Origin of the sequence: Methylobacterium sp. J-092 (assembly GCF_022829325.1) — a bacterium.
GTDB lineage: Bacteria > Pseudomonadota > Alphaproteobacteria > Rhizobiales > Beijerinckiaceae > Methylobacterium.
On the sequence record NZ_JAKSXU010000070.1, the window covers coordinates 57,262 to 113,871 of the forward strand.

At 71.3% G+C, this 56,610-nt stretch carries 50 protein-coding genes (2 of these 50 cut by a window edge); 24 read left to right on the forward strand and 26 right to left on the reverse strand.

Translation table 11 applies throughout. The features are described from left to right. Window positions 1-610 carry the 3' portion of a putative DNA modification/repair radical SAM protein gene (locus tag MKK60_RS07595; RefSeq protein ID WP_147725011.1) on the forward strand. It extends 602 nt beyond the left edge of the window, so 610 of the gene's 1,212 nt are visible here — the last part of the coding sequence; its start codon lies off the left edge, out of view; its stop codon occupies window positions 608-610. A gap of 92 nt (window positions 611-702) precedes the next feature. After that, window positions 703-2,199 carry a UdgX family uracil-DNA binding protein gene (locus MKK60_RS07600; protein WP_243984812.1) on the forward strand — a complete coding sequence of 499 codons (1,497 nt, stop codon included), beginning with the start codon at window positions 703-705 and terminating at the stop codon, window positions 2,197-2,199. A 17-nt stretch (window positions 2,200-2,216) separates the two neighbouring features. Here MKK60_RS07600 and ybaL read toward each other — a convergent pair whose 3' ends face one another. After that, entirely contained in the window at window positions 2,217-4,070 is a 1,854-nt protein-coding gene (gene ybaL / locus MKK60_RS07605; protein ID WP_243984815.1) for a YbaL family putative K(+) efflux transporter, read from the reverse strand. A gap of 195 nt (window positions 4,071-4,265) precedes the next feature. Here ybaL and dapB point away from each other — a divergent pair, with 195 nt between their 5' ends. The 10 genes from dapB to MKK60_RS07655 all read left to right on the forward strand — a co-directional run bounded on the left by dapB (window position 4,266) and on the right by MKK60_RS07655 (window position 13,831). After that, a complete protein-coding gene (gene dapB / locus MKK60_RS07610) occupies window positions 4,266-5,063 on the forward strand; it encodes a 4-hydroxy-tetrahydrodipicolinate reductase (protein ID WP_147841221.1) in 798 nt (265 codons plus the stop codon). Window positions 5,064-5,184: 121 nt separating this feature from the next. Next, window positions 5,185-5,820 (forward strand): 2,3-bisphosphoglycerate-dependent phosphoglycerate mutase, encoded by a 636-nt coding sequence (locus MKK60_RS07615; RefSeq protein ID WP_243984817.1) that lies wholly within the window; start codon window positions 5,185-5,187, stop codon window positions 5,818-5,820. 10 nt (window positions 5,821-5,830) lie between these two features. Beyond that, window positions 5,831-6,478 (forward strand): alpha-ketoglutarate-dependent dioxygenase AlkB, encoded by a 648-nt coding sequence (locus MKK60_RS07620; protein WP_243984819.1) that lies wholly within the window; start codon window positions 5,831-5,833, stop codon window positions 6,476-6,478. Window positions 6,479-6,661: 183 nt separating this feature from the next. After that, window positions 6,662-7,621, forward strand: coding sequence for a hypothetical protein (locus MKK60_RS07625; protein WP_147841219.1), 960 nt, complete (start codon window positions 6,662-6,664; stop codon window positions 7,619-7,621). A gap of 110 nt (window positions 7,622-7,731) precedes the next feature. After that, window positions 7,732-8,874, forward strand: a complete 1,143-nt coding sequence (locus MKK60_RS07630) for a YihY/virulence factor BrkB family protein (RefSeq protein ID WP_147725025.1) — start codon at window positions 7,732-7,734, stop codon at window positions 8,872-8,874. 41 nt (window positions 8,875-8,915) lie between these two features. After that, the gene (locus tag MKK60_RS07635) at window positions 8,916-9,212 is read left to right on the forward strand and encodes a nucleotidyltransferase family protein (RefSeq protein WP_147841217.1); all 297 of its coding nucleotides are present in this window, start codon (window positions 8,916-8,918) and stop codon (window positions 9,210-9,212) included. Further along, window positions 9,193-9,558, forward strand: coding sequence for a DUF86 domain-containing protein (locus tag MKK60_RS07640; protein WP_147841216.1), 366 nt, complete (start codon window positions 9,193-9,195; stop codon window positions 9,556-9,558). Before MKK60_RS07635 ends, MKK60_RS07640 begins: the two co-directional genes overlap by 20 nt. A gap of 37 nt (window positions 9,559-9,595) precedes the next feature. Further along, window positions 9,596-12,661, forward strand: a complete 3,066-nt coding sequence (gene polA, locus MKK60_RS07645) for a DNA polymerase I (protein WP_243936374.1) — start codon at window positions 9,596-9,598, stop codon at window positions 12,659-12,661. A gap of 220 nt (window positions 12,662-12,881) precedes the next feature. Beyond that, on the forward strand, window positions 12,882-13,628 hold the full coding sequence (locus MKK60_RS07650; protein WP_243984821.1) for a rhodanese-like domain-containing protein: 747 nt from the start codon (window positions 12,882-12,884) through the stop codon (window positions 13,626-13,628). Further along, window positions 13,625-13,831, forward strand: a complete 207-nt coding sequence (locus MKK60_RS07655) for a SlyX family protein (RefSeq protein WP_147725031.1) — start codon at window positions 13,625-13,627, stop codon at window positions 13,829-13,831. The genes MKK60_RS07650 and MKK60_RS07655 overlap by 4 nt, the downstream gene beginning before the upstream one ends. 66 nt (window positions 13,832-13,897) lie before the next feature. Here MKK60_RS07655 and MKK60_RS07660 read toward each other — a convergent pair whose 3' ends face one another. Together MKK60_RS07660 and MKK60_RS07665 are read right to left on the reverse strand one after the other, a co-directional pair. After that, on the reverse strand, window positions 13,898-15,331 hold the full coding sequence (locus MKK60_RS07660; protein WP_243984823.1) for an NAD-dependent succinate-semialdehyde dehydrogenase: 1,434 nt from the start codon (window positions 15,329-15,331) through the stop codon (window positions 13,898-13,900). A gap of 117 nt (window positions 15,332-15,448) precedes the next feature. Next, entirely contained in the window at window positions 15,449-16,240 is a 792-nt protein-coding gene (locus MKK60_RS07665) for a class II glutamine amidotransferase (protein WP_243984825.1), read from the reverse strand. A gap of 339 nt (window positions 16,241-16,579) precedes the next feature. Here MKK60_RS07665 and MKK60_RS07670 point away from each other — a divergent pair, with 339 nt between their 5' ends. Next, complete coding sequence (locus MKK60_RS07670; RefSeq protein ID WP_147725038.1) at window positions 16,580-16,972, forward strand: response regulator; 393 nt, start codon at window positions 16,580-16,582, stop codon at window positions 16,970-16,972. Between the two features lie 138 nt (window positions 16,973-17,110). On the opposite strand, the gene rpsU is transcribed toward MKK60_RS07670, so the two are convergent. Then, window positions 17,111-17,431, reverse strand: coding sequence for a 30S ribosomal protein S21 (rpsU, locus tag MKK60_RS07675; protein WP_147725040.1), 321 nt, complete (start codon window positions 17,429-17,431; stop codon window positions 17,111-17,113). Between the two features lie 403 nt (window positions 17,432-17,834). Here rpsU and MKK60_RS07680 point away from each other — a divergent pair, with 403 nt between their 5' ends. Further along, window positions 17,835-18,878: a threonine aldolase family protein gene (locus MKK60_RS07680; RefSeq protein WP_243984827.1), complete on the forward strand. Its 1,044-nt coding sequence runs from the start codon at window positions 17,835-17,837 to the stop codon at window positions 18,876-18,878. Between the two features lie 222 nt (window positions 18,879-19,100). Beyond that, window positions 19,101-20,573 carry a SulP family inorganic anion transporter gene (locus MKK60_RS07685; RefSeq protein ID WP_243984829.1) on the forward strand — a complete coding sequence of 491 codons (1,473 nt, stop codon included), beginning with the start codon at window positions 19,101-19,103 and terminating at the stop codon, window positions 20,571-20,573. Between the two features lie 15 nt (window positions 20,574-20,588). Here the strand turns inward: MKK60_RS07685 and lysA are convergent, their stop codons facing one another. From lysA to MKK60_RS07710, 5 genes are all read right to left on the reverse strand, one after another. After that, the gene (lysA, locus tag MKK60_RS07690; RefSeq protein WP_243984831.1) at window positions 20,589-21,857 is read right to left on the reverse strand and encodes a diaminopimelate decarboxylase; all 1,269 of its coding nucleotides are present in this window, start codon (window positions 21,855-21,857) and stop codon (window positions 20,589-20,591) included. 133 nt (window positions 21,858-21,990) lie between these two features. After that, entirely contained in the window at window positions 21,991-22,350 is a 360-nt protein-coding gene (gene lptM / locus MKK60_RS07695) for an LPS translocon maturation chaperone LptM (RefSeq protein ID WP_243984833.1), read from the reverse strand. A gap of 132 nt (window positions 22,351-22,482) precedes the next feature. Further along, window positions 22,483-22,749: a 3',5'-cyclic-nucleotide phosphodiesterase gene (locus tag MKK60_RS07700; protein WP_147729929.1), complete on the reverse strand. Its 267-nt coding sequence runs from the start codon at window positions 22,747-22,749 to the stop codon at window positions 22,483-22,485. 130 nt (window positions 22,750-22,879) lie between these two features. Then, complete coding sequence (locus tag MKK60_RS07705) at window positions 22,880-23,581, reverse strand: hypothetical protein (protein ID WP_243984835.1); 702 nt, start codon at window positions 23,579-23,581, stop codon at window positions 22,880-22,882. 199 nt (window positions 23,582-23,780) lie between these two features. Next, on the reverse strand, window positions 23,781-24,437 hold the full coding sequence (locus MKK60_RS07710) for a DUF1134 domain-containing protein (protein ID WP_243984838.1): 657 nt from the start codon (window positions 24,435-24,437) through the stop codon (window positions 23,781-23,783). 172 nt (window positions 24,438-24,609) lie between these two features. On the opposite strand from MKK60_RS07710, the gene MKK60_RS07715 reads away from it, so the two are divergent. Continuing rightward, a complete protein-coding gene (locus MKK60_RS07715; protein ID WP_243935531.1) occupies window positions 24,610-25,062 on the forward strand; it encodes a YHS domain-containing (seleno)protein in 453 nt (150 codons plus the stop codon). Here the strand turns inward: MKK60_RS07715 and MKK60_RS07720 are convergent. From MKK60_RS07720 to MKK60_RS07765, 10 genes are all read right to left on the reverse strand, one after another. Continuing rightward, complete coding sequence (locus tag MKK60_RS07720; protein ID WP_243984840.1) at window positions 25,040-25,933, reverse strand: 3'(2'),5'-bisphosphate nucleotidase CysQ; 894 nt, start codon at window positions 25,931-25,933, stop codon at window positions 25,040-25,042. The two genes, MKK60_RS07715 and MKK60_RS07720, sit on opposite strands and share 23 nt — an antisense overlap. 82 nt (window positions 25,934-26,015) lie before the next feature. After that, window positions 26,016-27,017 (reverse strand): asparaginase, encoded by a 1,002-nt coding sequence (locus tag MKK60_RS07725; RefSeq protein WP_243984842.1) that lies wholly within the window; start codon window positions 27,015-27,017, stop codon window positions 26,016-26,018. 157 nt (window positions 27,018-27,174) lie between these two features. Beyond that, entirely contained in the window at window positions 27,175-27,813 is a 639-nt protein-coding gene (locus tag MKK60_RS07730; RefSeq protein ID WP_243984844.1) for a hypothetical protein, read from the reverse strand. Window positions 27,814-27,987: 174 nt separating this feature from the next. Then, entirely contained in the window at window positions 27,988-28,863 is an 876-nt protein-coding gene (locus tag MKK60_RS07735; RefSeq protein WP_243984845.1) for a CheR family methyltransferase, read from the reverse strand. After that, window positions 28,860-30,029, reverse strand: a complete 1,170-nt coding sequence (cheB, locus tag MKK60_RS07740) for a chemotaxis-specific protein-glutamate methyltransferase CheB (RefSeq protein WP_409567376.1) — start codon at window positions 30,027-30,029, stop codon at window positions 28,860-28,862. The genes MKK60_RS07735 and cheB overlap by 4 nt, the downstream gene beginning before the upstream one ends. 100 nt (window positions 30,030-30,129) lie before the next feature. Beyond that, complete coding sequence (locus MKK60_RS07745) at window positions 30,130-30,522, reverse strand: response regulator (protein WP_243984953.1); 393 nt, start codon at window positions 30,520-30,522, stop codon at window positions 30,130-30,132. 43 nt (window positions 30,523-30,565) lie between these two features. Next, window positions 30,566-31,048 (reverse strand): chemotaxis protein CheW, encoded by a 483-nt coding sequence (locus tag MKK60_RS07750; protein ID WP_147726973.1) that lies wholly within the window; start codon window positions 31,046-31,048, stop codon window positions 30,566-30,568. Window positions 31,049-31,137: 89 nt separating this feature from the next. Further along, on the reverse strand, window positions 31,138-33,897 hold the full coding sequence (locus MKK60_RS07755) for a hybrid sensor histidine kinase/response regulator (RefSeq protein WP_243984847.1): 2,760 nt from the start codon (window positions 33,895-33,897) through the stop codon (window positions 31,138-31,140). Between the two features lie 120 nt (window positions 33,898-34,017). After that, the gene (locus MKK60_RS07760) at window positions 34,018-34,668 is read right to left on the reverse strand and encodes a hypothetical protein (RefSeq protein WP_147726975.1); all 651 of its coding nucleotides are present in this window, start codon (window positions 34,666-34,668) and stop codon (window positions 34,018-34,020) included. After that, complete coding sequence (locus MKK60_RS07765; protein WP_147726976.1) at window positions 34,665-35,888, reverse strand: ATPase; 1,224 nt, start codon at window positions 35,886-35,888, stop codon at window positions 34,665-34,667. The genes MKK60_RS07760 and MKK60_RS07765 overlap by 4 nt, the downstream gene beginning before the upstream one ends. A gap of 287 nt (window positions 35,889-36,175) precedes the next feature. Between MKK60_RS07765 and MKK60_RS07770 the strand changes: the two genes are divergently transcribed. Then, window positions 36,176-38,020: a cation:proton antiporter gene (locus MKK60_RS07770; RefSeq protein ID WP_147726977.1), complete on the forward strand. Its 1,845-nt coding sequence runs from the start codon at window positions 36,176-36,178 to the stop codon at window positions 38,018-38,020. A 28-nt stretch (window positions 38,021-38,048) separates the two neighbouring features. On the opposite strand, the gene MKK60_RS07775 is transcribed toward MKK60_RS07770, so the two are convergent. Beyond that, window positions 38,049-38,465 carry a hypothetical protein gene (locus MKK60_RS07775; RefSeq protein WP_147726978.1) on the reverse strand — a complete coding sequence of 139 codons (417 nt, stop codon included), beginning with the start codon at window positions 38,463-38,465 and terminating at the stop codon, window positions 38,049-38,051. Window positions 38,466-38,711: 246 nt separating this feature from the next. On the opposite strand from MKK60_RS07775, the gene MKK60_RS07780 reads away from it, so the two are divergent. After that, window positions 38,712-39,887, forward strand: a complete 1,176-nt coding sequence (locus MKK60_RS07780; protein WP_147843333.1) for a vWA domain-containing protein — start codon at window positions 38,712-38,714, stop codon at window positions 39,885-39,887. A gap of 10 nt (window positions 39,888-39,897) precedes the next feature. On the opposite strand, the gene MKK60_RS07785 is transcribed toward MKK60_RS07780, so the two are convergent. Then, entirely contained in the window at window positions 39,898-40,218 is a 321-nt protein-coding gene (locus MKK60_RS07785; RefSeq protein WP_147726980.1) for a 2Fe-2S iron-sulfur cluster-binding protein, read from the reverse strand. A 217-nt stretch (window positions 40,219-40,435) separates the two neighbouring features. Continuing rightward, on the reverse strand, window positions 40,436-40,750 hold the full coding sequence (locus MKK60_RS07790; protein ID WP_409567378.1) for an Hpt domain-containing protein: 315 nt from the start codon (window positions 40,748-40,750) through the stop codon (window positions 40,436-40,438). 272 nt (window positions 40,751-41,022) lie between these two features. On the opposite strand from MKK60_RS07790, the gene MKK60_RS07795 reads away from it, so the two are divergent. After that, the gene (locus MKK60_RS07795; protein WP_243984850.1) at window positions 41,023-48,141 is read left to right on the forward strand and encodes a hypothetical protein; all 7,119 of its coding nucleotides are present in this window, start codon (window positions 41,023-41,025) and stop codon (window positions 48,139-48,141) included. Window positions 48,142-48,196: 55 nt separating this feature from the next. On the opposite strand, the gene MKK60_RS07800 is transcribed toward MKK60_RS07795, so the two are convergent. The 3 genes from MKK60_RS07800 to MKK60_RS07810 all read right to left on the reverse strand — a co-directional run bounded on the left by MKK60_RS07800 (window position 48,197) and on the right by MKK60_RS07810 (window position 50,692). Next, window positions 48,197-48,637 carry a DUF1489 family protein gene (locus tag MKK60_RS07800; RefSeq protein ID WP_243984852.1) on the reverse strand — a complete coding sequence of 147 codons (441 nt, stop codon included), beginning with the start codon at window positions 48,635-48,637 and terminating at the stop codon, window positions 48,197-48,199. 115 nt (window positions 48,638-48,752) lie between these two features. Next, entirely contained in the window at window positions 48,753-49,481 is a 729-nt protein-coding gene (locus MKK60_RS07805; RefSeq protein WP_243984854.1) for an AAA family ATPase, read from the reverse strand. A gap of 197 nt (window positions 49,482-49,678) precedes the next feature. Then, complete coding sequence (locus MKK60_RS07810) at window positions 49,679-50,692, reverse strand: hypothetical protein (RefSeq protein WP_243984856.1); 1,014 nt, start codon at window positions 50,690-50,692, stop codon at window positions 49,679-49,681. Window positions 50,693-50,843: 151 nt separating this feature from the next. On the opposite strand from MKK60_RS07810, the gene MKK60_RS07815 reads away from it, so the two are divergent. From MKK60_RS07815 to MKK60_RS07835, 5 genes are all read left to right on the forward strand, one after another. Further along, window positions 50,844-52,067, forward strand: coding sequence for an MFS transporter (locus tag MKK60_RS07815; RefSeq protein WP_243984858.1), 1,224 nt, complete (start codon window positions 50,844-50,846; stop codon window positions 52,065-52,067). A gap of 111 nt (window positions 52,068-52,178) precedes the next feature. Beyond that, window positions 52,179-53,279, forward strand: a complete 1,101-nt coding sequence (locus MKK60_RS07820; protein WP_243936588.1) for an ABC transporter permease — start codon at window positions 52,179-52,181, stop codon at window positions 53,277-53,279. Between the two features lie 25 nt (window positions 53,280-53,304). After that, on the forward strand, window positions 53,305-54,111 hold the full coding sequence (locus tag MKK60_RS07825) for an ABC transporter ATP-binding protein (RefSeq protein WP_243984860.1): 807 nt from the start codon (window positions 53,305-53,307) through the stop codon (window positions 54,109-54,111). 89 nt (window positions 54,112-54,200) lie between these two features. Continuing rightward, complete coding sequence (locus tag MKK60_RS07830; protein ID WP_147729241.1) at window positions 54,201-55,283, forward strand: MlaD family protein; 1,083 nt, start codon at window positions 54,201-54,203, stop codon at window positions 55,281-55,283. Between the two features lie 121 nt (window positions 55,284-55,404). Next, complete coding sequence (locus MKK60_RS07835; RefSeq protein WP_243935546.1) at window positions 55,405-55,992, forward strand: ABC-type transport auxiliary lipoprotein family protein; 588 nt, start codon at window positions 55,405-55,407, stop codon at window positions 55,990-55,992. A 13-nt stretch (window positions 55,993-56,005) separates the two neighbouring features. Here MKK60_RS07835 and MKK60_RS07840 read toward each other — a convergent pair whose 3' ends face one another. After that, window positions 56,006-56,610: the 3' portion of a helix-turn-helix domain-containing protein gene (locus MKK60_RS07840; RefSeq protein WP_147729642.1), read on the reverse strand. 19 nt of this gene lie beyond the right edge of the window; only the last 605 of its 624 coding nucleotides appear in the window; its start codon lies beyond the right edge, outside the window — the gene reads right to left on this strand; it ends in the stop codon at window positions 56,006-56,008.

The following is a 56,610-nucleotide window of genomic DNA, read 5'->3' on the forward strand; positions in this document are numbered from 1 at the left end:
CGAAGCCAAGGCCGAGCGGCGGCGCTTCTCGCCGGCCGGGCAGTCGACGCAGGTGATCGTCGGGGCCGACGCGACCACCGACGAGGCGCTGATCCGTAAGAGCGCGCATCTCTACGGCAGCGTCGGGCTCAAGCGGGTGTACTACTCGGCCTTCAGCCCGATCCCGGAAGGCTCCGGCATCCTTCCGCTGAAGGCGCCGCCGCTCCAGCGCGAGCATCGGCTGTACCAGGCCGACTGGCTGATCCGGTACTACGACTTCTCCGCCGACGACGTCGCCGATGCGGCGGACGACGGGATGTTCTCCCTCGACATCGACCCGAAGCTCGCCTGGGCACTGAAGAACCGGCATCGTTTCCCCGTGGACGTGAACACCGGCGACCGCGAGATGCTGCTGCGCGTCCCCGGCCTCGGGGCGCGGGCGGTCGACAAGATCATCCGCGCGCGCCGCCACACGCGCCTGCGGCTCGACGACGTGGCGCGGCTGTCCTCGGCGCTAAAGCGCGCCCGCCCGTTCCTGATCGCGGCCGACTACACGCCGGGTGGGCTCACCGATCGGCTCGATCTGCGCAGCCGTCTGGTGGAGCCGGCGCAGCAGCTGAGCCTGTTCTGATGGATGCGCGCGACCTCGTCCCTCTCCCCTGTGCGGGGGAGGGTAGGCCTCGCGTCAGCGAGGGTCGGGAGGGGGGAGCGCCGTATCCGGAAATGCCGCTCCCCACTCCCGACCCGCTGCGCGGGCCACCCTCCCCCGCAGAGGGGGGAGGGACAGACAGCGCGCATCGCACGATCCACCTGCGCCCCGGTGCCGATCTCGATGGCTTCCGCGCCGCCCTGCGCCGGTCGGTCGCCGACGGGGTTCCGCCCGATCGCGTCACGTGGTCGGCGGGCGATGCGCCCGGCTTGTTCGGCACGTCCGCCAGCGACGAGCCCGACGCGCCGCCGGTCGCGCTGCCGAAGCCCGTGGCGGCGTTGATCCCGATGGTGGTGCCCCACCGCGATCCCGAGCGCTACGCCCTGCTCCACACCCTGGTCTGGCGCGTGCTTCGCGGCGAGCGCCACCTGCCGGAGGTGGCGAGCGACCCGCTGGTCCACCGCCTCAACGGGATGCGCAAGGCGATCGCCCGCGACCTGCACAAGATGCACGCGTTCCTGCGCTTTCGCCGTATCGAAACCGATACGGGCGAACGCTTCGTCGCGTGGTTCGAGCCGGACAACCACATCCTTGAGGCCGCGGCTCCGTTCTTCGTCGACCGGTTCCGCGCCATGGACTGGACGATCCTGACGCCGGACGGCTCGGCGCATTGGGACCGCACGGCGCTGACCTTCGGACCGCCGGGCGACAAGGCGCAGCTGCCGGAGGGCGATGGCTTCGAGGCCGGCTGGCGGGACTATTACGAGAGCACGTTCAACCCGGCCCGTACCAACCTCAAGGCGATGCGGGCGGAGATGCCGAAGAAGTACTGGCACAACATGCCGGAGACCGCCGCCATCCCCGGCCTCGTCCGCGCGGCCGCGACCCGAACCACGCAGATGATCGAAAGGCCCCCCCAGATGACGATCAAGCGCGATCCGGCCAAGGCGGTGGCGGCGATGTCCGACCAGGCGCCGAAGACCCTCGAGGCGCTGAACGCGATCATCAAGCGTTCCGAGCCGCTGGTGCCGGGCGCGACGCAGGCCGTGCTCGGCGAGGGCCGCATCGGCTCGACCATCGCCTTCGTCGGCGAGCAGCCGGGCGACCAGGAGGACCGGCAGGGCCGCCCCTTCGTCGGGCCCGCCGGCCAGCTGCTGTCGCGGGCGATGGCGGAAGCGGGTCTCGACCGCGGGGCGAGCTACCTCACGAACGCCGTCAAGCACTTCAAGTTCGAGGAGCGCGGCAAGCGCCGCATCCACCAGAAGCCGACCGCGGGCGAGGTCAGCCACTACCGCTGGTGGCTCGATCGCGAGCTGGACTTCGTCGCCCCGAAGCTCGTCGTCGCGCTCGGCGCGACCGCCGTGCTGGCGCTGACGGGCAAGCAGATCCCGATCACCCGCGCCCGCGGCCCGTTCCGGTTCGAGCGCCTCGACGACCGCTTCCAGGGCTTCATCACCGTCCACCCCTCCTACCTGCTGCGCCTGCCGGACGAGGCGAAGGAGGAGGCCTACGCCACCTTCGTCGACGACCTGCGTCGGGTCGCGGAATTGGGGCGCGCGCTGGCGGCCTAGGACGACGCGGCCGGCGCTCACCCCGCCGCCGGCTCCTCCTTGTGCGGCCGGAGTTCCGGCGATGGATCGATCTCGGCCTCCGTCGGCGCCTCGGCGCGGCTGTCGGCGCGGCTCGCATCGACGAAGAGGCGGGCCTCGCCCTCGGTCAGGCCGAGGCTGCGCAGGGCATAGAAGGTCATGCCGAAGGCGAGCTCGCGCTCGGCCATCAGCACCAGCCCGACCTTCTCCTCCTCCATCCGGCGGCGCTCGGCGTCGCTGTGGGTGCGGATCAGGGTGTCGATCCCCGGGTTCGCCTCCCGGGCGATCTCGACCAGCCGGCGCGCATGGTGCGAATCCGGTGTCGCGATCACCAGGAGGCGGGCCTGCGCGATGTCGGCGGCGGCGAGGATGCCCGGCGCCAGCGCATCGCCGAACACCACCTCCAGGCCCGAGGCGCGCAGGTCGAGCACCCGCCGGCGGTCGCGATCGACCACGACGAAGGGCAGGTCCCAGGTGTCGAGCGCCTTGCCGATCCCGCTGCCGACCCGGCCGTAGCCGACGATGATCGCGTGACCGCGATGGGGCTTGGCGGGCTCGGCGACGGCGATCGCATCGGCGCCGTGGCACTCGAACCGGCGCGCGAGGTCGGGCCTGTCGGCGAGGTAGCGCTCCACCCGCGCGGCGAGCACGAAGAACAACGGGTTCAGCGTGATCGACAGCAGCGCCCCGCCGAGGATGAGGTCGCGCCCCTCCTCCGGCAGCAGCTTCAGGGAGAGGCCGAGCCCGACGAGGATGAAGGAGAACTCGCCGATCTGCGCCAAGCTCGCGGCAATGGTGAGCGCGGTGCCGACCGGATGCTTGAACGCCAGCACGATCGCCACCGCGGCGATCGACTTGCCGAGCAGGATCACGCCGAGCACCGCCAGCACCGAGAGCGGCTCGCGCACGAGGATGCCGGGGTCGAACAGCATGCCGACCGAGACGAAGAACAACACCGCGAACGCGTCCTGCAGCGGCAGGGAATCGGCCGCGGCCTGGTGGCTCAGGTCGGACTCGGCGAGCACCATGCCGGCGAAGAAGGCGCCGAGGGCGAAGGACACGCCGAACAGCTCCGCCGAGCCGAAGGCGATGCCGAGCGCGAGCGCGAGCACGGCGAGGGTGAACAGCTCGCGCGATCCCGTGCGGGCCGCCTGGTCGAGCAGCCACGGCACCATGCGGCGGCCTGCGACCAGCATCAGGGTGGTGAAGACGCCGACCTTGGCGAGCGTCAGCCCGAGGGTGAGCCAGATGCTGTCGCCGAGATAGCCGGAGAGCGCCTGCGCGAGGGTGTTGCCCGTGGCATGGTCGCCGGTACCGGCGCTCCCGCCGAGCGAGGGCGCCAGCGCCGGCAGCAGCACCAAGGCGAGGACCATCGCGAGATCCTCGACGATGAGCCAGCCGACCGCGATGCGGCCCTTGTCGCTGTCGAGCAGATTGCGCTCCTCCAGCGCCCGCAGCAGCACCACCGTGCTCGCCACCGACAGGGCGAGGCCGAACACCAAACCGGCGCCGAGGCCCCAGCCCCAGGCGAGCGCCAGGCCGCCGCCCATCGCGGTCGCCACCGCGATCTGCACCACGGCGCCGGGCAGCGCGATCGTGCGCACCGCCATGAGGTCCTTGATCGAGAAGTGCAGGCCGACGCCGAACATCAGCAGGATGACGCCGATCTCGGCGAGCTGGCCGGCGAGCTTCTGGTCGCCGACGAAGCCCGGCGTGAACGGCCCGATGGCGATGCCGGCCACGAGGTAGCCGACCAGCGGCGGCAGCCGCAGGCGTTGCGCCAGCATGCCGAACACGAAGGCGATCACGAGGCCCAGGGCGATGATGGCGATCAGCTCGGTCGCATGCGGCACGGATCGATGGTCTCCTGGCGTCGGCGTCGGGACGGGCGTTCCTGAACGCCCTAGCGGAATCGCGCATCGAATTCCGTACGCGATGGCACCCGGGGGTGTTCCGGCGCACAGGCACGTTCGGGTCGGCAGGATCGGGTTGGCAGGCCGGCACCGAGCCTATACCCGTGATCCTCGGATCGAAGGACGGCGAAGACGATGCGGCTGGTGGTGGTGGGCGCCGACGGGCGCATGGGGCGGATGCTGATCCGCGCGGTGGCGGAAGCCGAGGGCTGCACGCTCTCGGCCGCGATCGAGCGCGAAGGCTCGGACGCGATCGGCCACGATGCCGGGACGCTCGCCGGCCTCCACCCGCTCGGCGTGCCCGTCACCGACGACCCGCTGACGGCGTTCGCGGCCAGCGACGGCGTGCTCGATTTCACCGTCCCGGCGGCGACGGTGCAGTTCGCCGAGCTCGCGGCGCAGGCCCGCATCGTCCACGTGGTCGGCACCACCGGCCTGTCGGAGGACGACCTCGCCAAGCTCCGGGCCGCCGCCTACCACGCTCGCATCGTGCGCTCCGGCAACATGTCGCTCGGGGTCAACCTGCTCGCCGCCCTGGTGCAGCGGGTCGCCGCCGCCCTGGGGCCGGAATTCGACATCGAGATCGCCGAGATGCACCACCGCATGAAGGTGGACGCGCCCTCCGGCACCGCCCTGCTGCTCGGGGAGGCCGCCGCGGCAGGCCGCGGCGTCGACCTCGCCGACGTCCGCGTCTCGACCCGGGACGGCCATACCGGCGCGCGCCGGGCCGGCGACATCGGCTTCGCGACGCTGCGCGGCGGCAGCGTCGTCGGCGATCATTCGGTGATGTTCGCCGGCGCCGGCGAGCGCATCACCCTCTCGCACCACGCCGAAGATCGCAGCCTGTTCGCGGCCGGAGCGGTGAAGGCGGCGCTCTGGGCGCATCCGAAGCCGCCGGGCCTCTACAGCATGACAGACGTGCTCGGCCTGTAAGGCTACGCTCGACCACGGACGGGCGCGGGTGGCCGGCCCGCGCTTGGGGCCTCGGCCCGGCTCTGGTAGGAGCCGCAGCGACCTGCCCAATCGGGCGCCTCCCCAGAAAGACCGGACCCCGATGGACCGCTTGCTCGTCCTCGCTCGCCACGGCCAGAGCGAGTGGAACCTCAAGAACCTCTTCACCGGCTGGCGCAACCCGGACCTCACCGAGCGCGGCGTCGACGAGGCGCACAAGGCCGGGCGCTGGCTGAAGAGCGAGGGCTACGGCTTCGACGTGGCGTTCACCTCGAACCTCGGGCGGGCGCAGCGGACCTGCAAGCTGATGCTCGGGGAGATGGGCCTGTCCGAGATCGAGACGATCCGCTCGGAGGCGTTGAACGAGCGCGATTACGGCGACCTGTCCGGCCTCAACAAGGAAGACGCCAAGGCGCGCTGGGGGGCCGAGCAGGTGCACCAGTGGCGCCGCTCCTACGATATCCCGCCGCCCGGCGGCGAGAGCCTGAAGGACACCGCCGCCCGGGTGCTGCCCTACTATATCGAGACGATCCTGCCCCGCGTGATGGCCGGCGATCGGGTGCTCGTGGCCGCCCACGGCAACTCGCTCCGCGCCCTGGTGATGGTGCTCGACCGGCTCAACACCACGACCATCGCCGGCCTGGAGATCGCCACCGGCGTGCCGCTCGTCTACCGCCTCAAGGGCGACACCACCGTCGCCTCGAAGACGGTGCTGGAACGCGACATCGACGACGCGTGACGCGCAGCGCGTGGCGGTCGAACTCGCGCCGGGCCTGATCCACCATCCCGGCTGGCTCGATGCGGCCGCCCGGCGGCGCCTCTCCGACGAGATCGCGACCGTGCTGGCGGCCGCGCCGCCGTTCACGCCGCGGATGCCGCGCACGGGAAAACCGTTCTCGGTGCGGATGTCGAATGCCGGCCCGCTCGGCTGGGTCTCGGACGTCGCCGGATACCGCTACCAGCCGGATCATCCCGAGACCGGCGACCCCTGGCCGGCGATGCCCGCGACCGCACGCGCCGCCTGGGACGCGCTCGCCGATCATCCCCGCCCGCCCGAGGCCTGCCTGATCAACCTCTACGCGCCGGGCGCCCGCATGGGCCTGCACCAGGACCGCGACGAGGACGACCTGACGGCCCCGGTCGTGTCCCTGTCGCTGGGCGCGGCGGCGGTGTTCCGCTACGGCGGCCCGAAGCGCTCCGACCCGACCCGCTCGATCCGCCTGACGGCCGGCGACGCCCTGGTGATCGGCGGCCCCTCCCGCCTCATCCACCATGGCGTCGACCGCATCGTCGCGGGCGGCGACCTGCTGTCGGTGGCGGAAGACCCGGACCCGCCCTTCCTGCCCCCGGGCGGCCGCTGCAACCTGACCCTGCGGCGGGTGACGAGGGCGCCTTGAACGCGAAGGGCCCTGGTTGATGCGGACTCATGCAGACAGGCGCCTGGTTCGAAGTTCGCTCCAAGGCCCGCAAATTCAGCCTCCGGGCAGACGCGTGAACGCGTCCGCTTGACAGGACCCGGCCGCGGGCCGACGCATCGCATCCGGTCCGGCGCCGTTCCGGATTGTGGAGATCCTGGTTCGATGCGCCTGCGCCCCCGTCTGTCCGCCCTCGCGCTGCTCGCCCTGGTGCTCGGCTTCGATGCGGGGCCGGCGTCGGCCGCCGAGCCGGTCTATCCCGCGGGCTCGCGCTTCGGGTTCGAGCCGCCCTCCGACATGTCGCCCTCGCGCCGCTTCTCCGGCTTCGAGCGCAAGGAGGGCGGGGCGACGCTCTCGGTGGTCGAGCTGCCGGCGACCGCCTTCGCCGACCTCGTGCAGACCTTCACCGACGCCAACCTGAAGAACCAGGGCTTCGCCGTCGAGACCCGCGAGCCGGTGAAGATCGGCGAGGCCGACGGCATGCTGTTCACCGGCTCGCAGCCGGGCGAACCGGGCAGCGCCACGCCGACGGTCCGCAAGTGGCTGCTGCTCGTCGGCGATCCGACCGTCACCGGCCTGATCATCGGGCAGGCGCTGCCCGATGCCGAGACCGAGAAGACCATGCGCAGCCTCGTCACCGGCGTGACGATCCGGCCGGCGCTGACGCTGGCGCAGCAGGTCGACGCGCTGCCCTTCCGCATCGCCGATCCGGCGGGGTTCCGCCCGCTGCGCGTGCTCGCCGGCAACTCGGTGCTGCTGACGCAGGGGCCGAAGGACCAGATGAGCAACCTTGAGCAGCCGATCCTGGTTCTGGCTCAGGCGGTGCAGCAGCCGCCGACGGCCGAGCAGCGCGACGGCTTCGCCAAGGCCGCGCTGTACTCCAACCAGACCATGAAGGATTTCGTGATCGAGCGCTCGCAGAGCTACCGCTCGAACGGAACCGATTGGCACGAGATCGTGGCGCGCGCCACCGACATGCCGACGAACACGCCGGTCGTCGTCTCCCAGACGATCCGCTTCGCGCCGGACGGCTATCTCCGCGCCCTCGGGGTGGTGCGCGAGGACCAGCGCGAGGGCACGCTCGCCAAATTTCGCGAGGTCGTGGACAGTGTTCAGGTGAAATAGCACGGGGCAGCCTGAGAATTCGCCCGTCGTCCGAGGAAACCACTCCTTGCGACCACCGGTTGTCGTCGCGACGCGCCGTCTCGTAGACGGCCATCGCGACGGGACCATTGATGACCGACCGAAACCATAGCGCAGACGGACTGGACGAGCGCCATTCCGCCGTGTGGACGCTGGCGCTCGCCGCCACCCTCGTCGGCATCGCCGCGCTGCCGTATCGGCGCGGCGGAGACCGGCCCGCGCCGGCCCCGGACGGTCCCCGCGCGCCCTCGCCCTCGCATTCCGGCGGCGACGCCCGGGCGGTGGCGCAAACCGAGTCGGACCGCGGCCGGCAGGCGAGCACCCCCTCCGAGATACCCAAAAGCGGCTGGAAGGATGTCGGGCTGCGCGTGTTCCGCGACCTGAAGGAGAATCGCCTGGTCTCGGTCGCGGCCGGCGTCACCTTCTACGTGCTGCTCGCGATCTTCCCGGCCGTGGCGGCGCTGGTGTCCTGCTACGGCCTCTTCGCCGACGTCGCCACGATTAACGACCACCTCGCCAGCCTCCAGGGGGTGATGCCCTCCGGCGCGATCGACATCGTCGGCGAGCAGGTCAAGCGCATCGCGGCCAAGGGCGACACGACCCTCGGCGTCACGTTCTTCACTGGCATCCTGCTCTCGGTCTGGAGCGCCAATGGCGGCATGAAGGCGGTCTTCGACGCGCTCAACATCGTCTACGAGGAGCGCGAGACGCGAAACTTCGTCTGGCTGAACCTGCGGTCCCTCGCCTTCACCGCAGGCGCGCTGCTGTTCATCATCCTGGCGCTCGGGGCGATCGTGGTGTTGCCGGTGGTGTTCAACACGGTCGGCCTGTCTGCGGACGCGTGGTACCTGGCGCTGCTGCGCTGGCCCGCCCTGTTCGTCGCCGTCCTCGGCGGCCTCGCCCTGCTCTACCGTTACGGCCCCTGCCGCGACGCGCCGCGCTGGCGCTGGGTGACGTGGGGCAGCGCGATTGCCGCCTTCGCCTGGCTCGCCGGCTCCCTCGGCTTCTCGTGGTACGTGGCGAACTTCGGAAAGTACAACGACACCTACGGCTCGCTCGGCGCCGTGATCGGGTTCATGACCTGGATCTGGATCTCGACGGTGATCGTGCTGCTCGGCGCGGAGGTGAATGCCGAGATGGAGCACCAGACCGTCCACGACACCACGGTCGGGGCGCCGCAGCCGCTCGGCACGCGGCGGGCGAAGATGGCGGATACGGTGGGGGCTGCGACCTGAGGCGCGTTCCGCGAAGGTCGGATCCGCGGTAGGGTCGGTCCATGGATCGCGACGCCGCCATCGACATCCTGCGTGCGCATGAGCCGGAGCTGCAACGCCTCGGCGTGCGGCATGCCGCGGTGTTCGGCTCGGTCGCGCGGGGCGAGAACCATGCAGGCAGCGACCTCGACGTGATGATCGAGATCGACGCGCGGGCGGTACGAGATGCCTTCAACTACGTCGGGATTTGCCGAGCCATCGGGAGCCTGTTCCCGGTCCCCGTCGACGTCGCCAATCGCGAGACGTTGAAGCCGCACATTCTCTCGCGCGCCGAGCGGGATGCCGTCCGTGCTTTCTGAGCGTGAATCGGACGCCTGCGTCGATATCGTCGCCAACGTTCAGGCTGCCCGCGACTTCATCGACGGCATGCCCTACGAGGCCTTCGCCGCCGATCTGCGGACGAATTACGCGGTGATCCGCTGCATCGAGATCGTGTCCGAGGCGAGCCGACGCCTCGGAGCGGCATTCAAAGCCCGGCATCCACACATCCCCTGGCAGGACGTCGCAGATACGGGCAACTTCTATCGCCACGCCTATCATCGTGTCGCGCTGGACATCGCATGGAGGACCGTCCACGAGCCGCTGATGGAGATCGCTGTGGTCTGCCGCGCCGAGCTCGAGGCGCATCAGGATCCGGCTGCGTGATCCTCTGTTCTCCCGTTCGCCGAGATGTCCGCGCACCATGACCGACGAGACGCTTCCTTCCCCCGTCGGCCCCGGCGATCAGGTGATCCTGGTGGACGGCTCGTCGTTCATCTTCCGGGCCTACTTCCAGGCGATAAACCAGCCGGAGAAATTCAACTTTCGGCCCTCGGACGGGCTGCCGACCGGAGCCGTGCGGCTGTTCTGCACCAAGATCGCGCAGTTTGTTCAGGAGGGCGCGGCCGGCATCTGCCCGACCCATCTCGGCATCGTCTTTGACAAGTCGGAGGGCTCGTTCCGTAAGGAGCTCTACTCCGACTACAAGGGCCACCGCCCCGACGCGCCGGACGACCTGAAGCGGCAGATGCCGCTGATGCGCGACGCGGTGCGCGCCTTCGGCCTGCATGCGATCGAGATGGAGCGCTACGAGGCCGACGACCTGATCGCCACCTATGCCCGGCAGGCCGAGGCGCGGGGCGCCGGCGTCATCATCGTCTCGTCCGACAAGGACCTGATGCAGCTCGTCGGGCCGCTGGTTCGGTTCTACGATTTCGAATCCGGCTCCAAGGGCAAGCCGGGCCACCGCCCCGAGCGCAACCTCGACGAGGCGGCGATTGTCGCCAAGTGGGAAGGCCTGCAGCCGAACCAGATCGGCGACGCGCTGGCGCTGATCGGCGACACCTCCGACAACGTGCCCGGCGTGCCAGGCATCGGCCTGAAGACCGCGGCGGCCTTGATCAAGGAATACGGCAGCCTCGAGCAGCTGCTGGAGCGGGCGGGCGAGATCAAGCAGCCCAAGCGCCGCGAGATGCTGCTCGCCGGCATCGAGCAGGCGCGGCTCTCGCGCCGGCTCGTGGCCCTGGTCGAGGACGTCGACGTGCCGGTGGCGCTCGACGACCTACGCCTGCCCAAGCCTGACCCGGAAAAGCTCGTCGGCTTCCTCAAGGCGATGGAGTTCAACACGCTGACCCGGCGCATCGCCGCGATGCTGCATGTCGACCCGGAAGCGGTGAAGCCCGATCCGCGCCTGCTCCCGGGCCATGTCCCGGGCGACGACGCCCCCTTCTCCGACGCCGCAGCCGCGGCCGGGGATGGCGCCGAGATCGACCCCTTCGCCGATCTCGGCCTGCCGGACGCGGCGCCCAAAGCCCGCGGCCCGTCCGATCCGACGCCGTCGAACCTCGTCGCGGCGCGCGCGGCGGAGGCTAGCAAGCCGTTCGACACCAGCGCCTACGAGACGATCCTCTCGCTCGAGCATCTCGATGCCTGGATCGCCGAAGCGCACGAGGTCGGTGTGATCGCAGTCGACACCGAGACCGACTCGCTCGATGCGCACCACGCCAACCTCGTCGGCGTGTCGCTCTGCGTCGCGCCGGGGCGCGCCGCCTACATCCCCCTCGCCCATGTCCGCGCGGTCGAGGCCGCGCCGAACGCCGACGACCTGTTCGGCGGCGGGGCGACGGCGTCCGATCTCGTGGAGCCGCTGCCTTCGCAGATCGACCGCGACGCCGCGCTCAGTCGGCTGAGGCCGCTGCTCGAGAGCCCGAGCGTGCTCAAGGTGGCGCAGAACCTGAAATACGATTGGCTCGTGTTCCAGCGCTACGGCATCACCGTGGCGCCGTGCGACGACACCATGCTGATCTCCTACGTGCTCGATGCCGGCAAGGGCGGGCACGGCATGGACGAACTCGCCAAGCGCCATCTCGGCCACCAGCCGATCACCTTCTCGGACGTGGCCGGCACCGGCAAGGCCAAGGTCACCTTCGACCGGGTGCCGCTCGACAGGGCCACCGCCTACGCGGCCGAGGATGCCGACGTGACGCTGCGGCTGTGGCGGATGATGAAGCCCCGCCTCGTCGCCGAGCGGCGGCTCGCCGTCTACGAGACCCTGGAACGGCCCCTGATCGCGGTGATCGCCCGGATGGAGCAGCACGGCATCCGCGTCGACCGCAACATGCTCTCGCGGCTGTCCGGCGACTTCTCGCAGATCCTGGCGCGTCTCGAGGAGGAGATCCAGGAGGATGCCGGCGAGCGCTTCCAGGTTTCCTCACCGAAGCAGATCGGCGACATCCTGTTCGGCAAGATGGGCCTGCCCGGCGCCAAGAAGACGCCGTCCGGCCAATGGGCGACGCCAGCGACCCTGCTCGAGGAGCTGGCCCAGGCCGGGCACGACCTTCCGAAGAAGATTCTCAACTGGCGCCAGCTGGCCAAGCTGAAGTCGACCTACACTGACTCGCTGCAAGAGCACGCCGACCGCGACACCAACCGGGTCCACACCTCGTTCTCGCTCGCCGCCACCACCACCGGACGGCTGTCCTCGTCGGACCCGAACCTGCAGAACATCCCGATCCGCACCGAGGAGGGCCGCCGCATCCGCCGCGCCTTCGTCGCCGACCCCGGCAACCGCCTGATCTCGGCCGACTACAGCCAGATCGAGCTGCGCCTGCTCGCCCACATGGCCGACATCCCGCAGCTGCGGCAGGCCTTCGCCGACGGCATCGACATCCATGCGGCGACCGCGAGCGCCATGTTCGGCGTGCCGCTTTCCGAGATGACGCCGGACCTGCGGCGGCGGGCCAAGACCATCAACTTCGGCATCATCTACGGCATCTCGGCCTTCGGGCTCGCCGACCGCCTCGGCATCGGCCGCGAGGAGGCGAGCCTGTTCATCAAGCAGTATTTCGAGCGCTTCCCGGGCATCCGCGACTACATCGACACCACCAAGCGCGCCTGCCGCGACAAGGGCTACGTCACGACCCTGTTCGGCCGCGTCTGCCACTACCCGCAGATCCGCTCCAACAACCCGTCCGAGCGCGCCAGCGTCGAGCGCCAGGCGATCAACGCCCCGATCCAGGGCACCGCCGCCGACATCATCCGCCGGGCGATGACCCGGATGGAGGCGGCGCTCACCGCCGAGCGCCTGAACGTCCGCATGCTGCTGCAGGTGCACGACGAGCTGGTGTTCGAGACGAACGAGGCCGAGGTGGATCGCGCGATCCCGGTGATCAAGCGCATCATGGAAGAGGCCCCGGCTCCGGCGCTCACGCTCCACGTGCCGCTGGTGGTCGAGGCGCGGGCAGCGGAGAACTGGGAGGAGGCGCATTGAGCGGGGGCTCACCCGGTCGTCAAGTGATCGAGCTTCAGACCTCCGTCAAACCACTGCATCCTGAGGCGTCGAAGCCCAGCGGGGGCCTCCAGGTCACACCGAGGGTTCTGGAGGCCTCCTTCGACGCCCGCTGACGCGGGCACCTCAGGATGAGTCGAGGACGGGAATGGCGGACCGCGTGTGAATTCCCCGGATAGCGAGGCCCTGCTAAACCCGCGCCATGCTCCAAACCGTCGCCACCCTCTACCAGTTCGTCCCTCTCCCCGATGCCGCAACGCTCGCGCCGGTGATCGAGGGCTTGTGCAAAGACCTCGGCCTGACCGGCACGCTCCTGCTGGCGCACGAAGGCATCAACGGCACGGTGGCGGGCTCGGCCGAGGCGATCGCGGCGTTCCTCCCCGCCCTGAACGGGCCCGACCTGTTCGGCGGACGCCTCGATCGGCTCGAATGCAAGCTGTCGACGGCTGAGGCGCCACCGTTCGCGCGGATGAAGGTGAAGCGCAAGCCGGAGATCGTGACCTTCGACGGCGGCGCCACCGACCCGGCCGACGGGGTCGGGACCTACGTCGCGCCCGAGGACTGGAACGCGCTGCTCGACCGGCCGGGGGTGGTGGCGGTCGACACCCGCAACCGGTTCGAGGTGGCGCTCGGCACGTTCGCGGGCGCGGTCGATCCCGGTCTGTCGCGCTTCGGCGAGTTTCGCGCGTTCGCGGAGACGCTCGACCCCTGCACCGAGGTCGCCCTGTTCTGCACCGGCGGCATCCGCTGCGAGAAGGCCGGCGCCTACCTCAAGGCGCGCGGGTTCGCGCACGTCCATCTGCTCCAGGGCGGCATCCTGAAATACCTCGAGACCGTGCCGGAGGCCGAGAGCCGCTGGACCGGCGACTGCTTCGTCTTCGACGGCCGCATCGCGCTGGGGCCGGCGCTGGCCGAGCGGCCCGACCATCCGCCGGAGGCCCTGCGATGAGCGAGTCCGCCCGCATCGACCATCTCGAGATGCGCCTCACCGAGCAGGACGCGACCATCGACGACCTCAACCGCACCGTCACCGAGCAGTGGCGGCTGATCGACCGGCTGCGGCGGCAGGTGGAATCGCTGATCGAGCGCGTCGAGGAGGCGGGCGCTCGCACGGCTGCCGGCGGCGCCGAGCCCCCACCGCCGCATTATTGAGGGCATCAGCGCGCCCTTCCCTCCCCCGCAGGGGGAGAGAAGACGCGGTGAACCTGCCTTCGAGGCCTAGAAATTCGCCTGCGTGACGAACTTGGTGGCGAGGTAGCCGTCCAGCGCTTCGGAGCCGCCCTCGCTGCCGTAGCCGGACTCCTTCACCCCGCCGAAGGGCGTCTCCGGCAGGGCGATGCCGTGGTGGTTGATCGAGACCATGCCGCTCTCGACCATGCTCGACACCCGCGTCGCCCGCTCCGACGTGCGGGTGTAGGCGTAGGCCGCCAAGCCGTATGGCAAGCGGTTGGCCTCCGCGTAGGCTTCCGCGTCGTCGGAGAAGCGCTGGATCGCCGCGACGGGGCCGAACGGCTCCTCGTTCATGATCCGGGACGTGAGCGGCAGGTCGGTCAGCACCGTCGGCTCGAAGAAGTTGCCGCGGTTGCCGATGCGCTTGCCGCCGGTGCGCAGCGTGGCGCCCTGCGCGTTGGCATCGGCGACCAGCGCTTCCATCGCCTCCAGGCGCCGCCCGTGGATCAGCGGGCCCATCTTCGTCTCGGGATCGAGGCCGTCGCCGACCTTCAGGTTGGAGGCGAGGTCGGTGAAGCCGTCGACGAAGCGGTCGAACACCGAATCGTGGACGAGGAAGCGGGTCGGCGCGACGCAGACCTGGCCGGCGTTGCGGAACTTGTTGGCGCCGAGAACCGCCACCGCCTTCTCGACATCGGCATCGCCGAAGACGATCGCCGGCGCGTGGCCGCCGAGCTCCATCGTCGCCCGCTTCATGTGCTGGCCGGCCAGGGCCGCGAGCTGCTTGCCGACCACGGTCGAGCCGGTGAACGAGATCTTCCGGATCACCGGATGCGGGATCAGGTACGACGAGATCGTCGCCGGATCGCCGTAGACCAGCGCGAGGCAATCGCCCGGCACGCCGGCATCGAGGTAGGCGCGCACCAGCTCGGCGCAGCTCGCCGGCGTGTCCTCGGGGCCCTTGAGGATCACCGGGTTGCCGGTGCAGAGCGCGGCGGCGATCTTGCGGACGGCCTGGTTGATCGGGAAGTTCCATGGGGTGAAGCAGGCCACCGGCCCGACCGGCTCGCGCACCACGAACTGCATCACCCCGTCGCCGCGGGGCGGAATCACCCGGCCGTAGGCGCGCTTGCCTTCCTCGGCGAACCAGTCGGTGACGTCGGCCGCGGCCATCGTCTCGATGCGCGCCTCGGCGAGGGGCTTGCCCTGCTCCAGCGTCATGATCCGGGCGATGGCGTCGGCGCGCTCCCGCAGCAGGTCGGCGGCCCGGCGCAGCACCTTGCCGCGATCGAAGGCCGAGACCTTGCGCCACTGCGCGAAGCCGCGCGCGGCGGCCTCGAGCGCCCGGTCGAGGTCGTCCCGGGTGGCGACGGCGCATCGCCCGATCGTCTCGCCGGTGGCGGGGTTGAGCACCGGCAGCGTCTCGCCGCCCGAGCCGGCGACCCAGGCGCCGGCGATGTGAAGCGTCACGTCCGGATACATGTCGGCCCTGCGATCCCTGCCCGGCCGGCCGCGATGGGCCGGCGACCGAGGCAATGTCGCGCTCGACGCCGCCGGGGGCAAGGCGCCGGCGGGAACGAACCGGCCGGGATGTCCGGCTCAGGCGGCGATGCTGCGCTTGACCGGCTCCGGGCCCTTCACCGTGACGGGGCCCCCGCGGCGCGCGCGCAGCGTGCCGCCCTTCGGCACGACCTGCCAGCCGTCCTTGGCGCCGTCGATCGGCTCGGAGACCACGACCAGGCCGGCCTCGGTCTGGCGATAGTACAGGCTCGGGGGCCGCGCATCGCAGGCCCACCGATAGGCGATGAGCTGGTCGCCGTCGGTCAGCAGCGCGGTGAAGCGCAGCGGCTCGGTGATGCCGGCCGCCTTCATCAGGTCGCGCACGGTGGCCAAGGTCTCGGCCATGGCGCCGATCGGGTCCTCGGCAAGGCCGTTGGAGAGGGCGAGCAGGAAAAGGGCCTCGGAGTCGGTGCTGCCGCGACGCCCGTCGTACAGGGCGTCCGGGATCAGCGCCTCGAGGCGTCGCTTGATCCGCAGGTATCCGCCGATCTGACCGTTGTGCATGAACAGGTGCCGGCCGTTCACGAAGGGGTGGCAGTTGGTCCGCGCGGTCGCCGTCCCGGTGGAGGCGCGCACGTGTGCGAAGAAGGTCCGCGCGCGGACCTGCCCGCACAGGTTGACGAGGTTCTCGTCCGACCAGGCGGGCGAGATGTCGCGATAGACGCCCGGCTCCGGTCGTTCGCCGTACCAGCCGAGGCCGAAGCCGTCGCCGTTGGTCTCGGTCTTCCCCTGCTCGGCGTGCAACGATTGATGCACGAGCGAGTGCGTCGGCGCGCAGACGAGGTCCGACAGGAAAACCGGCTCACCGCTATAGGCCAGGAAGCGGCACATGGTTGGGGCCAACCTCTTGCTGATCGCGCTGGCGCGAACCTCACCCAGTCTGCCCTCGGGCAAGCCCGGTGCCGCGCCGTCGCCGAACCGTAACATTTCGTTGTCGATGATGAACAGTTCGCTAACGCACTGCAGCATGCACGGAGTTTGTGCGCACCTGAACGGATCCTCGCCAAACCGGTCGCAACGCAGGCATGCGCTTGAGACGAATTCGGACTCTTGTTACCCGGCTTCGGACGGCGCAGCATGGCTCATCCGGGAATCAGCGCCCCACGCATGAGGTCGCGTCGCCGGTCAGGCATCGAACCCGCATCCGCAACATCTCGTGAAGGAGGTCCCATGGACCGCGCCCCCTCCCCCTGTCCGGTCGCCCTCGTCGTCGAGGACGATGCCGCGGTCCGCAACCTCGCCGCCGCCGTGCTCGAGGAGACCGACCTCGGGGTGATCGCCTGCGACAGCGCGGAGGCCGCGATCTCGATCCTGGAGCGCGACGACGTCACCGTCGCGCTGCTCTTCGCCGACATCCGCCTGCCGGGCGCCATGGATGGGCTCGCGCTCGCCCGCACCGTCGAGCGCCGCTGGCCGGACGTGCGGGTGGTGGTGACCTCGGGCTACGATGCCGGCGGCGATGCGAGGATGCCGGCGCAGGCGGTGTTCATGCAGAAGCCGTGGCGCGCCCTCGACGTGCTGGTCCAGGCCGAGCACGCGACGGAAGCCGCCCGCGCCGCCTGAGCGCGTTCCGGTCCGATACGAGGACGGCGCACGCGGCGTCGTCCGAGATCCTTTCACGAACGAAAAAAGCCCGGACCGCAAGGGCGGCCGGGCCTTTTTCGAGGATCGCGATCGACGGGCCTCGCGGCCCGGATCGTCTTACTCGGCGGCGGAAGCCGCCGGAGCGCCGCCGGCCGGAGCGGACGGGGTCATCGACGGGAAGCCGGGACGACGGGGGGCGCCGGCGCCGAAACGGGGCTTCGGCTTCGGAGCAGCGATCAGGCCCTCGCGGATCGCGGTCTTGCGGGCCTGCTTGCGGGCGCGACGGACCGCCTCGGCCTTCTCGCGCGCCTTGCGCACGGACGGCTTCTCGTAGGCCTTGCGCTGCTTCATCTCGCGGAAGATGCCTTCGCGCTGCATCTTCTTCTTGAGGACGCGGAGCGCCTGATCGACGTTGTTATCGCGAACGAGTACCTGCAACGGAGTGGATCCTCTAGAACCGGTTTAAACGTGGCATACGGTCGGCGCGGTCAGCGTGACGCCCGCGAGCGTTGCGGGAAACCGACAGCGTCCCGGACCCGGGGATCGCCCGGGCGGGACGCGGTTCGGACCGTCTCGATTCGGCACCAAATCTGCACCTTGGGCAGGCTCTTACACCAAGCGCCCGCGAGTTCCAACCGGATTGGCGACACGACGTCGATCGGCGTGCGGTGTGACCGCGCGGACGCAGGGGGAAGGCCGTCGTCCGCCCGCACAGGGCATGCCGGGCGCAGCAATCCGGCCCGGCTCCTGCAATGCCGTCCTAAGTCGGGTATGACATCCCAGGCCGGACTCGTCCCGGCAGGGCTGGCGAAGGGACGCTCATGACGGGTGAGAGACAGCGATGACCGACGACGCGCAGCAATTCGCCAGCGACAACTATTCCGGCATCTGCCCGGAAGCCTGGGCGGCGATGGCGGCCGCCAATGCCGGGCATGCGCCGGCCTACGGCGAGGATGCCTGGACGGCACGCGCGGCGAACGCCTTCCGCACCCTGTTCGAGAGCCACTGCGAGGTGTTCTTCGCCTTCAACGGCACGGCCGCCAACGCGCTGGCGCTGGCCGCGCTCTGCCGCTCCTACCACAGCGTGATCTGTGCCGACGCCGCCCACGTGGAGACCGACGAGTGCGGCGCGCCGGAGTTCTTCTCGAACGGCTCGAAGCTGCTCACGGTCCGCACCGAGAGCGGCAAGCTGACCCCGGACGCGATCCGGGCGCTCGCCACCAACCGCAAGGACATCCACTTCCCGAAGGTCCGCGTGGTGACGGTGACGCAGCCGACCGAGACGGGGCAGGTCTACACCCTCGCCGAGTTGCGGGCGATCTCGGCGACCTGCCGCGACCTCGGCCTGTCGCTGCACATGGACGGGGCCCGCTTCGCCAACGCCTGCGCCCATCTCGGATGCAGCGCGGCGGACATGACGTGGCGGTCGGGCGTCGACGTGCTCTGCTTCGGCGGCACCAAGAACGGCATGCATGCCGGCGAGGCGGTGGTGTTCTTCGACGCCGCACTGGCCGAGGATTTCGGCTATCGTTGCAAGCAGGCGGGGCAGCTCGCCTCGAAGATGCGCTTCCTCTCGGCCCCCTGGGTCGGGATGCTGGAGAGCGGGGCGTGGCTGAGAAACGCCGCGCACGGCAACGCCTGCGCACAGGACTTCGCGGCGGCGGTCGCGGACATGCCCGGCATCGCGCCGATGTTCCCGGTCCAGGCCAACGCCGTGTTCCTGGCGATGCCGGCGGACACGATGGAACGCCTGCGCGGCAGGGGCTGGCGCTTCTACACCTTCATTGGTGGTGGAGCCCGGTTCATGTTCGCCTGGGACGCGAAGCGTGAGCGCGTCGCCGAGCTGGTCGCGGATCTGCGCGCCGTCGCTGCGGCACCGGCATGAGCGGGCGGCGGGTTGCGTGGCCGGGTGCCGCTGTCTAACAGGGTCTCATGGTTCCGGCAGACGTTCGCCCGTCATCGATGACGCCGCCGTAGCGCGCGCGACGCCCTGCGGTCCCCGTTTCCTCAGGGCATCGCGCTTGGGCCGCCGAACCGTCTCCCGTCGAAATCCCGTCTCTCATGAGCCCGCACGCCGCCTTCCGCGGGCGCGGGCCGGATCCTTTGCATGACCTTTCAAACCTTGCGGGCCGAATGGGCCCCGCACGTGCCGCGCGAGCTCCTCGCCGGGACCGTCGTCGCGCTCGCGCTCATTCCGGAGGCGATCGCCTTCTCGCTCATCGCCGGCGTCGATCCGCAGGTCGGGCTCTACGCCTCGTTCTGCATCGCGGCGACCACCGCGATCGTCGGCGGACGGCCGGCGATGATCTCGGCCGCCACCGGCGCCACCGCCCTGGTGATGGCGGGGCTGGTGCGCGAGCACGGCCTGCAATACCTGCTGGCCGCCTCGATCCTCGCCGGCCTGATCCAGATCGGCGCCGGCCTGCTGCGGCTGGGCGACCTGATGCGCTTCGTCTCGCGCTCGGTGATCACCGGCTTCGTCAATGCCCTCGCGATCCTGATCTTCCTCGCTCAGATGCCCGAGCTGATCGGGCGCGGTCCGACCGTCTACGCGATGGTCGCGATCGGGCTGGCGATCATCTACGGCCTTCCGCGCCTCACCAGGGTGGTGCCCTCCCCGCTCGTCTGCATCGTCGTCCTGACGATCGCCGCGATCGCGCTGGCGCTGCGGATCCGCACGGTCGGCGACATGGGCGCGCTGCCGAGCAGCCTGCCCTCGTTCCTGCCGCCGCAGGTCCCGCTGGGCTTCGAGACCTTGCGGATCATCCTGCCCTACGCCGCCACGGTCGCCATGGTCGGCCTGCTCGAATCGCTGATGACGGCGGCGATCGTCGACGAGATGACCGATACCGGCAGCGACAAGAGCCGGGAATGCCTCGGCCAGGGCACCGCCAACATCGTCTCGGGCTTCTTCGGCGGCATGGCCGGCTGCGCCATGATCGGGCAGACGGTGATCAACGTCACCTCCGGCGCCCGCGGTCGCCTGTCGTGCCTGTGGGCGGGCGGCTTCCTGCTGTTCCTGATCGTCGCGCTCGGCGCCTACGTCCGGCAGATCCCGATGGCGGCGCTGGTCGCGGTGATGATCTTCGTCTCGATCCAGACCTTCTCCTGGCGCTCGATCCGCGACCTCGCCCGGCACCCGGGCTCGTCCAGCGTGGTGATGCTCGCCACCGTCGGGGTGGTGGTGGCGACCCACGACCTCGCCCGCGGCGTCCTCGTCGGCGTGCTGCTGTCGGGCGTGTTCTTCGCGCGCAAGGTCGCCCGCGTCTTCCGCGTCGAGAGCCGCCGGGAGGGCGTGGTCCGCACCTACGTCGTCACCGGGCAGCTGTTCTTCGCGACGGCCGAGGCATTCCACGGCGCGTTCGATTTCCGCGACGACGCCGAGCGGATCGTGCTCGACCTTTCGGCGGCGCATTTCTGGGACATCACGGCGATCAATGCCCTCGACCGGGTGGTGCTGAAGTTCCGCCATCACGGCCGGGCGGTCGAGATCGTCGGCCTCAACCGCGCGAGCGCGACCCTGGTCGAACGCCTCGGCACCCACGACAAGCCCAGTGCGATGGCAGCACCGGGACACTGACGCGACGGCCGGCGCTCAGGCGAGCCAGTCGGGCATCCGGTCGAGGCCGATCAGCGCGTCGTAGCTCTGGCGCGGGCGCACGATCGCCGCCTGCGAACCGCTGACCAGCACCTCGGGCACGAGGCGGCGGGTGTTGTAGGTGCCGGCCTGGACCGCTCCGTAGGCGCCCGCCGTCATCACCGCGATCAGGTCGCCGGCGACGACCCGCGGCATCTCGCGCTGCAGGGCGAGGTAGTCGCCGGTCTCGCAGACCGGTCCGACCACGTCCGCCGTCACGCGCGGCGCGTCGGCAGCCGGAGCCTCCACCGGGCGGATGGCATGATAGGCCTCGTAGAGGGTCGGCCGGATCAGGTCGTTCATCGCGGCATCCACGATGACGAAGGTGCGCCCCTCGCTTTCCTTCACGTAGACCACGCGGGTGACCAGGATGCCGGCATTGCCCGCGATCATCCGGCCGATCTCGAAGACCGGCCGCAGGCCGAGCGGGGCGAAATGCGGGCGGATCGTCGCGGCGAGCGCCGCCGGGTCCGGCGGGGCTGCGTTGTCGTCGCGATAGGGGATGCCGAGGCCGCCCCCGAAATCGATGTGGCGGATCGGATGGCCCTCGGCGATCAACCGGCCGGCCAGCCCGGCGAGCAGCCGCGCCGCATTCTCGAACGGCGCGAGATCGGTGATCTGGCTGCCGATATGCATGTCGACGCCGTGGATCGCGAGGCCCGGAAGGGTCGCCGCCAGAGCGTAGACGGCGGGCGCGCGCGTGATCGGGATGCCGAACTTGTTCTCGTACTTGCCCGTCGAGATCTTGGCGTGGCCGCCCGCGTCGATGTCGGGATTGACCCGGATCGAGACCGGCGCCTCGATCCCGAGGCTGGTCGCCACCTCGGAGAGCGCCAGCAGCTCGGGCTCGCTCTCGACGTTGAAGCAGTAGATCCCGGCCTTCAGCGCCGCCGCCATCTCGTCGCGGGTCTTGCCGACGCCGGAGAACACGATCTTCTGCGCGTCGACCCCGGCCCGAAGCGCGCGGAGCAGCTCGCCCTCGGAGACGATGTCCATGCCGGCGCCCCGCCGGGCGAGCGTCGCCAGTACGGCCTGGTTGGAATTCGCCTTCATGGCGAAGCAGACCAGCGCGTCGTCGCCCGAGAACGCCTCGGCGAAGACGCGGAAGTGCCGCTCCAGGGTGGCGGTGCTGTAGCAGTAGAACGGCGTCCCGACCCGCTCGGCCAGGGCCGTCAGGTCGACGTCCTCGGCGTGCAGGCGTCCGTCGCGATCCTGGAAATGGTGCATCGTTCGGCCGTGTCCGGGAAGCGTCGAGATCCGCCGTTCGGCTCGAGATCCCGTCCGCGGGGAAGCCTCCCCCGGGGCGGGAGAGCAGGGTGGAAGACGAGGGCGCCGTTCGGTCCGGCGCGAGAGCGGCGCGCTACAGCAGCGGATCGAGGATGAAGGGATCCTTCGGGATGCGATAGCCGCGCTTGGCCCCGCGGCCGGTCTCGACCGGCGCCTCCGTGCCGGAGGCCGGGGCGAGCGCGGAGGGCGGCAGATCGTCGCCGTCGCGGACCGCGGACGGATCGGGCTCCGGCGTGCCGCCGCCGAGGCCGGTGCTCTGCGGAAGGGTCCGGGGTCCGGCCGTCGCCGTGGGGGTGCCTTGGGCCGCACTCCGTTGCGGCGTCGTCGCCGAGGCGCCCGGCGGCTCGAGGGCTCCGCGGCGGCCGCACCCTGCCAGCGCGAGCGCGGCGAGGCCTGTGGCGAGGGTCAACGTCAGGACGCGGGTGGGCGGCATCGCGGAGGGTCCGGCGGGCACTTCTGGGGCGGTCCTCCCGAGGGAGGATCGCACCTTAGCCGTTGCCGGAACGCGAGGCGAGCGTTCGCGCGCCACAGCCTCGCTCCGAACCGGCTCGGTCGAGCGGGCGGTTCAGCCCTTCTTGTCGCCGTTGGTCGCCTCGTAGGCGTCGATCGCCCGGCGGCAATTCTCGGACAGCGACTTCCAGTTCTTCTCGAAGCAAGCATCGAGCTTCGGGTCCTCGGGGGCGAGGTTGCCGCAATAGTTCAGGTAATCGCCGGTGCAGTACTTCTTCAGGGTCTCGTTGCCGCGCTTGGTCTCGGGCGCCGCCGAGGCCGGCGCGGAGAACGACACGGCCAGGCCGAGCGCGAGGGCGAGGGACATGAGCTTCAAGGCCATGGGGCGTCGTTCCATCTGTCGGATCGAGAGGGGGGATGGCGGTGCGATGATGCCATCGCGTGGTGGAAACAAGGCATCGCGGCGCGGTTTCGCAACCGCAACCCTAGGATTTTGGTGGCTCGACGGCCGCTCAGTGCGAGGAGGCACGCATCGCGTAGGCCGCGACCGGCGGAAGGCGCTCGCGCTGCGTCAGGGTGTCGGCCACCTCGGTGATGCGCCGGCGAAGGTCCGCATTCTCACGCTCGACCGCCTCCCCGCGGTCGGACACGGCCTTGGCGAGCGCCGCCTCGGTGGCCGCGAGCTTTTCGCGCACGCTGCCCTCGCTCTCCGCCGCGCCGGCATCGGATGGGACGTCCTCGACCGTGCCGAGGGCGTTCCGCGCGGCGAGCAGGCTGTCCAGGAGGTCGGCATGCGCCTCTTCCAGGGCGAGCAGGGTCGCGAGGCTCGACGAGCCGTCGGCCTGCGCGGTCGAAAGCTCGTTCTCGAGACGACCGCGAAGCGCCAGCGCCTCGGCGATCTCGGCGTCGCGCGCGGCGACGTCGCGCGCGAGGGCGGCCGCCTCCATGGTGCGGTTGCCGAGGGCCGCCATGTCGGCCTGGCGCTTGCTGCGCGCGTCCTCGACGGCACGCTCCATCCGCCGCTGCCGCACCGCGAACTCGGCGCGCAGAAAATCCTTCTCGGCGGCGATCTCTCCGACGGACAGCGGCAGCTGCGCCTCCGTCCGGCGCCGCGCCAGGCGGGCGGCGCGCGCGTTCACGGCGGGCAGCGCTAGCAGCGCGCACAGGATCGCCACCAGGAAGCCGAGGGCGAAGACCATCACGGTTTCGATCACGCGGGCGAACTCGATCCCTTGAGCGCCGCCGCAAGACCGGACCCTGCCCGCTCGTGCGACGATGCGACCACACGCAGAACGAGCCCGGACACCGGGGCTGAACCCGGATGCCGTGCCCGTGAGCCGAGCATGCCCGGCCGAAGCTGACGCGCAGTCTAACCGGTTTTGCGCGCGGGCGCGAAGTCGAGATTCGGTCGCGTCAGAACGGGTTCCAGGTCGGCGTGCCGGTGAACTTCAGATAGCCGACGTTGATGCCGAGGCGGGCGCCGACGCCGGTCCGGATCGGAACCACGACGATGCCGTCGTTGGTCACCGCCGTCATGCCGAAGCCGCCGACGAAGTAGGCCGAGCCGTCGACCCCGCCGAAGCGGCGGTAGATCCCATTTACCGCCGGCAGATTGTAGACCAGCATCATGGTGCGGTCGCCGTCGCCGCCGATGTCGAAGCCGAGGGTCGGGCCCTGCCAGTAGATCCGGCGCTGGCCCGCATTGCGGGTGTAGAGCGTGCCCTCGCCGTACCGGACGCCGCCGACGATGGCGCCGGAGGCTTCCTGGCCGAGGATGTAGCCGTTGGGCTCGCCCCAGCGCTTGGTCGCCTCCTGCACCGTGAGCGCCAGCCCGCGCGAGACGCTGCCGAAGAACTTGTGGCCGGAATCGACGATCTCGCGTGGCCGGAAGGTCTCCGGCGCGCCGGGATCCTCGACGCCGCGGGCGGAGGCCGGCACGCTCGCGGAAACGCCGAACGCGGCCGTCGACGCGGCGAGGAGCCCGGCCGAGCTCAGGCCGGCCAGGGCGCGGCGGCGTGTCGGCGCGTCCTGCCGCAGGGTGGCCGTGCGGGGGGAATCGGGTGTGGTCATGGTTCCTCCTCGATCCGCTGAAGGCGGCGCCGTCATGGGACGCGATCGCGCGCCTGGACTTGGATGCGCACCTGGACGATGCCTTGCGTCCGCCCCCAAGGACATGCGGCAGACCTGCCGCCGGAGCGCACGGCGGTCGATCCGGGCGCGAGCTGAGGGACAGGTGGACACGATGTGGTTAACGCGGCGTGACTGCGCCATCCTCGTCCTGGCAGGCCTCGCGGAGCCGGCGATCGGACAGACGCCCGTCGCCGGCCCGCTCGCGCTCTCGGGCTTCGACCCGGTGAGCTACTTCCTGCCGAAGGGCCCGCGGGCGGGCTCGTCCGCGTTCGAGGCTTCCGGCGGCGGCAGGACCTGGCGCTTCGCCGGTGCCGCCAACCGCGCCGCCTACCTGCGCGACCCTACGGTCTACACGCCGCGGCTGGGCGGATACGACGTCGTCGGCATCCTCGACGGACGGCTGGTCGACGCCGATCCGCTGGTCTTCGCGGTGATCGAGGAGCGCCTCTACCTGTTCCGCAACGCCGAGCGACGGGACCGGGTGCTGGCGGACCCCACGCTCGCGGAGCGGGCGGAGGCGTCCTGGCCGAGCCTGCAGCCACTCACGGACGGAGGACGGGAGTGAGCCGCGTCACCGCCGCGCCCTCCCGCGGCCGCAGGATCGGCCCGCGATCGGGAAGCGCGACCCGGGCGGCGAGCGCCGGATCGCCCATCGCCGCGAACGGGCCGTTGCGATAGGCCATCGCGTGCCGGCCGTAGATGATCGGCCGGCCGGTGGGGGTGACGACACGGCCGCCGGCGGAGGTCAGGATGTGGTCGCCGGCCGCGGTGTCCCATTCCATGGTCGGTCCGCAGCGGACGTAAAGGTCGGCCTCGCCCGAGGCGATCAGCGCGAACTTGAGGGCCGAGCCGGCCGCGCGGCGCGATGTCACGCCGAGCGCGTTGAGGCAGGCCTCGGTCTCGGAATCGCCGTGGCGCCGGCTGCCGAGCGCGGTCAGCCCGTCCCGCGGCTCGGGCCGGGTTCGGACGGCGCGAGAGGGCCCGGGGCGGCCGGCCTCGATCGGCGCCTCGTGCGCGGCGACACCCGCGTGCCAGACGCGGCCGACGCCCGGCGCGGCCAGCGCCGCGGCGACCGGGCGGTTGCCCTCGATCAGGGCGATGCACACGGCGAATTCCGGGCTGCCGGCGAGGAAGTCGCGGGTGCCGTCTAGGGGGTCGACCAGGAAGAACCGGTCGGCGGGCGGCACGTCGTGGCAGGTCTCCTCGGCCACCACCGGGATCGCCGGGAACCGTTCCAGGAGCTTGGCCAGGATCAGCTGCTCGGCCTCGAGGTCGGCATGGCTCGAGGGCGAGCCGTCCACCTTGAGCACGTGCGGGCAGTCGTTGCCGTGGTGGCCGAGCAGGATCTCGCCGGCGGCGCAAGCGATCTCGGCCAGGTACGCGGCGATGCGCTCGCGTTCCGGCCCGGGGAGGGAGACGATGGATGATGCCGCCATTGCCATGGCACCGTCTTGCTCCACCCTCCGATCCTTGTCGATGGCGGAGGCCGAAATCGGGTTCGGCCCGTCCCGACGCGTCTCAGTAGGAAGCGAACATCCGCTCGATCTCCGCGGGCTCGCGCGTCACCGTCAGGGCGAGCGCGAGCAGGATGCGGGCCTTCTGCGGCGTCAGGTTGTCGGCGCTGAGGATGCCGCGCTCCCTCAGGCGGGTGGTGAGCGGGACGACGCCGCTGCCCGCCCGGGTCGACTGCACCACGACGATGCCGGCGGCGGCGGCCTGCTCGAGGGCGTCGGCTTCGCGCGGCGGCGTCATGCCCGGCGCCAGCCCCGCCGAGACGATGCCCCGCGCTCCGGCGGCGAGGAAGGCCCGCACCGCCGTGCCGTCCGCGTCGGCATAGCCGTAGGACACGTCGACCCGCGGCAGCTCTTCGAGCGCGCGGATGTCGAAGGGCGTTCCCGGAGCGTGGCTCCGCTCCGAGCGCCGGTAGTACTGCACCGAGGCGCCGTCGACGTGGCCGAGCACCCCGAAATCCGGCGTCCGGAAGGTCTGGAGCCGGGCGACCGAGGTCTTGGTCACCTCGCGCGCCGCCTGGATCTCGTCGTTGAGGACGACGAGGACGCCGCGCCCGCGGGACTGCGCCGACGCCGCCGTGCGGATCGCCGCGACGAGGTTGAGCCCGGCATCGCTCGACAGGGCGCTCATCGGCCGCTGCGACCCGACGAGCACCACCGGGACGTCGACGGTGAGCGTCAGGCTCAGGGCGTAGGCGGTCTCCTCGAGGGTGGCGGTGCCGTGCCCGATGACGATGCCGGCGAGGTCGCGATGCTCCGCGACGAGGCGTTCGCAGGTCGTCGCCAGGTCGCGCCATTCCGCGAAGCCGATCGCCGGGCTCGGCACGGCGCGGAAGGCGACCGGCACCATCTCGGCGACCGCGCGCACCTCCGGCACGGCATCGAGGATCGCCTGCGCCTCCAGGCGGTTCCCGGTCGCGGTGTAGTCGAGGATGTCGAGGGAATCGCGACCGAGCGACGAGATCGTCCCGCCGGTGCCGATGAACGCGACCTTCGGCCTTGCCGTCATCGAATGTCTCCTGCTCGCTTCGCGTCGAGACCGCGTCCTACCCGCTGAGGCCGGCGGTTGTCTCGCGGCATCGCCGGGGACGGACGATGTGCCGGGCGAGGACGCGGTGCCGGCTCGCTCGCCCCGAGGATGGCGACACCGCGCGCGCCGATGCGGCTCAGCTGCGGAAGTCGAACACGAGGGCCGAGGCGTTGCTGCTCGTGCTGGAAGTCCCGCTCGACGCGTAGCCGGTCGCGCTCGCCTGCGTCGATTGGAGCTGCTTGATGAAGCTCGCCAGCAGATCGCTCGTCGACGCGGTGCTGGTGCTGCCTGAGGCCGAGGCGTCGGGATCCGCGCTCGACGCATCGGACAGGTCGTTGCCGTCCGGCGCCGCGCCGAAGGGCGGTCCCGGGGGCGGGCCGCCCGCACCGCCGACCCCGCCATCCTTTGCCTCGCCCTTCGCGCCTCCCTTGGCGAACAGCGACGTCAACGTCGCCGCCTGGTCGCTGGTCAGCGTTCCGTTGGTGACCTGGTCGGCGATCAGGCCGTCGATGCGGCTCTTGATCTGGGACGGGTCGAGCCGCGACGCGGCGGAGGTGCTCGACGATGCCGACGCGGCACCGTTCGCGGTTTCGCCGGACTTGAGGCTGGCGTCGATCGAGTCGAGGGCGCTGGTGAGCGCGGTGGCGTCGGTCGCGGAAATGGTGCCGGCCGAGGCCTCGCTGTCGATCTCGGAGGCGACCCGGTTCTTGTGGGCGTGCGCCGGGCGCTGCGGCGCCTGGATCTGCGAGGCGGTGGTGCTGGAGATCGAACTCATGGGCGGCTTTCCCGTGAAGCTGCCGGAAACGCCCGGCCGCGGGTCCGTGTGCAAAGTGCCCACGCCGCGGTTAAGGATCTGTTCGCCTTAATGTTTCGGTATGTTTCCAGCAGCGCCCAGCGGCCGTTCCCCCCTCTTCCCGCAGCGTAATTCGTACTGTGATGCTCGCCCGAGTCAGCGGGCGGCGACCCGCAATTGCGGGAACGCGGCGGGGAGCGGAGGCGCCGCGCGCAGGACCGGTTGCGCCACGCCGTAGAGGCCGCGATGCTGCGGGTTCGGGCTCAGCCGGTCGGTCAGGCCGATCACCGTCTCGGCCGCGCCGAGAAGAAGCGCGCCTTCGGGTGCAAGCCGTTCGGCGAGCCGCCCGAGGATGTCGGCCTTGGTCGGCGTATCGAAGTAGATCAGCACATTGCGGCAGTAGATCACGTCAAAGGAGCCGAGCGCGTCGAAGCCGTTGAGCAGGTTGAGCGGCCGGTAATCGATCATCGCGCGCAGGGCCGGGGCGATCTGCCACTGCTCGCCGATCTGGGTGAAGTACTTCAGCAGCCACTGGACGGGCAGCCCGCGCTGCACCTCGAAATGGCTGTAGAGCCCGAGCTTGCCCTTCTCGATCACCTCGGTGGAGAGGTCCGTCGCGACGATCTCGACCTGCCAGCCGGCAAGCTTGGCGCCAGCTTCCTGCAGCAGGATCGCGAGCGAATACGGCTCCTGGCCGGTCGAGGCCGCCGCGCACCAGATGCGCAGCCGGCGCTGGCCGGCACGGCGCGCCATCGCCTGAGGCAGCAGCACGTCGCGGAACAGATCGAACGGCGTCCGATCGCGGAAGAAGAAGGTCTCGTTGGTGGTCATCGCTTCGACGACCGCCTTCTCGATCGACGAATCGCGCGAGATCTTCAAGGTGCCGACGAGGTCGCGCAGCGTGGCGAGGCCGAAGCGGCGGCAGACGGGGGTGAGCCGGCTCTCGACAAGGTAGCGCTTCTCGGGGGTGAGCGCGAGGCCGGAGCGCTGCTTGAGATAGGCGCGCAGGAAATCGAATTCGAGCTCGGTCATGCCGCCTGTCCCGTGATCATGGCGCGCAGCGCAGGGCCGATCTCGGGAAGCGGCAGGATGGCCTGGGCCAGCCCCGCCTTGGCGATGCTGCCGGGCATGCCCCAGACGGTGCTCGTCGCCTCGTCCTGTGCGAGCACGGCGCCGCCGGCCTCGCACAGCGCGCGGGCGCCGTGGGTGCCGTCCGAGCCCATGCCGGTGAGCACGACGGAGAGGGTTGCGCCCCCGAACAGCGCGGCGGCGTCCTTGAACAGGACGTCGACGGCCGGCCGGCAGAAGTTCACCGGCGGTCCGTCGTCGAGGCGGATCACCGGCTCTCGGCCGGCCCCCCCCGTCAGGCCCATGTGGCGCCCGCCCGGCGCGACGTAGATCCGCCCGGGCTCGAGCCGTTCGTCGGCCTTGCCCTCGGCCGCGACGAGTCCGGTGCGGGTGGCGAGGTGCTCGGCGAAGACCGCGGTGAAGATCGGCGGCATGTGCTGGACGATCAGGATCGGCAGCCGGCGCAGCGTCGCCGTGCCGATCTTCTCGAGCATCTCGCCGACCGCCCGGGGGCCGCCGGTCGAGGCGCCGACGAGAAGGACGCGGGGCGCCAGGCCGGTGCGGGCCTTCGGGCGCAGGGTGACCGGGGCGCTCGGGCGCGGCGCCGCCGGGGCCGGCATCGGCGAGGGGGCGGCGCCGGGCGCGATCGGGGCCGGCGCCGGGCCGCGGCGGCGGGCGCGGGCGGCGCCGAACAGCCGCACCCGCTCCACGAGGTCGGCGCGGAAGGCGTCGGAGGTGGTGACGCCGCGGTTGCTCTCGGGCTTGGCGAGATAATCGACCGCGCCGAGGGCGAGGCACCTGAGCGAGATGTCGGCGTTGCGCGTCGTCAGCGTCGACATCATCACGACCTGCACGGTCGGGCTGGCCGCGAGCATGCGCGGCAGCGCCTCGGTGCCGTCGAGCTCGGGCATGTCGATGTCGAGCAGCACCACGTCCGGATCGTGCCGCGTCATCATCTCCACGGCGATGCGGCCGTTCGAGGCGGTGCCGACGACGGTGAAGCCGGCCTCGCCGATCCAGCGCGCGACGAGCCCGCGCACCACAGCCGAGTCGTCGGCGATCAGCACCTTGATCGGCACGGACGCGGTCGCCCACGGCTTGGGCGCGAGGCTCGGGTTGGCGGCCAGCATGGGTTCGGCATCCCAATGACGATGGGGGAGTGGGGGTCGTTCGACGTCGCGGTCCAGCCGGCTCGACCGAGCCGACGCGGGCAGCCGGATCGGGCCTGCGTCAGGCCGCGGCCGGGACGACGCCGACCTGCTCGAGCTTGGCCGTCAGGATGTCGCGGTCGAACGGCTTCATGATGTACTCGTCCGCGCCCGCCCGGAGGGCCCGGGCGATGGCGCCGACGTCGTTCTCGGTCGTGCAGAACAGGATCTTCGGGCCGTTGCCGTCGGGCCGCTGGCGCAGGGCCTGGAGGAAGGCGTAGCCGTCCATGTTCGGCATGTTCCAGTCGAGCAGGATGACCTGGGGCATCGCCTCGGCGCAGCGCAGCAGGGCGTCGCTGCCGTCCTCGGCTTCCGAGACGTCGAAGCCGAGCGTCTCGATGATCCGCCGCGCCACCTTCCGGATCACGGCGGAATCGTCGACCACGAGGCAGGTGCGGGTTTCGGCTGAAGCGATGGTCACGGCGTCTTGCCCTCTCGGCTCTTTGCTGTCGGCGACGTCACGCTGCGGTCGCGCCGGCGCGTTCGGACGCGAAGACCAGCAGCGCGTTGACGTCGAGGATGACGAGCAGCCGGCCGTCGAGGCGATGGACGCCGAGGGCGAGGTCGCGCCAGCGGGCATCCAGGTTGATCGGCACCGGCTCGTGCGTCTCGACGCCGAGCTTCAGCACCTCGCCGACGCCGTCGACCACGAGGGCGAAGGTCTCGCCGCCCTGCTCCAGGCCGATCGCCATGCGCGCCGCACCTTCGGCTGCCGGAAGGCCGAGCCGGCGGCGCAGGCAGATCGCGGTGACGACGCGTCCGCGCAGGTTCAGCAGGCCGACGATCTCGGGCGGGCTCAACGGCACCGGCGTGACGCCGGCCGGGATGAACACGTCGTGCACCCGGTCGATGGCGAGCCCGAACATCGTGTCGCCGACGAAGACGGTCACGAAGTCCTGGGTCGTTCCCGCCTCCGTGGCGTTGCTGTTGGCAGCCTGCATGGTGGTGTCTCCCCGGCGTCGCGGCGCCGTCAAACCAGGATGGTCGGTTCGCGCCGGGATCGGCGCGGCACCGTCGGGACGGGCCGGTCTCAGGCGGCGTGGGCGCGGAGCGCCGCGTTTGGCGCGGCATCGAGCTCGGCGAGCGCCGCGACGAGGCCGCTGCGGTCGAACTTCGCCACGAGGTCGCTGATTGCGAGGGTGCGGGCCCGCTCGACCGCATCGGCCCCGATGGTGCCGGTGAGGCCGATCACGGGCAGGCCGGCGACCCGCGGGTCGCCCGCCCGCATCGCGCCGACGAAATCGAAGCCGCTGCGGCCCGGCATCTCCAGGTCGGTCACCACGACGCTGATCCGCGCATCCGCCTGGAGGATGGCGAGCGCCTCCTCGGCACCGGGCGCCGTGACGACGCGGTAGCCGGCGGCCTTCAGCACCGGGCTGAGCATGTCGCGGAAGAAAGCCGAATCGTCTACCAGCAGCAGCGTGGCGGTCTTCGCCGAGGCCGCCTTCGCGCCGCGCGCCCAGTCGTCGTAGGCCAGCGGCAGGAAGTGGGCGATGTTGATGATGTCGGTGGCGCGGCCGCGCAGCACCGCCGACCCGATCAGGTCCGAACGCTCGGCCGCGATCTCGATGTCGAGGCGCTCCTCGACGATGTCGACGATCTCGTCGACCACGAGGCCCATCGCTCGGTCGCCGTCGGAGAACACCACCAGCGCCTGCGTCCCCTCGGTGCGGATCGCGATGGCCTCGTCGGCCGGGACCAGCGGCATCAGCCGGCCGCGATACTGGATCAGCGGACGGCCGCCGAGCCATTCGACCTTGCCGGCGTCGATCTCCTCCAGACGCGTGACGAGCGACAGCGGAACCGCCTTGAAGCTGCCGGCGCCGCCCTTGAACACGAGGAGCGTGGTCTTCGGGTCGCCGAGCTCGGCCGCCTCGGCCTCGGCCTCGGCCTCGATCGGGCCGCCGCCCTGCGCGCCCTGGCTGACCTGCCGCGCGATGCCGTTCGGGTCGACGATCAGCACCACGGCGCCGTCGCCGAGGATGGTGTTGCCGGCGAACAGCGGGATGTGGCGCAGCTTCGAGGACATCGGCTTCACGACGATCTCCTCCGTGTGGAAGACTTCGTCGACGAGGATGCCGAAGCGCTGGCGCCCGACCTGGGCCACCACCACGAAGCCGGTCTCGGTCCCGGTGTCGTCCTGGCCGAGAAGGCCCTTGAGGGTCACGATCGGCAGCAGCCGCTCGCGCAGGCGCAGCACCGGCGCATCGTTGATGCGCTCGATCCGCTGCGGCGCGGTGGCGTCGACCCGCACCAGCTCGAGCACCGCGAGCTGCGGCACCGCGAAGCGGCTCTCGCCGGCCCGGACGATGAGGGCGGCGACGATCGCCAGCGTCAGCGGGATCTTGATGGTGAAGGTGGTGCCGACGCCCTTCTGCGTGGCGATGTCGATCACGCCGCCGATGGTCTCGATGTTGGTCTTCACCACGTCCATGCCGACGCCGCGGCCGGACACGGAGGTGACGGCGGCCGCGGTGGAGAACCCGGCGTCGAAGATGAACTTGGCGACCTGCGCGTCGGTCATGCGCTCGACGTCGGCCTGGGTCGCGATCCCGCGCTCCACGGCCTTCTTCCGGATCGCGACGAGATCGAGGCCCTTGCCGTCGTCGGCGATCTCGATCGTGATGGTCCCGCCCTCGTGGTAGGCCGAGAGGCGGATCGAGCCGCGGGCCGGCTTGCCGGCCGAGATCCGCTGCATGGTCGATTCGAGGCCGTGGTCGGCCGAGTTCCGGACCATGTGGGTCAGCGGGTCCTTGATGACCTCGAGGACCTGCCGGTCGAGCTCGGTCTCGGCGCCGAGCATCACCAGGTCGATCTGCTTGCCGAGCTCGCTCGACAGGTCGCGCACCACCCGCGGCAGCTTCTGCCAGGCGTTGCCGATCGGCTGCATGCGCGTCTTCATGACGCCTTCCTGCAGCTCGGCCGTGACGTGGGAGAGCCGCTGCAGCGGAACCTTGTAGCTCGAATCCTCGTGCTTGCGCGCGATCTCGAGGAGCTGGTTGCGGGTCAGCACCAGCTCGGACACCATCGTCATCAGGTGCTCGAGGGTGTCGACGTTCACCCGGATGGTCTGCATCTTGGCCAGGCCGCCCTCGGGGGCCTCGGCCGGCGCATCGCCCGACACCGGGGCCTTCGCGACCGGGGCCGGAGCTTCCTGCACGGGGGCCGCCGGCGCCTGTGCGATCGGAGCCGGGGCGACCGGTGCCTGAGCGATCGGCGCCGGCTCGGGCATCCAGGCGGAGGGGGCATCGTCGGGGCCGGGGGCCGCGAGGAACGCGGCTTCGAGGTCCTCGAGCGAGACCTCGCCGGGCTTGCTCTCGCGCACGACGATCTCGGGCAGCTTCGGCTCCGGAATCTTAAGCTCCGGGAGCTTGGCCTCGGCGATCTTGGGCTCGGGAGCTGCGGCGGCCTCGGGCGTGCCGAGCGACATGCGCTCCAGCGCCTCGATCAGGTCTGCGTCGCTGCCCGCGGGCTCGGTCCCGGTGGCTTCGAGGTCGGCGAGGATGAGCTTCAGGCGATCGAGCGTCGCGAGGATCAGGCTGACGGCCGGGCTGGTCACCGCGAGACCGTCGCGGAAGCGACCCATCAGGGTCTCGGCGGCATGCGCCAGCGCTTCCAGCCGCGGCAGGCCGAGGAAGCCGCAGGTTCCCTTGATGGTGTGCACGAGGCGGAAGATATTCCGGAGGATCGTCTCGTTGTTCGGATCCTGCTCGAACCGGACGAGTTCCGTGTCGACGGTGTCGAGATGCTCGCCGCTCTCAGTCAGAAACTCGCGCAGAAGGTCGTCCATCGGCGGTACTCGGATCACGTCTGCACGCACGTTCGTGCAGACGCATCCTGGCGCGCGAGCGGTTAGGGAAGCGTTTCCTCGGACCCGTTTTTTCGTGCGATGGCGTCGTGTCGGCCTGCGTTACAGCGACTTGCCATCGTGCCAGACGCAGTTCGAGGCGAGGATCGCAAGATTCACGTCCGATTTTTGCGGTTGCGGCAGGGTTTTACCGTCCATCGCGAGATCGATCTTGATCTCCACCTGGCCCTTCGACTCGTTGGACCGCCGGGAGAAGTAGCAGTACTGCTGGTAGGGCTGGTCGGCGCTGTCCTTGAAGTTCCAGCCGGTCACGATCTGCCCGTCGAGATAGGGCACCTGCTTGAACACGGTGAAGGTGGTGTTGACGATCGCCTTCGAAGCCGGCGCCGCGTCGGCCCCGAGCTGCGCCTTCGTCGGCGTCGGGGCGCCGGCGGCCTTCGGCAGCCCGCCTTCGAGCTTCAGCACGTTGTCGGTCAGCGTCACCTCGCCCTTGGTCTTGAGCGTGACGTCGGAGAGCGCCGCCTGCATCGCGGCGGCGATCTTCTCGGCGGCGGTGTCGAACTGGTTCATCGTGGCCCAGCCGTAGGCCGCCGCGCCGATGCCGATGCCGGCCAGCGCGGTGAAGATCCCCGCGCCGGCCGCCCGGAACAGGAAGGCGCGGGCGAAGACGATGCGGGATTCCGCCCGCAGCCGGCCGTTGACCTGCTGCGCGAGCGCGATGTTCTCCGGCGACCCCTGCGCGACGTAGCTCATGCGCCCGCTCCCGCGCTGGCGGCCGGAAGGTTCGGCTGGTTCGCGGCCGCGATCCCCGGGGCGATCCCCGTGGCCGGGCGGTTGATCGGGATCACCGCGCCCGTCGCCGCCTCACGGTTCTGCCGCGGCAGCACCGGCTCGAGGTTCTGCTTCAGCGCCTCGGTGATCGATTCCAGCATGTAGGGCGTCGCCTCCGGGTTCACGGCGGCGCCGAGGTCGTCCTCGTCCATGAAGGTCTTGCGCACCGAGACAGCGCAGAGCGCCAGGATCGTCGAGGCGAAGGCGGCGCAGAGGGCCGGCAGGAACACGAAGATGCGCAGGAAGGCGTGCACCTGCTGCTCGGACACGTCGATCGGGTCGACGCCGTAGACCATCGCCGTGAAGGAGTGCAGCTGCGAGCGGTTCACGGCGTTGCGGTAGGCCTGCTCGGCGTCTGCGACCTTGCGCTCGGCGGCGCCGCGGTCGAGCTGCGCACGGGCCTTGCGCGCCTCTTCCAGGTCTTTGGTCAGCACGCCGCGATCGGCCGAGGCCTTGGCGACGCTCGACGAGAGCGTGGCGGTGCGCGGGTCGGTGACGCATTTCAGGTTCTGGTAGCGCACGCCGCGGCTGTTGGTGCCGAACACCTTCTCGCAGCGCTGCGCCGGCAGCGCCGAGAGCTGCGCCGCGTTGTCGGCGGCGCGCTTCTCGATCTGGTCGAGCTCGGTCGTGTACTGCGCGACCCGGGCGTCGGCCGAGGCGATGCGGTTGTCGATGGTGCTCCGGTCGGCCTGCGCGTCCTTGAGCGCGGTCTTGGTCTTGGAGGCCTCCATCAGGCGGGGATGGAACATCATCTCGCCGAGCTGCGAGACCGACTTCGTCGTCACGCCGGCGGCGAAGATGATGCCGACGACCGCGAGCGCGCGAATGAAGTACGAGCGCTGCGTCCGCGCCAGGATGCCGAGCGGCACGCGGCACAGCTCGACCGCGGCGTAGACCAGCGGCGCCAGCAGCATGAAGTAGAAGGCGTGGTTGTCGCCGTCGCTGTAGACCGCCGCGAACAGCCAGGCGCCCCAGAGCGAGGCGCCGATGACCATGAACTCGACGAGATAGGCGATCGCGACGTAGCCCCACTTGATGCGATAGCCCTTCTCGACATGGCGCTCGTGCGTCCACCTGTCGGACTCGATGGCCCAGGCACGGCGCTCGCGCTGGACCTCCCGGCTCGGGGGCATCTTTCGCATGGGGCTCTCTAAGCTCGGATCGTATGCGACGCGCGGTTGAGCGTAACCGTTCGTTAATCGTTTTCGCTAAGCGGGCATTGTGCCGAATTTGGGCCGCATGGCGGCCATCCACCGGAACCGCATCCGGGGTGGCGCAAATGCCTCACTTCGAAGTCGCGAATTTGGGCGGGGCGGCCGTCCAATCGCGCCGCGGCGGCGTTTGGAGGTTGCTCGCGCGGCGCCCACCTCGCATGATCGCGGCGACCCAAAGCAGCGCCACCCGACCAAGAGGTTCGAACCGACCGCCGATGCCCGACGTCCATGCCGGCTCCTACAAGGAAGCGATCCTGTTCCTCGTCACCGCGGGCGTGGTGGTGCCGCTGTTCCATCGGCTGCGCATCAGCCCGGTGCTGGGCTTCATCGGGGCCGGCGCGCTCCTCGGGCCGTTCGGGCTCGGCCGTTTCGCCGACCAGTTCCACTGGGTCTCGCTGTTCACGATCGGCAACCGCACCGAGATCGCGCATCTCGCCGAGTTCGGCGTGATCTTCCTGATGTTCATGATCGGCGTCGAGCTGTCCTGGGAGCGGCTGCGCACGCTGCGGCGCCTGGTCTTCGGCCTCGGCTCGATCCAGGTGATCTGCTCGGCCCTGGTGATCGGGTCGATCCTGTTCGGGCTGAAGGTCCCGCTGGCGGGCGCGGTGATCGTCGGCATCGCGCTGGCGCTGTCCTCCACCGCCGTGGTTCTGCCGGTGCTGGCCGAGCAGCGGCGGCTCAACACGCCGGCCGGGCGCGCGAGCTTCGCGGTGCTGCTGTTCCAGGACCTTGCCGTGGCGCCGGTCCTGTTCGCGATCGCGGTGTCGGGCCGCAGCGACGGCGCCGACATGGGCGGCGCGCTGGCTCTGGCTCTGGCCCAGGCGGCGATCGCCCTGGTGCTGATCGTGGTCGCCGGCCGCCTCGCGCTTCGGCCGCTGTTCCACCTCGTGGCGCGCACGAAGTCGGCCGAGCTGTTCATGGCGGCCTGCCTGCTCGTCATCGTCGCGACCGCCCTGACGGCGGCCGCCTCGGGCCTGTCGATGACGCTGGGCGCCTTCGTCGCCGGGCTGCTGCTCGCCGAGACCGAGTACCGCCGGGCGATCGAGGCCACGATCGATCCGTTCAAGGGGCTCCTGCTCGGGGTGTTCTTCGTCTCCGTGGGGATGAACCTCGATCCCGCGCAGCTGCTGGCGGCGCCCGGCGCGATCCTCGGGCTCGCCTTCGCGCTGCTGTTCATCAAGGCGGCGGTCGTGGTGATGGCGGCGCCCGCGCTGAAGCTCTCCCGCGCCGTCGCCCTGGAGACCGCGATGCTGCTCGGGCCGGGCGGCGAGTTCGCCTTCGTGCTGATCGGCGGGGCAATGGCCGGCGGACTGGTGCCGGAGCCGGTCGGGGGCGCGGCGCTGATCGTCACCACCGTGACAATGATCATGATCCCGGGCCTCGCGGCGCTCGGCCGGCGGATCGGGAAGCGCGCCTCGAAGAACCAGGCCGGGCGGGTGCGGGCCGACCCGCCGCCGGACAAGCAGCAGGACCGGGTCATCGTCGCCGGCTACGGCCGGGTCGGTCGGCAGGTCGGCGAGATGCTGGCCCGCCACAAGATCCCCTACCTCGCCCTCGACGCGGACGCCGCCCGCGTCGCCGAGCAGCGCCGGCTCGGCAAGCCGGTCTATTTCGGCGATTCCTCGAACACCGAGCTGCTGCGCCGCTGCGACATCGCCACCGCGCGGGCGCTGGTGGTGACTCTCGACAACCCGCACGCGGTCGAGGCGGTGGTGATGGCCGCCCGCGCCGAGCGGGCGGACCTGACCATCGTCGCGCGCGCCCGCGACGCCAAGCACGCGACCGCGCTCTACGAGCTCGGCGTCGACGACGCGGTGCCGGAGACGATCGAGGCCTCGCTTCAGCTGTCGGAGGCGGTGTTGGTGGATGTCGGCGTGCCGATGGGCCTCGTCATCGCCTCGATCCACGAGCGCCGCGACGAGTACCGCGCGATGCTCAAGCGCAAGGAGACCGATACGCGCCCGGTCTTCCGGGCGCGACGCACCGTCGGCAAGGCGCACGAGGCGCCGCGCGAGGCGCCTCCCAAGGACGAGCCCGCTCCGGTGGTGCGGCGCGCCTGAGCCGGGCGCGGACGCCGCGCGCCTGCGGTCAGATCAGGTTCGGCATCGCCTCGCCGTGCCAGTCGCGCGCCTCCGGCTTGGCCGCCCGGACCGCGCGGGCCGGCTCGAGCCCCTCTGCGAAGCTGCAGCGGTAGACGATCTCGTCGGGCGGTCCGAGCCCCATCGAGAGCGGCACCGTCACCGTGTCGCCGTTGAAGCGCCAGCCGCGGGCGCCCTTGTCCCAGTACAGCCAGACCGTTCCCGGATGCCCCTTCAGCGCGAACACCGCCGCCTTTCGCGAGATCGCCTGGACCGTGCGCGGCAGGTACATGCCCTTGTCGCGGTAGGCCGCGCGGGCCGCCTCGGGCTGGCGATCCATGAAGGTGTTGCGAACGACCTGAATCATCGCGCCCGGCTTCCCGAGAAACCGCTTGAATTCGGACATGTTGCGTAGGATGACTGCCATCGCAGACCTCCTGATTCCGGGCATGTTGACTCTCGCCACGCCCGGCTGGACTCGATGCATCCGAGATGATCGATTCCGATGACTGTTTGCGTGACCGTGCGAGCCCGACTCGACGGGATATTAACAGGAATGAGGACTTGTACCCAGGAATCCTGGCCTGCCGGAGCCCATCGTCCCGCCGCACCGCCCTTCAGGTGATCGCGACCGGCGCTTGACCCGATGCCCGCCGCGGCGCGTTATCGAGCGATGCTGCTTCAGTTCTTCACAGCGCTGCGCGAGGCGCGCGTCCCCGTCTCCCTGCGCGAGTACCTGGTCCTGCTGGGCGCGCTCGAGCGCGACCTCGCCGAGAAGCGGGTCGAGGAGTTCTACTTTCTCGCCCGTACGGCCCTGGTGAAGGACGAGGGCCATCTCGACCGGTTCGACCGGGTGTTCGGGTCGGTCTTCAAGGGCCTGGAAACCGTCGGCGAGGCTGTGGCGCCCACCGCGATTCCGGAGGAATGGCTGCGCAAGCTAGCCGAAAAGTACCTCACCGATGCCGAGAAGGCGGAGATGAAGGCGCTCGGCTGGGACAAGCTGTTCGAGACCCTGAAGCAGCGGCTCGCCGAGCAGAAGGAGCGCCACCAGGGCGGCTCCAAGTGGATCGGCACCGGCGGCACCTCGCCCTTCGGCGCCTACGGCTACAACCCGGAGGGCATCCGCATCGGCCAGGACGGCAACCGCAACTTCCGCGCGGTGAAGGTCTGGGACAAGCGCGAGTTCAAGGATCTCGACGACACCGTCGAGCTCGGGACCCGCACGATGCGGCTGGCCCTGCGGCGGCTGCGCCGCTTCGCCCGCACCGGGGCGGCCGACGAGCTCGACCTCGACGGCACGATCCGCGAGAGCGCCCGCCAGGGCTACATCGACGTGCGCCTGCGGCCGGAGCGGCGCAACGCGGTGAAGGTGCTGCTGTTTCTCGACGTCGGGGGCTCGATGGATTGGCACGTCGAGCAGGTCGAGGAGCTGTTCTCGGCCGCGCGCTCGGAGTTCAAGCACTTCGCGCACTTCTACTTCCACAACTGCCCCTACGAGGCGGTGTGGACCGAGAACCGCCGCCGCCACGACGCGGCGACGCCGCTCGTCGACGTGATCCGCACCTATCCGTCGGACTACCGGGTGGTGTTCGTCGGCGACGCCTCGATGAGCCCCTACGAGATCGCGGCGCCCGGCGGATCGGTGGAGCACTGGAACGAGGAGCCCGGCGCGGCCTGGGTGCAACGGGTGCTCGCGCACTTCCCGAAGGCGGTGTGGCTCAACCCGGTGCCGGCGCCGCAATGGGGCTACACGCAATCGATCGCGATGATGCGGCGGCTGTTCTCCGACCGCATGTTCCCGCTGACGCTGGAAGGCCTCGACGGGGCGATGCGGGCGCTGCTGCGTTGAACCCGATCGCTCAGCCCTGGCGGGCCGGCGTCGTCACCGTGAGCCCGTCGAACTCGGGCTTGATGCGGATCTGGCACGAGAGCCGGGACGTCGCCTTCACGTCGGAAGCGAAATCGAGCATGTCCTGCTCCATGTCCTCGGCCGGCCCGACCGCCTCGGCCCAATCGTCGGCCACGTAGACGTGGCAGGTGGCGCAGGCGCAGGCGCCGCCGCACTCCGCGTCGATCCCCGGCACGTTGTTGCGCAACGCCGTCTCCATGACGGTGGCGCCGACGCTGCCCTCGACGGTCCTCGCCGTTCCGGCATGATCGACGTAGGTGATCTTGGGCATCCGTAACTCCGGGCTCGTGGATCGGGCGGGCAAATGTCCGGCGAGCGCCGGGCCTGCTTGGCGGGGCATGACGCGGATTGCAAGCACGCGAACGTTGTGACGCGTCGGCGGACACCTGAGGGATGGGTTTGTCGCTGCAAGCTACGCGGCAAGCCGCGGCGTGTTCCCCTCCCCTGCAACCCGAACCGCTTATGCCGCAGATGTCGACCGCTCAGGATCAGCCGGCGATCTCCGCGAGCACGGCCGCGACCGCCGGTCCGAGGGCGGCCACCGCGTCTGCGCCGTCGCCGCCCCCGCGCAGCGCCAACTCGGCGGCGGCGGCGAGATCGCGCACGCGCCCGGCGCCGACCGAGGCGGCGGAGCCCTTCAGGGTGTGGGCGAGATCGGCACGGTCCTGCCCCGGCAGCGCCGCATCGGGCAGGCGCGGCAGGATCCGCAGGCACTGCTCCGCGAACAGGCCGAGGAGCTCGGCGGCCAGATCCGCGTCTCCGAACGTCTGCACGTCGAGATGCGCACGGTCGATGGCGTCCACGGTCGGGCTTCCTCGGATCTGCATCCCGGCTGTCCACAGGGCGCGCCGCAAAGCGGTCGCCACCGGATCATCCTTGCTGCATCATGGGTTGGCGGCCTGTCCGCCAGGTCCGCTCCGCCTTGGTAACCATTCCGTTAAGGAATTCCGAAGCGGGGTCCCCGATCGGGTATCCGGGGGGACCGGCGGGGTCTAAATTGACTTGGTAAACGGGTAGTTGTGTCTCCGCCACCGGCTCTCGCCGGCGGTCGCGAGATCGCGTAACGAGGCGTTGCATGGCCACCGAAAAGAAGCTGAAGGACCCGGCCGAGGCGGCGCTCTCTGCGATCGAGCAGGCGCTGAACCTCGAGGTCCTGACGCCCGAGGCCGAGACCCGGACCGAGCCGCGCCTGCCCGATGTCGGCGACGGCGACCCGCTGCAGGAGCAGGGCGGGCGCCTGAGCCCGCCGCGCCTCGACCTCGATCCGCCGCTCGCCTCCGACGTGCCGCCGCCCGGCCGGGAGCGCGCGCATCGCGAAGGCGGCCTGCTTCCGCCCGACCGCTCGCTGGTGGCCAACGACGACCGGCGCAACATCGGAATCCTGCAGCAGACGCTGCGCGTGCGCCCGGCGCGGACTCCCTACATCCTGGCCGCGCTAGCGGCGTTCCTTTGGGTCAACGGGCTCGCGCTGCTGGCCTGGAACCAGTCCGGCGGCGACCTGAAGGGATTTCTGACCGGCCTCACCGCGCTGCAGGCCACGGTCGGCGCTGCCGCGCTGGTCGGGCCGGTGGTGCTGTTCCTGATCACCGGCATGCTGGCCGTGCGGGCCCAGGAGATGCGCCTCGTGGCGCGCGCCGTCGGAGAGGTCGCGATCCGCCTGGCCGAGCCCGAGAGCTTCTCCACCGACGCGGTGCTGACGATGTCGCAGACCGTCCGCCGCGAGGTCGCGGCGGTCGGCGACGGCGTCGAGCGGGCCCTGGCCCGGGCCGGCGAGCTGGAAACCCTGGTCCGCGGCGAGATCGCGACCCTGGAACGCGCCTATTCCGACAACGAGATCCGCATCCGCTCCCTCGTCGACGAGCTCGTGGCGCAGCGCGAGTCCATTGTCGCCAACGCCGAGCGAGTGCGTGGCGCGATCACCGGCTCGCATCAGAGCCTGACGCAGGAGCTGGAGGGCGCGGCCGAGCGCATCGTCACGGCGATGACCGGCGCCGGCGAGCGCGTCACCGGCGCGCTCGACGCGCGCGGCGACGCCATCACGACGTCGCTGGGCGAGGCCGGCGACCGCGTCGTCGGCGTGATGTCGGGACGCGGCGACGAGCTGATCGCGCGGCTCGCCGCCACCAGCGAAGGCGTGCGCGGCTCGATCGCCGAGGTCGGCGAGACGCTGACGCGGTCGTTCGAGACCCGCGCGGCCGACGTGACCCGGGTGTTCGAGAGCACCGGCGGCGCGCTGACCGAGCGGCTGGCCGAGAACGCCAGCCAGGTCGCACGCTCGCTCGCTGAGACCGGTGCCGGCGTGATCGACGCCCTCGACCGCCAGGGCGCGACGGTGCGCGAGAGCTTCGAGCGCTCGGCGGGAAGCCTGGAGACCACGTTCCTCAGCCGCGGCGATGCGCTCGCCGAGCGCTTCACCCAGACCGGCGGCGAGATCACCGCCCGCTTCGCCGAGACAGGCGACGCCCTGCGCGCGCACTTCGCGGCCACCGGCACCGCCCTGTCCGACGACATCGCCGGCCGCGGCGCCGCGCTCCGCACCGAGATCGAGACCGCCGGCGACGGCGTCGCCGCGTCGATCGAGGCGCGCGGCCGCGACGCCCAGGCCGGGCTGGCGCTCGCCGCCGCGGGGGTCATCGAGACCTTCGCGTCGCGCGCCGCCGCCGTCCGCGACGACCTCGTCGGCACCGCCGAGCGGGTCGCGGAAGCGGTCACCACCGGCGGCGGCGGCGTCGCCGACCGCATCGAGGCGATCGCCGGGCGCCTGCACGAAACCATCACCCTCCACGGCGGCGACCTGGAGACCCGCCTCGACGCGGCGGGCGAGCGCGCCGGCAGCCTCGTGGCCCAGCGCTCGCAGGAGGCCGCCTCCAGCCTGGAGGCCGCCTTCGCCAACCTCGGCGACACCTTCGCCCACGGCGCCTCGGGCGCCACCGGTTCGCTCCGCGAGACCATCGCGACCCTCTCGGCCGAGATCGCGGCGCGCACCGCCGAGGCCGTGGACAGCTTCCGCCGCTCGGCGGAGGAGACCACGGTCTCGATCGGCGCGACCGGTGCCGAGGCGGCGCAGGCGATGCGCCGCTCGGCCGCCGGCGCCACCGGCGAGCTCGAGGCCCGCACCGTCGAGGCCGTTCAGATCTTCGAGCGTCGCCTGGCCGACACCGCCGCCGACCTCGCGGCCCGCAGCGCCGAGGCCGCCGAGGCGATCGGCCTTGCGGCGACCGCCGCGCACGGCGCCACCGCGACCCAGACCGCCGAGATGGCCGCCCGCGTCGACGCCGCGATGGACGCGCTGCGCGCGACCTCCGGCGAGGTGACAGGTGCCGTCGAGACGCACATGACCGGCCTGCTCGGCCGGATCCGCGCCGCCTCGGAGGAGACCGGGGGCGAGCTCGGCAGCCGCGCCGAGGCGGCGATCGAGGCCCTGCGCACCGCGATGGGCTCGCTCAACGCCGAATTCGCGACGCGCTCGAACGAGACCACAGGCGCCATCGCCCGCGCCGCCGATCAGGTCGCCGAGGAGCTATCCGCCCGGATGCGCACGATCGAGGCGGCCTTCGGCGAGCACGGCCGCGGCGTCACCGACCTCCTCGCCAGCCATGCCGAGGAGACCCAGGCGCGGATCGCCGGGACCGGACGCGACATCGTCCTCGCGGTCGCAACGCAGGGCGCGCGCGTCGCCGACGCCCTCCACCAGAGCGGCGCCAGCTTCGGCGAGACCGCCGACGTGCGGGTCAAGGCGATCGACGAGACCATCGGAAGCCGGCTCGCCGCCCTGCAGGACATCATCGCCCGCGGCGACATCCTCGCCGACAAGATCTCCCGCGACACGAGCACGCTCGGCGAGACCATGGGCGGCAGCCTGGCCGAGATGGACCGGATCATCTCCGTGAAGGGCAAGGCGGTCGCCGAATCCATCGCCGAACGCACCCGCGACGCGCAGGACGCGGTCGAGACCCATCTCGGCGCGCTGGAAGAGCGCTCGGCGAAGCGCTCCAGCGAGATCGGCGAGACCTTTGCCAACCTCGTTACCCACATCGACGGGCATCTCGGCACCCGCGCGACGGCGCTGAACGAGGCCCTGGTCGGCCGCACCGGCGAGATGGCGCGGATCATGGCCGAGGGCAGCCGCGACCTCGTGCAGGCGCTGGACAGCCGGACCGAGGGCCTGGGCCAGGACATCGCGTCCCGCGCGGTCGCCATCAGCGACGCCCTCGCGCTCCGCAGCGAGGAGATCGCCCGCCGCCTCGACGAGGGGGCCGGACGGTTCGACACCGGCGTGCTCGGCCGCCTCGAGGCGATCGGCGCGGCGCTGGAAGAGCGCAGCCGCCTGGTCGACGAGCGCTTCGGTGCCCAGGCCTTCGAGGCGATCCGCCTGATCGAGAGCCGCACCCGCGCGGTCGACGAGGAACTCGGCAGCCGGACCCGCGACCTCGTGGAGACGATCGAGAGCCGCACCAGCGGCATCGACGCGGCGATGGCCGCGCGCGTCGCCGACCTCACCCGCGCGATCGAGGAGCGGACCGGCGGCATCGACGCCGCGCTCGCCGGCCGCGTCCAGGAACTCGTCGCCTTGATCGAGGAGCGGGCGACCAGCGCCGACGCGGCGCTCGCGACCCAGACCGAGACGGTACGGCGCGCCTTCGCCGAGCGCTCGGACCTGCTCGGCCAGCTCATCGACGAGCGCACCGCCGCGATGTCGAACGAGCTCGACGAGAAGGGCCGCATGGTGTTCGGCGCCATCGGCGGCCGCATCACCGAGCTGGCCCGCCTGTTCGACCGCGGCGGCACCTCGCTCGGCGAGGTCATCGACCAGCGCGGCGAGAGCGTGCTGGCCAAGCTGCAGCAGACCATCGCCGACGCGGAGCGCATGCTGGGCGACGGCGAGGGGCGCCTCGGGCGCACCCTCTCGTCCCGCACCTCGGACATCAGCGGCCTGCTCGACGAGGGCGTGCGCACGGTCCACGACCTGCTCGACGCCCGCACAAACCAGATCCGCCTCCTGCTCGACGAGCACGCCACGACCCTGTCGTCGAGCCTCGACGGCCGCATGGGCCCGCTCCACGACGCCCTCGACAGCCGCGGCCGCGAGCTGGTCGAGACCATCGCGACCACGCTCGGCCACGCCACGAGCACCCTCGACGACCGGACCCAGGCGATGGGAACCCTGTTCGACGAGCGCCTGCATGCGCTGGCGGACCTCGTCGACGGCCGCGGGACACAGTTCGCCAAGACCGTGGACGCCCGGGCGCAGATGCTGCGCGCCCTGTTCGAGCAGGCGCATGCCGCCCTCGATGCGGTGGTCGAAGGCCGCGGCGATCACCTGGCCACGAACGTGGACGCCCGCGTCGCGACGCTGCGCGCGGTGTTCGACGAGGCGCCGGCCGCGCTGGCGCAGCTCGTCGACGCCCGCGAGCGCCAGCTCACCGAGGCGCTGGACGAGCGCACGTCCGCCCTGCGCACCGCCTTCGCCGAAGCGCACGACGCCCTCGAAGGCCTGGTCGAGAGCCGCGGGCGGCAGCTGGCCGAGACCGTCGACACCCGGACGCAGACCCTGCGCTCCCTGTTCGACGAGAGCGGCCACGCGCTGGGCAGCGCCGTCGAGGATCGTGCCGAGCACTTCGCCCGGATGGTTGCGGCCCGCACCGACGGCCTGCGCGCCCTCTTCGACGAGGCGACCGGCACGATCGAGCACCTGCTCGAAAGCCGCACCTCGGCCCTGGGCGGCGACGTCGAGGCCCGCACCCGGGCGATCACCGAGGCCTTCGACGCCCGGATGGCCGACCTCGCCGACCTGCTGCAAGCGCGGACCGATGCCTTCGCCAAGACCGTCGAGGCGCAGGGCACGGCCCTCACCGTTAGCGTCGACGGCCGCAGCGAGGCCTTCACCCAGCGCATCGACAGCCGGATGAAGACCTTCGCCACCCTGGTGGCCTCGCGCGGCGACGCGCTCGCCACGGCCTTCGACGACCGCCACGACGCCTTCGCCGGCCTCGTCGAGGAGCGGATGGCGTCCCTGGTGGCAGCGCTCGACGAGCGCGCCCGCAGCCACGCGGCTTTGGCCGACGCCCACACGGCGGCGCTCGGCGCGACCCTCGACGAGCGCAACGCCGCGATGGCGGCGCTGCTCGACGAGCGGACCGAGGCCCTGTCCGCCGGCTTCGAACGCCGCGCCGACGCGCTCGGCACGCTGGTGGATTCCCGCGGCGAGGCCCTGGCACGCCGCCTCGCGCAGAGCGCCGAGACCATCGTCCGCGGCATCGAGGAGGGCGGCGGCGCCCTGGTCGAGCGCGTCGACGGGACCGGCCGCACGGTCGCGGACACCATGAAGGGCCATATCGACCGCCTGCGGGCGGTGATCGACGGACCGGTGCTGCAGCTCTCCGGCGCCCTGGCGGAGCGCGGCACCGCGATCGAGCGGGCGCTCGCCGAGACCGGCGAGCCCCTGATCGAGGCGCTGCGCGAGCGCACCGAGGCGCTGACCCTGCAATCGCGCGAATCGGCCGAAGCGCTGCGCGCCGCGGTCGAGAACGGTGCGGCCCGCTCCATCGCAGGCCTGTCCGAGGTCAACGACCGCCTGCGGCGCGACCTCGGCAGCGTGGTCGCCCGGATCGAGGCGGCGAACGCGGCCCTCATGGATCTCGTCGCCGGTGCCGACGCCAATCTCGGCGCGATCGAGGGCAGCCTCGCCAACCGCGTCCAGCAGATCCAGGAGGCGCTGCAGGAGGTCGCGGCGCAGACCGGGACGGCGAGCGAGGGCGTCTCGGCCCAGGTCGACGCCCTGCGCGGCGTCGCCGAAGGGGCCGTGCGTGAGGCCACGAGCCTGGCCGAGGCCCTCGACGGCCGCAGCCGCGCCCTGGCCGAGCAGTCCCGCACCCATGTGGACGAGCTCGGCCGCGCCGCCGGGTCGCTCGAGGGCGTCGAGGGCCGGCTCGCCGCCAGCCTGTCGGGCCGGGAGGAAGCGATGGAGACGGCTCTGGCTGGCCTGCAGGAGCGCTCGGCTTCGTTGGAGAGCCAGACCGCGGCCTTCGCCGAGTCGATCGAGCGTTCGCTGCGCGCCGCCGAGGAGCGCGCCCGCGCCGTCGGCGAAAGCCTCACGCAGTCGGCCGGCGCCGCCGGCGCCCGTGTCTCGGAGGCCTTCGACGGCCTCCGGACAGGAGCCGACGCGGAGGGCGAGAAGACCGCCGAGTCCGTCCGCGCCGCCATCGCCGCCGCCTCGGCCGAGATGCGCACCGTCTTCGCGGAGGCACAGACTCGCTTCGGCGAGTCGGTCGCCGGCATGCACGAGATGGCCGGGGCGATCCGGACCGAGCTCGACGCCACCCGCGCCGACCTCGCCCGCGGCGTGCTGGAGCTGCCGCAGGAGACCCAGGACGCCACCGGCGAGATGCGCCGCGTGGTCTCCGATCAGATCAAGGCGCTGAACGAGCTCTCGGCCCTCGTCGCCCGCTCGAACCGTGCGGTCGACGTGGTTCAGCCGCAGGCGGCCGAGCAGCGGCGGACGGCGGAGGCCGGCGGTCGTGCCGCTCCGGCTTCCCGCCCGGCTCCGGCGCAGCCGGCGCCCGCCGCGACCTCCGCCCCGGCAGCGGCTCGGACGCCTCCCGCGGCGGCTCCCGCCCGGCCGGCGGCCCCGGCCGCCCCGGCGCGGCCCGTGGCGACGGCACGGGCCGAGACCCCGGCCGCGCGTCCCGCGTCCCCGGTCCGCCCGACGGCAGGCCCGGCCTCCGGTGACAAGCGCGGCTGGCTGTCTGATCTGCTGACGCGGGCCTCGCTCGACGACGAGGACGAGGCCGGCGTCGCCGAGCCCCCCGTCCCTGCCCCGGGCACGTCGAAGGCCGCGGTGGAGACCGGTCGGATCGCCCTGGAGACGATCTCGGCCGATATCGCGCGGATGATCGACCACCGCACGGCGGTCGACCTGTGGGAGCGTTATCGTCGCGGCGAGCCGAACCTGTTCGACATCAAGATCTACACGCCGCAGGGCAAGCAGACCTTCCTGGAGATGCAGCGCCGCTACCGTGCCGACGCCGAGTTCCGCCGCACCGTCGACCGCTACGTCAGCGAGTTCGAGCGCCTGCTCGGCGACGTGGCCCGCAACGACCGCGACGCGGCTCGGGCCGACGCCTACCTGACTTCCGAGACCGGCAAGGTCTACACGATGCTCGCCCATGCGAGCGGGCGGTTCGAGGGCGCCTGACGCCTGCTAGTCGCGAGAAGGGCGGCTCCCTCGGGGCCGCCCTTCGTTTGTCCGATCACAGGAGCCCGAGACCGACCAGCTCGCGGCGCAGGGCCTCGGGCATGGCGGCGAGGTCGGCGGCGGCGCCGATGCCGAGGTCCCCCGGCGCATCGCGCTGGGTCAGGTAGCGCCAGCCCTGGAACGGTCGGCACGGCCGCGGCGTCACCGCAACGATCGCCGGATCGAGGACGAGGCGGCAGCGGCCGATGCCGTCGTCGCCGGTGACGAGGTCGATCGCGGTGATCGCCTGGCGGCAGCTCAGCGTGCCCTTGATCACCCAGTAGATCGAGCCTTGCCCGGCGATCTCGGCCCGCCGCTTCGGGACCATCCGTGTGGTGTGGACCGGCGCCGGATCGCCACCGAGCCGCAACGCCTCGTCGCGGAACCGGGATTGACGCGCCTCCAACTCGTCGATCGAGGCGGGGCCGACGCAGAGCTTGAGCAGGTGAAGGGCCACGATGTCGTCGGTCTCTCGCAGGCGCCGGGCGATGCGCGGAGGGTGTAACGCCGGATCATTGCGGCGAACGCGCGACCCTTCGTCCTGGCTACAGGTTCCGGCCGCGCGATCGTCGCTACGCGTCGGTCATCGCCTCGATCATGCCCTCGGGATCGCTCACGAACTGCCGCAGGATCCCGAAATGCTCGGTGTCCTGAAGGGCGACGGGCTCGAGGCCGTGCCGGCTCATCCGCAGCAGCCGTGCGCCGGGATGGGCCATGATGATCGGCGAATGCGTGACGATCAGCACCTGGGTCTGGTTGCCCGCCTCCATGCGCTTCAAGAGCCTGAGGAAGTCGAATTGCCGGTTCGGCGACAGGGCGGATTCGGGCTCGTCGAAGAGGAAGATCCCGGGCTTGGCGCAGCGTTCCTCGAAGAACCGGATGAAGCCCTCGCCGTGCGAGTAGGACAGGAAATCCGCGCTGGGGCTGCCGACCTCGTCGAGGTAGCGGGCGACGGAGAAGAAGCTCTCCGCCCGGAAGAACCAGCCGCGACCGACCTTCGGCAGCCAGCTCGCCCGGAGCACGCGCGCGAGGTCGCCGCCGCTGGTCTCGGCCGCCCGGGCGTTGTCGACGGCGCGGTAGCCCGCGCCGCCACCGCTCTCGTCGAACCCGGCGAGGACCGCGATGCCCTCCAGCAGGGTGGATTTCCCGACCCCGTTCTCGCCGGCGATGATGGTCACCGGACGATCGAACGCGAGCTCGAACCCGCCCTCCCGGAACAGCGGAAGGCAGTAGGGATAGGCGTCGCGATCGTAGACCGCGTCGTCGGGCAGCCAGACCCGCTTCAGGTACGGCGGCGGCAACGACTTGTTCCGATACCTCGGCAACGCCCGGCCTCCGTCGCTTCGCCCCTCTGGCCCATAGGGGCGGCGATCTCACGGGGGCGCAAGCGGCGCGAGGCGCGATCCCGAGGTTCGGGGAACGCGTCGCCCCGCCGTGGTTCGCCGGCGCAGGCGCGGTCCCGGATCGGAGGGTGGTCTCGCGCTCGCTCGGCGGAGCCCTAGCAGAACAGCGCCAGCTTCTCCTCGACGCTGAGCGCATCGATCTCGGCGAAGCTGAGCGCACGTTCCGCGGGCGGATGCGATTCGGCGCTGACGTCGGAGGGGCTCGCGTCGGCAGCCCGGAACTCGAGGGCGTCGTCCTCGGAGGCGATCTGCGCCTCGAAATCGTCGGCCCAATCCAGCTCGGCCTCGACGTCCGACGCCTCCGCGGCCGGCTCGGGCTCGGGCGCCGAGGGCAGGAACACGATGTCGTCGTGGAGCGGCACCGCACCGGGTTCGATCGCGCGGAGAGCCGCATGCGCGGCGGCGATCACCGCCGGCGCGTCCATGCCGAGATAGCGGTCGACGTCGCTCTGATCGAGGTCCTCGGGCCGCGATTCGCGGGCCGGGCGCGAGGTCGCGTAGCCCGGCGCCGGCGGGACCGGAGCGCCGGCATCGCCCCAGATCGCCATCATCACGATCAGGCGTTCCTCGAGATAGCGCAAAGTCTGCACGATCCGGCTCGTGCGCTGCGCCGTGAGGTCCTGGAACGAGCAGGCGGTGTAGATCTGCGTCGCGTAGCGGTCGAGGGCGTCGCAGGCCGCCTCGTCGATGCCGTGCTCGCGCAGCGACCACGCGCTTTCCTGAACCTGCTCGGCGGCGGTGAGGATGTCGGTGGTCGCCCGCTCCGTCGCCTGGACGATCGCGTCCAGCGCCTCCGAGGCGATGCCGAGCCGGGTCTGGTCGTGATCGGGATCGGTGATCGCCGCGATCTCGGCCTTGGTCCGGCTGATCGCGCTCGCCATCTCCATGATGTCGCCGCGGAAATGGCTGACCGCGTCCGGGCCGTGCCCGTCCGTGACCGCGGATTCGAGCCGCGCGATCGCGTCGAGCAGCACGGTCGTGTCGGCGCTGCGGTTGCGGCGGGCATACTCCGCAAGGAACCAGCGCCCGCGGGCGCTCCCGCTCATGGTCGCCTCGATGGCCTCGTACTCGGTCGGCTCGAAGGCCGTCAGCGAGTGGGAACCGGACATGATACGCGTCCTCGAAGGCGATAGCCTCGCGCGGTGGGACGAGACCCGGCTCCGGCGCAACTCTGGCAAGAGCGCAATTTGACAGGATCGGTTTAACGGCGGCTTACGGTGGCCGCTCCCGTCCCGATCCACCCTGCATCGATCCGAGACCTTGGCCGCGTCCCCGACTCTCGAGCCCAGCCGTTTCCGCCTGTCGCTCCTTTACGCGGTGGTCTTCGTCGAGATCGGCATCGCGATGCCGTTCATGCCGGTCTGGCTCGCCGCGCTCGGCCTCGACGCCTCGGTGATCGGGCTGCTGCTCGCCCTGCCGATCGCCACGCGCATCGTCGCCACCGCACCGCTGATGAGCCTGATCGATCGCGGCGTCGGCGCCCGGGCGCTGCTGCTGACGGGCAGCCTCGCCCTGGCGGCGACCTACGCCCTGATGCCGGCCGGCGCCGGGACCGGCTGGCCTGCGCTGGCGCTCCTCGTGCTGCTCAACGCGGTCGCCGGCGCGCCGCTGGTTCCGAGCATCGACTACCTCACCCTCGCCGCCGTCCGCCGGCAGCCGCGGCTCGACTACGCGCGGATCCGGATGTCGGGCTCGGTGGCGTTCCTCATCGCCAACCTCGCCGGCGGGGCGCTGCTCACGGCGATGGGCGAAACCCTCGCGGTGCCGCTGCTGCTCACCGGGCTGGCGCTGATCGCGAGCGTGGTGGCCTTCACCAGCCGCTCGGTCGCCGCGCCGGCGCCGGAGCACGCGGACGGGCTTCGTCCACGGCTGCCGCTGCGCCTCAAGCTCTGCGTCGCCGCCGCCGCCGCGATCCAGGCGAGCCACGCGGCGATCTACGCCTTCGGCAGCATCCACTGGACCGCGCACGGCTTCTCGACCGCGACGGTCGGCGCGCTCTGGGGCGTCGGGGTCGTCGCCGAGATCGTGCTGTTCGCCTGCGTCGCCCGCCTGCCGGCCGCGTGGCGCACGCCGTTCCGCTATCTCGCCCTCGGCGGCGGGGCGGCGCTGGTTCGCGCCGTGGGGATGTACGCCCTCGGCGACACCTTGCCCGCGCTCGTCGGCCTCCAGGCCCTGCACGGGCTGACCTTCGGCGCGACGCAGCTCGGGGCAATGGCCGCCGTCTCCGCCTTCGCCCCGGACGGCGCCCGCGGCCGGGCGCAGGGCACGCTCAGCGCCGCGAACGCGACGGCGGCGGCCGGCGCCACGCTGCTCAGCGGCTTCGCCTACCGGGCGGGCGGGCCTCTCGTCTTCCTGGCGATGGCGCCGCTCGCGGTCGCGGGCCTCGCCCTGACCGCGGCCGCCGCGAGCCGGGCCGCGGCCCGGGTCCCTGCCACCGGGCAGCCTCCGGTTGCGGTGCGACACGATACGGACCGTCAACCCTAATCTGAACATATCGCGCAGGCAGACCGGCGCCGATCGAGGGACACAGGCTTCGTGCAGGCCAACGACACCACGCCGACGCATCGACTCGACCGGCAGCCCGCCGGCGCGACCATCGCGCCGGGCGACGGACACGTCGCGCTCGACGGGCGCTGGACGGCCGACCAGGGCGGCGCGGTCGAGACTGCCGCCGCGCGGATCGCCGCCGAGGCCAGGAGCCGCCCCGTGATGGTCGACCTGAGCGCCGTCGCGCGCCTCGACACCCTCGGCGCCTGGGTGCTGGAGCGGACCCGCGGCGAGATCGAGGCGGCCGGCGGGCACCTGAGCTATGCCGGCGTGCGGCCTGAGCACCGCATCCTGCTCGGCGAGATGCACCTGCGCGATCCCGAACCGGCCGCTCCCGTCCGCCAGGGCCGGGTCTTCGCGATGCTCGACGGCCTCGGCCGCCGCGTGGTCCGCGGCGGGCACGACCTGATCACGGGGCTCGCCTTCCTCGGCGAGGTGATCGCCGCGTGCCTGCGCGTGGCGTCGCGTCCGTCGACCTTCCGCGGCCGGGCCTTCGTCAACCAGATCGAGCAGGTCGCCTTCCGCGGCGTGCCGATCATCTTCCTGATCTCGTTCCTCGTCGGCGGCATCGTCGCGCAGCAGGGCATCTTCCAGCTCCAGCGCTTCGGGGCGGCGGCCTTCGTCGTCAACCTGATCGGGCTCCTGATCCTGCGCGAGCTCGGCGTGCTGCTCACCTCGATCATGGTGGCCGGACGCTCCGGCTCGGCCTTCACCGCCGAGATCGGCTCGATGCGGATGCGCGAGGAGGTCGACGCCCTGCGCGTGATGGGGCTCGACCCGATCGAGATCCTGATCGTTCCGCGCATCCTCGCCCTCGTCGTCGGGCTGCCGATGCTGACGCTGATCGCGGCGCTCGCGGCGCTGACCGGCGGCGGCCTCACGGCGATGGCCTATGGCGGGCTCACGCTGGAGCAGTTCCTGGCGCGGCTGCAGGCGGCGGTCGGCGTCCACCACGTCCTCGTCGGGCTGATCAAGGCGCCGTTCATGGCGCTGATCATCGGCATCATCGCGACGATCGAGGGGTTCGCCGTGGAGGGCTCGGCGGAATCGCTTGGGCGCCACGTCACCGCCTCAGTCGTCAAATCCATCTTCATGGTGATCGTCCTCGACGGGTTGTTCGCGGTGTTCTTCGCGGCGATCGATTTCTGAGGATCCGGTGCGAAACCCAGACGCCATGCCCGAGACGACCGAACCCGAACCGATCATCCGCGTCCGCGACCTCGTCGTCGGCTTTCGCGACCGCACCATCCTGAAGGGCCTGAACCTCGACATCCGCCGCGGCGAGATCCTCGGCTTCGTCGGCCCGTCGGGCCAGGGCAAGTCGGTCCTGACCCGCACGATCCTCGGCCTCGTGGCCAAGCGCTCGGGCACCATCGAGGTGTTCGGCCAGGACATGGACGGCCTCACCATCGCCGAGCGCCGCGGCGTCGAGCAGCGCTGGGGCGTGCTGTTCCAGCAGGGCGCGCTGTTCTCGGCGCTCACCGTGAAGCAGAACATTCAGATGCCGATGCGCGAGCACCTGAACCTGTCCGAGCGCCTGCTCGACGAGTTCGCGCGCCTCAAGATCGAGATGGTCGGCCTCAAGCCGGATGCCGCCGACAAGCTGCCCTCGGAACTGTCGGGCGGCATGATCAAGCGCGCGGCGCTGGCCCGCTCGCTCGCGCTCGACCCCGAGATCCTGTTCCTCGACGAGCCGACCTCGGGCCTCGACCCGATCGGCGCCGGCGAGTTCGACGAGCTGGTCGCGACCCTCAAGCAGACCCTGGGCCTCACCGTCTTCATGGTGACGCACGACCTCGACAGCCTCTACACCGCATGCGACCGCATCGCGGCGCTCGGCGACGGACAGATCATCGCCGCCGGCACGATCGACGAGATGCTGGCGCACGACCACCCGTGGCTGCGTTCGTACTTCCACGGCAAGCGTGCCCGCGCGATCGTCCCTGCGGCGGTGCGGACGGGCGTCCCCGCCCATGCGTGACCGCTCGCACCGGGGGCGGATGCCGGCGCGCCGCGCGGGTGCGCCCGCGCACCGCACGAATGCCACAGCTTGGCGGAAGGCCTGAGATCATGGAGACCCGTGCGAACTTCGCCCTCATCGGCGCCTTCACCCTCGGGGTGATCCTCGTCGGCTTCGGCTTCGTGCTGTGGCTGTCGGGCGGCTCGTCGCGGCAGGTGAGCCAGGCGGTGCGCGTCGTGTTCTCGGGCAGCGTCGGCGGGCTGTCGCGCGGGTCGAGCGTGACCTTCAACGGCATCAAGGTCGGCGAGGTGACGGACGTCCACCTGCTGCCGCAGGATCCGCGCCGGGTCATCGCCGAGATCAAGGTGGCCCCCTCGACGCCCCTGCGCGCCGACACCCGCGCGCGCCTCGATTCGGCGATGCTGACCGGCGTCTCGGTGATCGCGCTGAACGGCGGCAACGCCGACGCGCCGGCGCTGGCGCCGGGCACGAACGGCGAGATGCCGACGATCTTCGCCGACTCGTCCGACATCCAGGACATGATGGCCGCCGCCAAGCAGATCGCGCAGCGGGCCGACGACGTGCTCCAGCGCCTGGACAAGCTGGTCGCCGGCAACGAGGGCGCGATCACCCGCACGCTCGCCAACGTCGAGAGCTTCTCGAAGACGCTGGCCGAGGCCGGGCCCGCCGTCTCGAGCCTGGTGAAGGCGGTGGACGGCAGCAAGCTCAACCGCGTGATCGACAACGCCGACCGGTTCTCGAGCGCGCTCGCGACGTCGAGCCCGGACATCGAGGCCGGCCTGCACGACGCCCGGTCGCTGGCGGGCAAGCTCAACGCCTCGGCCGACCGGATCGACGCCGTGCTGAAGGGCGCCGAGGGCTTCCTCGGATCCGCCTCGGGCGAGGCCGGCGCCAGCACCTTCACGCAGGTGCGCGAGGCCGCGATCTCGGTGCGCGACGCCGGCAAGGCGTTCCGGACCCTGTCCGAGAACCTCGACAAGCGCACCGCCAACATCGCCACGAGCTTCGGGCGGCTCAGCGGCACCGGCCGACGCGAGGTCGAGGCCCTGTCGACCGACGGGCAACGCACGCTCAACACCCTGAACCGCACGGTCCGGACGCTGGAGCGGGACCCCTCGCAGGTGATCTTCGGCGGCAAGCCGTCGTTGCCGGAATACAACGGTGGCCGCTGAAGTCGCGCCGTTCCGGGTCGATGTGCCTCGCCGCACGGCACATTTCATGCGGCCGAATAGTTTGAACGGCACAGCTTCATCCGTTCCCGGCCACCCGGCCGGGAACGTTCAGGTATCGCGTATGCTCCGTCCCGTTACCGGTCTGGCCCTGGTCGCCTCGCTCGTCGCCCCGATCCTCGGCGGCTGCGGCGGGGGCGCCGCGCCGCTGACCTTCGACCTCATGGCGCTGCCGGCCGCCGGCCGCCCGGCCGCGAGCGCGCGCGCGATCGTGGTCGCGGAGCCGGTGGGCATCCAGCCGTTCGAGGCCGATCGGATCATCGTGCGCGAGGCCGGCGGCTCGCTTTCGTTCCTCGGCGGCGGCCAATGGGCCGATCGCCTGCCGCGCCTGATCCAGACCCGGATCATCCAGAGCCTGGAGAATGCCGGCCGCCTGCGCTCGGTCTCGCGCCCCGGCGACAAGGTCGTGGCCGACTACCAGCTCATCTCCGAGATCCGCGCCTTCGACATCGCGGCCGGCACCGGCGAGGCGGTGGTGGACATCTCGGCCAAGCTGGTCGCCGACGGCACCGGAAAGGTGGTCGCGGCCCGGATCTTCACGGCGCGCGTGCCCGTCACCGCGGTCGATGCCGGCAACGGCGCGCGGGCGCTCGACCAGGCGCTCGGCACCGTGCTCGCGGACCTGGTGCGCTGGGTGAACGGCGGGCGCTGAGCGCCCGGGCCGCTCACTCCATCACCGCCGCCTTCATGATCACCACCATCGTCGCGCGGCCCGGCACGTCGCCGGTGCAGCGGACGACGTGCTGGCGGTCGCAGCGGTAGCGAAGGGTCTCGCCGGCGCGCGCGCGCTGAACGACGCCGCCGATGTCGACCTCGAAGCAGCCCTCCGAGACCGAGAGCGATTCGACCGAGCCGCGCTGGTGCGGATCGGAATCGAGCACCCCGCCCGGGTCGGCCGAGACCTCGTACCATTGCAGCCACTCGATGGTCTTGACCCAGCCGATGATCGCCAGCCGCACCTTGCCGTCCTCGGAGACGAGGATCGGCGTGTCGGCGCGCGAGGACTTCTCGATGAAGGGCTCCTCGTCGTTGGCCGCCAGCACCCGCTCGATCGAGACGTCGAGCGCCTGCGACAGGCGCCAGATCGTCGCCAGCGTCGGGTTGGTCTCGTTGCGCTCGATCTGGCTAATGATCGACTTGGCGACGCCGGATTGCTCGGCGAGCTCCGACAGCGAAAGGTTGTAGGCCTTGCGCAGGCGCTGGATCGTCTTGCCGAGCTGTCCCGACAGCACGGCCGCTCCGCTCAGCATGTCCCGGCCCCGACCCGGCC

What these genes read in the sequence shown, in the direction of transcription:
- MKK60_RS07600 (WP_243984812.1), top strand. Translation starts at nt 703, where the DNA reads ATGCCGCTCCCCACTCCCGACCCGCTGCGCGGGCCACCCTCCCCCGCA.
- dapB (WP_147841221.1), top strand. Translation starts at nt 4,266, where the DNA reads ATGCGGCTGGTGGTGGTGGGCGCCGACGGGCGCATGGGGCGGATGCTG.
- MKK60_RS07615 (WP_243984817.1), top strand. Translation starts at nt 5,185, where the DNA reads ATGGACCGCTTGCTCGTCCTCGCTCGCCACGGCCAGAGCGAGTGGAAC.
- MKK60_RS07625 (WP_147841219.1), top strand. Translation starts at nt 6,662, where the DNA reads ATGCGCCTGCGCCCCCGTCTGTCCGCCCTCGCGCTGCTCGCCCTGGTG.
- MKK60_RS07630 (WP_147725025.1), top strand. Translation starts at nt 7,732, where the DNA reads ATGACCGACCGAAACCATAGCGCAGACGGACTGGACGAGCGCCATTCC.
- MKK60_RS07635 (WP_147841217.1), top strand. Translation starts at nt 8,916, where the DNA reads ATGGATCGCGACGCCGCCATCGACATCCTGCGTGCGCATGAGCCGGAG.
- MKK60_RS07640 (WP_147841216.1), top strand. Translation starts at nt 9,193, where the DNA reads ATGCCGTCCGTGCTTTCTGAGCGTGAATCGGACGCCTGCGTCGATATC.
- polA (WP_243936374.1), top strand. Translation starts at nt 9,596, where the DNA reads ATGACCGACGAGACGCTTCCTTCCCCCGTCGGCCCCGGCGATCAGGTG.
- MKK60_RS07650 (WP_243984821.1), top strand. Translation starts at nt 12,882, where the DNA reads ATGCTCCAAACCGTCGCCACCCTCTACCAGTTCGTCCCTCTCCCCGAT.
- MKK60_RS07655 (WP_147725031.1), top strand. Translation starts at nt 13,625, where the DNA reads ATGAGCGAGTCCGCCCGCATCGACCATCTCGAGATGCGCCTCACCGAG.
- MKK60_RS07660 (WP_243984823.1), bottom strand. Translation starts at nt 15,331, where the DNA reads ATGTATCCGGACGTGACGCTTCACATCGCCGGCGCCTGGGTCGCCGGC.
- MKK60_RS07665 (WP_243984825.1), bottom strand. Translation starts at nt 16,240, where the DNA reads ATGTGCCGCTTCCTGGCCTATAGCGGTGAGCCGGTTTTCCTGTCGGAC.
- MKK60_RS07670 (WP_147725038.1), top strand. Translation starts at nt 16,580, where the DNA reads ATGGACCGCGCCCCCTCCCCCTGTCCGGTCGCCCTCGTCGTCGAGGAC.
- MKK60_RS07680 (WP_243984827.1), top strand. Translation starts at nt 17,835, where the DNA reads ATGACCGACGACGCGCAGCAATTCGCCAGCGACAACTATTCCGGCATC.
- MKK60_RS07685 (WP_243984829.1), top strand. Translation starts at nt 19,101, where the DNA reads ATGACCTTTCAAACCTTGCGGGCCGAATGGGCCCCGCACGTGCCGCGC.
- lysA (WP_243984831.1), bottom strand. Translation starts at nt 21,857, where the DNA reads ATGCACCATTTCCAGGATCGCGACGGACGCCTGCACGCCGAGGACGTC.
- lptM (WP_243984833.1), bottom strand. Translation starts at nt 22,350, where the DNA reads ATGCCGCCCACCCGCGTCCTGACGTTGACCCTCGCCACAGGCCTCGCC.
- MKK60_RS07700 (WP_147729929.1), bottom strand. Translation starts at nt 22,749, where the DNA reads ATGGCCTTGAAGCTCATGTCCCTCGCCCTCGCGCTCGGCCTGGCCGTG.
- MKK60_RS07710 (WP_243984838.1), bottom strand. Translation starts at nt 24,437, where the DNA reads ATGACCACACCCGATTCCCCCCGCACGGCCACCCTGCGGCAGGACGCG.
- MKK60_RS07715 (WP_243935531.1), top strand. Translation starts at nt 24,610, where the DNA reads ATGTGGTTAACGCGGCGTGACTGCGCCATCCTCGTCCTGGCAGGCCTC.
- MKK60_RS07720 (WP_243984840.1), bottom strand. Translation starts at nt 25,933, where the DNA reads ATGGCGGCATCATCCATCGTCTCCCTCCCCGGGCCGGAACGCGAGCGC.
- MKK60_RS07725 (WP_243984842.1), bottom strand. Translation starts at nt 27,017, where the DNA reads ATGACGGCAAGGCCGAAGGTCGCGTTCATCGGCACCGGCGGGACGATC.
- MKK60_RS07730 (WP_243984844.1), bottom strand. Translation starts at nt 27,813, where the DNA reads ATGAGTTCGATCTCCAGCACCACCGCCTCGCAGATCCAGGCGCCGCAG.
- MKK60_RS07735 (WP_243984845.1), bottom strand. Translation starts at nt 28,863, where the DNA reads ATGACCGAGCTCGAATTCGATTTCCTGCGCGCCTATCTCAAGCAGCGC.
- cheB (WP_409567376.1), bottom strand. Translation starts at nt 30,029, where the DNA reads ATGCTGGCCGCCAACCCGAGCCTCGCGCCCAAGCCGTGGGCGACCGCG.
- MKK60_RS07750 (WP_147726973.1), bottom strand. Translation starts at nt 31,048, where the DNA reads ATGCAGGCTGCCAACAGCAACGCCACGGAGGCGGGAACGACCCAGGAC.
- MKK60_RS07755 (WP_243984847.1), bottom strand. Translation starts at nt 33,897, where the DNA reads ATGGACGACCTTCTGCGCGAGTTTCTGACTGAGAGCGGCGAGCATCTC.
- MKK60_RS07760 (WP_147726975.1), bottom strand. Translation starts at nt 34,668, where the DNA reads ATGAGCTACGTCGCGCAGGGGTCGCCGGAGAACATCGCGCTCGCGCAG.
- MKK60_RS07765 (WP_147726976.1), bottom strand. Translation starts at nt 35,888, where the DNA reads ATGCGAAAGATGCCCCCGAGCCGGGAGGTCCAGCGCGAGCGCCGTGCC.
- MKK60_RS07770 (WP_147726977.1), top strand. Translation starts at nt 36,176, where the DNA reads ATGCCCGACGTCCATGCCGGCTCCTACAAGGAAGCGATCCTGTTCCTC.
- MKK60_RS07775 (WP_147726978.1), bottom strand. Translation starts at nt 38,465, where the DNA reads ATGGCAGTCATCCTACGCAACATGTCCGAATTCAAGCGGTTTCTCGGG.
- MKK60_RS07780 (WP_147843333.1), top strand. Translation starts at nt 38,712, where the DNA reads ATGCTGCTTCAGTTCTTCACAGCGCTGCGCGAGGCGCGCGTCCCCGTC.
- MKK60_RS07785 (WP_147726980.1), bottom strand. Translation starts at nt 40,218, where the DNA reads ATGCCCAAGATCACCTACGTCGATCATGCCGGAACGGCGAGGACCGTC.
- MKK60_RS07795 (WP_243984850.1), top strand. Translation starts at nt 41,023, where the DNA reads ATGGCCACCGAAAAGAAGCTGAAGGACCCGGCCGAGGCGGCGCTCTCT.
- MKK60_RS07810 (WP_243984856.1), bottom strand. Translation starts at nt 50,692, where the DNA reads ATGTCCGGTTCCCACTCGCTGACGGCCTTCGAGCCGACCGAGTACGAG.
- MKK60_RS07825 (WP_243984860.1), top strand. Translation starts at nt 53,305, where the DNA reads ATGCCCGAGACGACCGAACCCGAACCGATCATCCGCGTCCGCGACCTC.
- MKK60_RS07830 (WP_147729241.1), top strand. Translation starts at nt 54,201, where the DNA reads ATGGAGACCCGTGCGAACTTCGCCCTCATCGGCGCCTTCACCCTCGGG.
- MKK60_RS07835 (WP_243935546.1), top strand. Translation starts at nt 55,405, where the DNA reads ATGCTCCGTCCCGTTACCGGTCTGGCCCTGGTCGCCTCGCTCGTCGCC.